Raw genomic sequence first — 55,282 nt, 5'->3', positions numbered from 1 at the left:
TTCTCCGTCGTCGCCGGGGTCGATCCCGCGGTCGGCCTGTTCTCGAGCGTCGTCATCGCGATCGTGATCTCGATCGTCGGTGGTCGCCCCGCGATGATCTCCGCCGCAGCCGGCTCGGTGGCGCTCGTCATCGCCCCGCTCGTCCGGGAGCACGGGATCGAGTGCCTGGTGCCCGCGATCGTCCTGGGCGGCGTGTTCCAGCTCGTGCTCGGGTTCCTCGGGGTGGCACGGCTGATGCGCTTCATCCCGCGCAGCGTCAACGTCGCGTTCGTGAACGCCCTGGCCATCCTCATCTTCACCGCCCAGCTGCCGAACCTGCTCGGCGACGACGTGCCGTTCATCGTCTGGCCGCTGACGGCGCTCGGCATCGCGATCATCGTCGGCTTCCCGTTCCTGACGAAGGCGATCCCCGCACCGCTCATCGCGGTCGTCGTCGTCACCGGCATCACGATGGTGTTCAGCGTCGCCGTGCCGACGGTGGGCGACGAGGGCGAACTGCCGACGGCGCTCCCGGGCTTCGGCGGGATCACGACGCCGTTCACCTTCGAGACGCTGCAGATCATCGCTCCGTACGCGTTCGGTGTCGCGATCGTCGGGCTGATCGAGACCCTGCTCACCGCGCAGCTCGTCGACTCCATCACGGAGACGGGCTCGAGCAAGTGGCGCGAGTCGTGGGGCCAGGGCGTCGCGAACATCGCGTCCGCCTTCTTCGGTGGGACCGGCGGCTGCGCGATGATCGGCCAGACGGTGATCAACGTGAAGACCGCGGGTGCCCGGACCCGCGTCTCGACCTTCGCGGCCGGTGTCTCGGTGCTGGTCCTGACGATCGTGCTCCACGACCTCGTGGCCCAGATCCCGATGGCGGCACTGACGGCGGTCATGCTCATGGTCTGCGTCGCGACCTTCGACTGGCACAGCATCCGACCGCGCACCCTCCGACGGATGCCGCTCGGCGAGACCGCGGTCATGCTCGTCACCGTCGTGGTGGTCGTCGTGACCGAGAACCTCGCGACCGGGGTGCTCGTCGGTGTGGTCGTGGCGGCCCTGGTCTTCGCCCGACGGGTGGCGCACGTGGTGACCGTGGTGCGCGAGCCGGTCGACGACCGCACCGTGCGGTACCGGGTCCGCGGGGCGCTGTTCTTCGCCTCGTCGAACGACCTCGTCACGCGGTTCTCCTACGCCGAGGACCCGGAGCACGTGATCATCGACCTGGCCGACGCCCACGTGTTCGACGCGTCCACGGTCGCGGCGCTCGACGGGGTCGAACAGCGGTTCGCGAAGCACGGGTCGACCGTCGAGGTGGTGAACCTCGACACGGGGTCGATCGCGCTGCACGGGCGGCTCTCCGGTGAGCTCGGCGGCTGAGTGCTTCCGCATCCGGTGAATCACCTGAGGGGGCGGTGGGAACCGCGGGCGACCTACACTGGAACCCATGCCCGCGACCCGTCTCCACCTCGTCCGGCACGGAGAGGTGCACAACCCGGGCCGCGTCCTCTACGGCCGGCTCCCGGGCTTCGGGCTGAGTGACCTCGGCACGCGGATGGCGCAGGCCTCCGCGACCGCCTGGAAGGACGCCGGCGTCGACGTGCGTCGGATCGTCGCGTCCCCGCTGCAGCGCACGCAGGAGTCCGCCGCACCCTGGTCGGCCGCCTACGGGCTCGACGTGACGCTCGACGAGCGCCTGATCGAACCGACGAACCGCTACGAGGGGCAGCCCCCCGGGTTCACGAAGCGCTCGCTCGGCCGCCCGGCGGAGTGGCCGTGGATCGCGAACCCGCTGCGTCCCAGCTGGGGCGAGGCGTACGAGTCGATCGCCAACCGCATGCTCGCGGCGATGACCACGGCGTGGGAGAGCGTGGACGAGGGCGACGTCGTCCTGGTCAGCCACCAGCTGCCGATCTGGATGGTCCACCGGAAGCTCGCGGGGGAGCCCCTGTGGCACGACCCGCGCAAGCGCCGCTGTGACCTGTCGAGCATCACCACCGTCGAACGTGTGCCCGCCACGTCGACCGGTCGGTTCACCGAGGTCGGGTACGCGGACCCCGCGCAGGAACTGCGCGCGACCGCCGTCGACGAAGGAGCAGTGTGAACAGCACGAAGCGTGTGGGCGTCATCAGCAAGCGGTTCGCGGTCCTCGCAGCGACGGCCGTCGCCGCCGTGCTCGTCCTGTCCGGTTGCTCGTCGGACAGCGGCGGCATCGCGAAGCAGTACGGCAACGGCACGACGCAGAACTACATCTCCGGTGACGGTGCCGTGACCGAGGTCTCCGCGAAGGACCGCACCGACCCGGTCACCTTCCGGGCCGAGGACTCGAACGGTGACACGGTCTCGTCGAAGGACCTCCGCGGCAAGGTCGTCGTCCTGAACTTCTGGTACGCCAGCTGCCCCCCGTGCCGTGCCGAGGCGAAGTACCTCAACAAGGTGCACGACGAGTACGCCGACGCCGACGACGTCGCGTTCATCGGTGTCAACGTCCGCGACGAAGCAGCGACCGCGGCCGCCTTCGAGCGCACCTTCGACGTGCAGTACCCGACCGTCCTCGACCAGCGCACGGGCACGATGCAGCTCGCGATGTCCGGGCAGATCGCACCGAACGCGGTGCCGGCCACGATCGTCCTCGACACCAAGGGTCGCGTGGCCGCCCGGGTCCTCGGCGCGATCGACGGCACGAGCATCCTGCAGACCCTGGTCAGCGACGAGCTCGACGCCGGCAAGGCCTCCTGACCCGTGACATCCAACCCCTTCGCCGACGCGATCCTGAGCGGCCAGATGGCCGTCGCGCTGCCCGTGGCGGCGCTCGCCGGGCTCGTGTCGTTCCTGTCCCCGTGCGTGCTGCCGCTCGTGCCGGGGTACCTCGGGTACGTCGGCGGTGTCGCCGAGGGCGGGCAGCGTCGGGGTCGTGTGGTGCTCGGCGTGCTGCTGTTCATCGCCGGGTTCACCGCGGTGTTCGTGGCGTACACGACGGTGTTCGGCGCGCTCGGCTTCTGGCTCGTGCGGTGGCGCGACCTCATCACGCAGATCCTCGGGGTCGTCGTGATCGCGATGGGCCTGGTGTTCGTCGGTCGGTTCACCTTCCTGCAGCGCACCATCAAGCCCAGCTGGACCCCGGCCACCGGGCTCCTCGGCGCCCCCCTGCTCGGCATCGTGTTCGGCCTCGGCTGGACCCCGTGCCTCGGCCCGACCCTGGCGGCCATCAACCTGCTCAGCGTCCAGTCGGGCAGCGCCTGGCAGGGCATGTGGCTCGGGGTGGCGTACTGCCTCGGGCTCGGCATCCCGTTCGTCCTCGTCGCCCTCGGCGCCGGCTGGGCCACGGGGGCCATCGCGGCGGTGAAGCGTCACATGCGCACCGTCAACATCATCGGAGGAGCGATCCTGATCGTCATCGGTCTGCTCATGGTCACCGGTATCTGGTCGGCCGTCATGTCGAGCGTCGGGGCGGTGATCCAGAGCTTTGTCCCCGCGGTCTGACCGGAACGAGCACATCCCGACGGGCGCAGGCGACGGGGCCGACAGCGCCTCCGACCCGCAGCGACCGTCCGACCACGTCGACGGCTCCGGCCCCACCGACGGTGGCATCAACCAGCCGAAGCTCGGCTTCGTCGGGTACCTCCGCTTCTTCTGGCGGCAGCTGACGAGCATGCGCACGGCGCTGTTCCTGCTCATGCTGCTCGCCCTCGCGGCCATCCCGGGCTCCCTTGTCCCGCAGCGCACCGCCGACCCGAACGGCGTCGTGCAGTACAAGGCGGACCACCCGCAGCTCTACCCGGTCCTCGACAAGCTGCAGGTCTTCGACACCTACACCTCGGTGTGGTTCTCCGCGATCTACCTGCTGCTCTTCATCTCGCTCATCGGCTGCATCGTGCCCCGCACGAAGCACCACTGGCAGGCACTGCGGACCCGTCCGCCGAAGACCCCCGCGCGCCTGACGCGACTGGCGGGCTTCCGCACGGTGGCGGTGCAGCCGGACGCGATGATCGACGGGACGACCGGGATCGACGCGACCACGGGCCTCCCGTCCGCCGAGCACGCGGTGACGCGCGCGATGGCGATCCTGAAGCGGTCCGGGTACCGCGTCGAGCGGTTCGGCGACTCGGTGAGCGCGGAGCGCGGCTACCTGCGCGAGACCGGCAACCTGGTGTTCCACGCGGCTCTCGTCGGGGTGCTCCTGGCGGTCGGTGTCGGTGGCGGCTTCGGCTTCACCGGACAGCGCCTGCTGGTGGAGGGCCAGACCTTCTCGAACGTGCTCGGGTCGTACGACTCGTTCAACCCCGGGCGCTGGTTCCAGCAGACCGACCTCAAGGGCTACAACCTCCGGCTCGACAAGTTCGTGACGAAGTACGAGGAGCGCAACCTCGACGCCCTCGGGCAGGCGCTCGACTACTCGGCCACGGTCACGAGCACCGAGAAGGGCGGCGAGCCGAAGACGAGCCGCCTCGGCGTGAACGATCCGCTGCACGTCGGCGGCACCAACGTCTACCTGCTCGGCAACGGCTACGCGATGCAGGTCACGGTGCGCGACGGCGACGGCAACGTGGCCTTCAAGGACGTCGTGCCGTTCCTGCCGGAGGATGCGAACTACACCTCCACCGGCGTCATCAAGGTGCCGGACGCGAAGCCGGACCAGCTCGGCATGGTCGGGTTCTTCTACCCCACGGCATCGAAGCTCGCGAGCGGCGCCTACTCGAGTGCCTACCCGGACACCCAGAACCCGCTGCTGACGCTGCAGGTCTACACGGGCGACCTCGGGCTCGACAGCGGAGTCCCGCAGAGCGTGTACACGCTCAGCACCAAGGGGCTCGACCAGATCGCCGGTCGGCAGTCGGACACCGCGAGCATCGCGCTGAAGCCCGGCCAGACGAAGAAGCTCCCCGAAGGTGCCGGATCGATCACGTTCGACGGCGTCAAGCGGTACGTCTCCCTCGACGTCCACCACGACCCCTCGCAGCTCTGGGTGGGCGGGTTCGCCCTGCTCTCCACCCTCGGCCTGCTCACCTCGCTGTTCGTCCCGCGCCGTCGCGTCTGGGTGAAGGTCGTCCCGCGCAAGGACACGGCGGGCGGCGAGTACGACCTCGAGTACGCCGGACTCGCACGCGGCGAGGACCCGAACCTCGAACGGGCCGTCGCGGACATCGCACAGCGCCACACGTCGGACCTCGGAGTTAGGATGCCCCAGTGAACGACATGACCACGAACCTCGCGACCTACTCGGTCGTGCTCACGTACTCCGCGATGGCGGTGTACGTGGTCGCGTTCATCTCGTTCGCCCTCGACATGGCCAAACGCTCCGGCGACGTCACGGCCGCCGCGAAGAACGCGGGCGCAGACGACAGCTCGGCCGACGCGGCCAGCGCTGCGGCAGCACCCGGTGCGAAGACGGTCGCGACCGTCCGCGGCGGCACCGTCGTGCTCGAGCAGGTCGCCGCACCGCCGTCGGGCGGTTCCGCCGGCCGCGGCACGAAGTTCGAGCGCGTCGGCATGGCGATGACGATCCTCGCGCTCGTCCTGCACGTCGCCTCGGTCGTCCTCCGCGGCGTCGCGGCCGACCGTGTGCCGTGGGGCAACATGTTCGAGTTCTCGCTGACCGGCACGGCGCTGATCACCCTGATCTTCCTGCTCGTGCAGTTCTGGCAGAACCTGAAGTTCCTCGGTGTCTTCATCACGGGCCTGACGATCATCCTGCTCGGCATCGCGACCGTGAACTACTGGGTCCCCGTCGTCCCGCTGCAGCCGGCCCTGCAGTCGTACTGGCTGGTCATCCACGTCTTCGTGGCGATCGCCGGCACCGGGTTCTTCGCGCTCGGCGCGGGGCTCGCGGTGGCGCAGCTCGTGCAGACGTACCGCCAGGGCCGCACGGCCTCCGGCAAGCTCCGCTTCATGGCGACGCTGCCCGACGCCGACCGGCTCGAGGTCCTGACCTACCGCGTCCTGCTCGTCGGCTTCGTCCTCTGGACGTTCACGCTCATCGCCGGTGCGATCTGGGCCGAGCGCGCCTGGGGCCGCTACTGGGGCTGGGACACGAAAGAGGTCTGGACCTTCATCATCTGGGTCGTCTACGCGGGCTACATCCACGCTCGTGCGACCCGTGGCTGGCGCGGTGCGCGGTCGTCCTGGCTGGCCCTCATCGGCTTCGCTGCGGTGATGTTCAACTTCTCGGTCGTGAACGTCTTCTTCAAGGGCCTGCACAGCTACTCGGGTCTGTGAGCCGCGCGGGTCGCTGACGCGGCCCTGGTCGCGACCACGACCGGACAGGAGGCACGGTGCCAGCTGGCACCGTGCCTCCCGTCCGTCGTCCGGGGTTCGTCGAGAGCCGCGACCGGTCCGGCGGACCCCGCCAGCGGTCACGACATGCCGTGTGCGGAGCGGCGTGGTCGCACGAACCGTCGTTCCGGGGCCGTCCGAACGACGGAACGGGAGACCTCGGCGAACGCGAGTGGCGTGTCGGGCACCCTCGACGGACCCGACCGAGCGGCGGCGCGCTACCCGGCGGCGAGCAGCGCGTGCACGCGGGCCACCCGCTCGCGCCACCACGCCGTGCGCTCCGGCGACGCGGCGTAGCGCTCGACCTGCGCCGCAGCGACGTCGACGCGGCGCACCGGCACCCGACCGCCGACCGGCAGCAGCGGATCGGCCGTGACGTCCCCGGCGAACATGGCCGCCGTCCCGAGCCCGGCGGCGTACCCGGGCGTCATCGCCGCGGCGGCCAGGAACGCTCCCATCCCGAGCCCGACCGAGGTGTCGAGCGCGCTGGAGACGACGCACGGCAGCCCGGCGTCGGCGATGACGGCACGGGCCGCGGTGATCCCGCCGAGCGGCTGGGCCTTCACGACCAGGACGTCGGCGGCACCGGCCCGGGCGACGGCGAGGGGGTCGCTCGCCTTCCGGACGCTCTCGTCCGCGGCGACCCGGACGCCGAGGCCGGCGAGCCGCGACCGGAGCTCCGCGAGCTCGGGCACCGTCGCGCAGGGCTGCTCGGCGTACTGCAGGTCGAACGGTGCGAGCCGCTCCAGCGCCGCGGTGGCCTGCTCCACGCTCCACAGCCCGTTCGCGTCGACCCGGACCGCGGCCTCGGGCCCCATCACCCGGCGGACCGCGGCGACACGGGCGACGTCGTCGTCGACGGTCGTGCCGGGCTCCGCGACCTTGACCTTGGCCGTCGTGCAGCCGGGGTACCGCGCGAGCAGGTCGGCGACGTCGTCGGCGGCGACCGCGGGGACGGTGGCGTTGACCGGCACGGAGTCGGCGGCGGGTTCGTGGTCCGTCCACCCGAAGTCGAGGGTGGCCCGTAGCCAGGCGGCGGCCTCGGCGTCGTCGTACTCGACGAACGGCGAGAACTCGGTCCAGCCGGCGGGACCGCGCAGCACGAGCGCCTCGCGCGTGGTGATGCCGCGGAACCGCACCCGCATGGGCAGGGCCACCACGTGGGCGTCGGCGAGGAGGTCGGCGAGGTCGGGGAGCACGTCCGCCATCCTCCCACCGCACCCAGGGGGCCCGCCGGTTCCTCGGAGGGGACCGCCAGGGCAGGGCACTAGCATGCATCGGTCGGCCTCGGTCGGCAGGGGAACGACCCGGAACGAGGGAGGCTCGGTGGCGGTGGATCCGCGGCAGCGCGCAGCACAGCAGCGCGCATCGCAGCGCCCGTCCGACCCGTCGAGCGCCGGAGCGGCACGCCCGGTAGCATCGGCTCGTCCGGCAGCTGCAGCCCGACCCTCGGCGGCGACCCGCCCGGCAGCGGGCGCTCGATCCGCGGCGGCTCCGGGGCGCGACTCCGACGACTTCGCCCGCCTCATGCAGCGCAACACCGTCGACGTCCGGCAGACGGGTGGCACGAAGCGCCGCAACCCCGTCGTCGGCAAGATCGCCCTCGGCCTGGCCGTGGTGTCCGCCGCTGTGGACGCCAGTGCCTTCGCCGTGTTCATGGGCGGTGACACGAACTTCGCCTTCGGGATCTGCTTCGTCGTCGTGTTCCTGACGCTCGTCGCCGCCGTGCTCGGGTTCGTCGCTGCCGTCGGCTCGTTCGGACGCTGGTACGGTGCCGTCGGTGTCGTCCTGGCGTTCTTCGCGAACCCCGTGATCCTCATCGTGATCATGGTGTTCGTCGCGCCGGAGATCCTGACCGACATGGGCGCCTGACCCGGCAGACGCCCGGCGGTACGTTGGGAGCATGGCTGCTCCCGTCTCCGACCTGTTCGACCCCGACGTCTGGACCACCGCTCCGATCGCGGAGCAGTTCACCGACATCACGTACCACAAGCACGTCTCCAAGGGCATCGTCCGGGTCGCCTTCGACCGTCCCGAGGTCCGCAACGCCTTCCGCCCGCGCACGGTCGACGAGCTCTACCGCGCTCTCGACGACGCGCGCCAGGACCCCCGTGTCGGCGTCGTGCTGCTCACCGGCAACGGCCCGAGCCCGAAGGACGGCGGGTGGGCGTTCTGCTCCGGCGGCGACCAGCGCATCCGGGGGCGGAGCGGCTACCAGTACGTCGGCGACGAGGGTGCACCGCCCGAGGGTGTGGACCCCGCGGCCGCCCAGGCATCGATGGGCCGGCTGCACATCCTCGAGGTCCAGCGGCTGATCCGGATGATGCCCAAGGTCGTCATCGCGGTCGTCCCGGGCTGGGCTGCGGGCGGTGGGCACTCGCTGCACGCGATCTGCGACCTCACCATCGCGAGCGCCGAGCACGGGAAGTTCAAGCAGACCGATGCCGACGTCGGCTCGTTCGACGGTGGATACGGCAGCGCCTACTACGCCAAGCAGATCGGGCAGAAGTTCGCCCGCGAGGTCTTCTTCCTCGCCCAGGAGTACTCCGCCCAGCGCGCGTACGAGATGGGTGCGGTGAACGCCGTGGTGCCGCACGAGGACCTGGAGCGCGAGGCGATCCGCTGGGGCGAGATCGTGCTCGGCAAGTCCCCGACGGCGATCCGGATGCTCAAGTACGCGTTCAACGCGGTGGACGACGGCATGGTCGGCCAGCAGGTGTTCGCGGGCGAGGCGACGCGGCTGGCCTACGGCACCGACGAGGCGGTCGAGGGCCGCGATTCGTTCCTCGAGAAGCGCGCTCCCGAGTGGACCGCGTTCCCCTGGCACTACTGATGCCCCGTCCGCTGGTCGCGACCGGTACGTCGGACCCGACGGCCGTGCTGCGCGGCCTGGAGGCAGCACTCGCCGGCGGCCCCGCACTGCTCCCCGTCGCCGAGGGGGCACCGGCACTGCCGACGCCACCTCCGGCCGAGGTCCGGCAGGCGGTCGCCCTGGTGGTCGAGACGAGCGGGTCCACCGGCACCGGCAAGCGCGTGGCGCTCTCGTCCGAGGCGCTCCTCGCCGGTGCCGCCGCGGCGGACGCGGCCCTGGGTGGGCCCGGGCGCTGGGTCCTCGCGCTGCCGACGCACTACATCGCGGGCATCAACGTCCTGACCCGCTCGATCACCGCGGGCACCGAACCCGTCGTCGTGCCACCCGGGCACTTCGCGGCCGCCGCGTTCACCGAGGCCGCAGAACGGCTCGTCACCGGTCCGGCCGCGCCGCGTCGCTACACCTCGCTGGTGCCGGTGCAGCTCGCCCGGGTCCTCGACGACCCGGACGCCACCCGGGCGCTCGCCCGGTTCGACGCGGTCCTGGTCGGCGGGCAGGCCACCCCGGCGCCGCTCCGGCAGCGTGCGCTCGACGCCGGGGTCCGGGTCGTGACGACGTACGGTGCGAGCGAGACGAGCGGCGGATGCGTGTACGACGGCGTCCCGTTCGGGACGGTTCGCACCGCGCTGGTCGACGGCGAGCTGCACCTGGCGGGGCCGATGCTCGCCGAGGGGTACCTGAACGACGACGCCCGCACGGCGTCGGCCTTCGTCGAGCGGGACGGGCTGCGCTGGTACCGGACCGGAGACACCGCGACCCTGTCCGACGGCGTGGTCCGCGTGCTCGGACGCCTCGACGACGTGGTGATCTCCGGCGGCGAGAAGGTCCAGCTCGGTGCGGTCGAGCGGCTCGTCCGCGGGCTGCCCGGGCAGGAGACCGCTGTCGTCGCCCGGCGCTCGGCGGGGGAGTGGGGCGAGGTCCCGGTCGTCGTCACCGAGCAGCCGCTCGACCTCGATGCCGTGCGTTCGCACGTCGGGGCCACCCTGGGCCGTGCCGCCCGGCCGGCGGACGTCGTCGTGCTGGATCGGATCCCGATGCTGTCATCGGGCAAGCCCGACCGGCGGGCCGTGCAGGCGCTCGTCGACCCGGGCCGCTCGTAGGGACCGCGAGCCGCCGGGCGGTCGCATCGGCAATATGATCGGTGCTCGTGGCACGAACGAAGAACTCGACGCAGAAGCAGGGCCGGTCCGGCAACCCGGCGAAGGCCGCTGCCCCCGCCCGCACCAAGCGGAAGGCGACCGCACGCGACTGGATCGGCGGCGCACGCCTGCGCACCCTGACCCTCGGTGTCGTCCCGGTCGTGCTCGGCACCGCCGTCGCGTTCGTCGACAGCGGGGAGCCCGGCGACTTCGGCGACTACCTGGCGAAGGACGGCCACCTCGCCGTCGCGCTGCTCGCCCTGGCCGTGGCACTGTTCCTGCAGATCGGTGTGAACTACAGCAACGACTACTCCGACGGGGTCCGCGGCACCGACGAGTACCGCGTCGGCCCGGCACGTCTCACCGGTGCCGGCCTGGCCAAGCCCCGGACCGTGCTCACCGTCGCCCTGACGTTCTTCGGCCTGGCCGCGGTCGCCGGCCTGGTCATCGTGCTGCTCACCCAGCTGTGGTGGCTGCTGCTCGTGGGGGCCGCCGCCATCGTCGCCGCCTGGTTCTACACCGGTGGCAAGAAGCCGTACGGGTACAACGCCCTCGGCGAGGTCTTCGTCTTCGTCTTCTTCGGGCTGGTCGCCGTGCTCGGCACCCAGTTCGTGCAGATCCGCGAGGTCACGGTCAGCGGCTGGGCAGCCGCGGTGGCCGCCGGGTTCTTCGCCTGCGCGGTCCTGATGGTGAACAACATCCGCGACATCGACGAGGACCAGCTGGCGGGCAAGCGCACGCTCGCCGTGGTCGTCGGTCGTCCGGTGGCCCGCGTCCTGTACGGCCTGTTCCTGATGCTGCCGTACGTCGTGCTGCTCTGGTTCGTGCTGCTGTACTTCCGCACGGGCTTCACGTACTTCTCGCTGCTGCTGGCGCTGCCGGCACTGGCGATCGGGGTGTCGTCACGGAAGCCCCGCGAGCTCATCACGGCCCTGCAGCTGTCGTCGTTCGCCTCGCTCGCCTTCGGCGTGGTGCTCGGGATCACGCTGGCCGTCCAGCCGTAGCCGTTCCGGCTGCTCGACCGGACGGCCCCGCCCCGGCTCCGTCTGATCAATCGGCGTCGTTGTCCCGGCGCGCCTCGTGCCGGTCGGCGTCGGACACCGGACGGACGGTCGGGGTGGCCGCGGCGTCGGAGTCGGCGGCGTCGACGAAGTCGTCCTCGAAGTCCGAGTCGGCGTCCCGCTCCGGGGTGCCGCGGCGGTTCGCCAGGCTCAGGGCCACCTGCGTGCGCAGTCCGGACAGGGCGATGTACGAGATGAGCAGGCCCACCAGGGCGGCCACGATGGTCGCCCAGTACCACGGCATCGGCGTCAGGAGCAGGAGGAGCACGAGCGCCACCACGAAGATGCCGAGCCGAGCCAGGGTGTACAGGAGCCACGCTTTCACACGGTGAGTCTACGGAGCGCCGACCGGCAGGGGCATCACAGGGTCGCGACCTAGACTTCACCGCATGGTCCGCTTGTGGTTGATCGTCGCCGTGGCCGCCGTCGCCTTCACGGTGTACGCGGCCATCGACTGCGGCACGATGCCGCGTCAGCGCGTCCGTTCCCTGCGTCGTGGCGTGTGGCTCCTGCTCGTCATCATCCTGCCCGTCCTGGGCGGCGTCCTCTGGTTCCTGCTGGGGCGCACCCCGGCGGCCGACCCCGGTGCTTCGGCCCGGTACCGTGGACCCGAAGACGACCCGGACTTCCTCGGCACCACGCCGGAGCCGGGCACCACCCTCACGGACAAGGACCAGGACGACGCGACCCTCCGAGACCTCGAAGACCAGTTCCACGAGCGCGACGACGACGGCCGCACCGATCGCTGACGGCCCCGCCGGCTCGGGCAGCCCGGCGACGGACACCGCGCTCGCCCTCCTGCAGGAACTCGTGCGTGCCGGCGTCACCGACGTCGTGGTGAGCCCCGGTTCGCGTTCCCAGGCACTCGCCCTCGCGGCGGTCGCCCTCGAGCGCGCCGGCGGGTTGACCGTGCACGTGCGGTTGGACGAACGGACCGCCGGGTTCTTCGCACTCGGGCTCGCGGTCGAGACGCACCGACCCGCAGCGGTGGTGACGACGTCGGGTACCGCGGTGGCGAACCTGCACCCCGCCGTGCTCGAGGCACACCACTCCGGCGTGCCGATGATCGTGCTGAGTGCCGACCGCCCCGACGAACTGCGCGGCATCGGCAGCAACCAGACCACCGTCCAGCCGGGGATCTTCGGCCAGGCCGTCGCCTTCGTCCGCGACGTCGAGGCCCCGTCGGCGCACGGCGTCGACGCCTCGGTCCGCGACACCCTGCGCACCCTCGCCCGACAGGCCGTCGCCGCCGCAGCCGGGCACACGGGGCAGCCCGGTCCCGCGCAGCTCAACGTCGCGTTCCGCGAGCCGCTGTCCGCCGGACTCGCCCCGGAGCACGTCAGCCCCGTGCCCGAGGACGAGGTCGACCTGGCGTTCGCGACCCGCCGGGCGCACGCGGGTCTGCCGGTCGCCGAACTCACTCCGGACGACGAGCCGGGCACCGTCGTCATCGCCGGGCACGATGCCGGCGAGGACGCCGAGCGGATCGCCTGGGAACTCGGGGCGCCGCTCCTCGCCGAGGTCTCGAGCGGCGCGCGCTTCGGCCGCAACCTGGTCGTCGCCTACCGCGAACTCCTGCGCGACGCGGACCACGGCGGCGCCGTCCGCCGCGCCGTCGTGCTCGGCCACCCGACCCTCAGCAGAGAGGTCCCCGCGCTCCTGCAGCGCGACGGGGTCGAGACGATCGTCGTCCGCGGACCGGCGGCCGACCCGTTCGACCCGGCCCGCACCTCCCGACCGGACGCCGTGACCACCTTCGTCTCCGACGTCCGCGTGACGGGCCGCACCCGGCCGGAGCACCGTGCGTGGGTCGGCCGCTGGGTCGGTGCCAGCCGACGGATCCTGGGGGACGGCGACGCCGGCCCGGACCTCGACGCCAAGCGCTCCGCCGACCGCGCCGAGCGGAACAAGTTCCTGCGTGACGAGGTCGCGCTCCGTCGCCGACCCGTCGACCGGGCCATGCTCGCCGAGGCCGTCTGGGGCGTGACCTGGCCGCACGACCGGCTGGTCCTCGGGGCGTCGCAGCTCATCCGTGAAGCCGACGCCCGGGTGCTCGGCAAGAAGATCCGGGTGCACGCGAACCGCGGGCTCGCGGGTATCGACGGCACCGTCTCGACCGCACTCGGCATCGCCGCGGCGCTCGAGCAGTCCTCGGCCTCCGTGGGCACCACACGCGTGCTCCTCGGCGACCTGACCCTGCTGCACGACCTCGGAGCGTTCGTCACCGGCACCGAGGAACGCACCCACCGGGTGCAGGTCGTCGTCGGCAACGACCACGGCGGCGCGATCTTCCGCGGGCTCGAGGTGGCGAAGACCACGCCCGAAGCCGACATGCGGCGGATGATGTCGACCCCGCAGCACGTCGACGTCGAACGGGTCGTCACGGGCCTCGGGTGGGAGTACCGCCGGGCGGCGACGTGGGGTGACCTGGAGCGGGTGCTCACCGACCCGGCCGAGCGGGTCGTGATCGAGGTCCCGCTGGCCGACTGACCACCCAGCGGCTGTCGGCGACCGCGCGACCGCGAGGGTCGCGCGACCGCGTGGGTCCCGCGACCGCGTGGGTCCCGCGACCGCGCGGGTCCCGCGACCGCGCGGATCGCGCGACCGCTTGGATCGCGCGCCTGCCTCAGGCCAGCGCGTCGGTGATCGGCCGGAACTTCAGCGCCGTCTCGGCGACCTCGCGCGCCGGCTCCGAACCGGCCACGATCCCGGCACCCGCCCAGGCCCGGACGGTGCCGTCGTCGTCGATCCGGGCGCTGCGGAGCGCGAGCATCCACTCGCCGTCACCCGTCGCGCTCATCCAGCCGACCGGCCCGGCGTAGCGGCCGCGGTCGACGCCCTCGAGCTCGGCGACGAGCCGCACGGCCACGTCCGTCGGGGTCCCGGCGACCGCGGCCGTCGGGTGCAGGGCGTCGGCGACGTCCAGCGACGTGGTGTCGGGCGGCAGCGTGGCCTGCACGTCGGTCGCCAGGTGCCACAGGTTCGGCAGCTGCAGCCGGAACGGTTCGGCGTCGGCGCGCAGGTCCGTCGCGAGCGGGGCGAGGGCCGCGAGCAGACTGTCGATCGCGAAGGTGTGCTCCTCGACGTCCTTGGCGCTGCTGGCCAGGGCCTCGGCGGCGGCCCGGTCGGACACCTCGTCGGTGCCCCGGGCGGCGCTGCCGGCGAGCACCCGTGCGGTCAACCGCGTGCCGTCGGTGCGGGCGAGGGTCTCGGGGGTGGCGCCGACCAGTCCGTCCACCGCGAAGGTCACGCACTGCGGGTAGGCGGTCGCGAGGTCGAGCAGGACCGCCCGTCGATCGGCTCCCGGCGGCAGCGTCCCGACGAGGTCGCGGGCGAGCACCACCTTGCGGGCACCCCCGGCCACGATGCGGCGGACCGCCTCGGTCACGTTGGCGGCGTAGGTGTCCTCGTCGATGTGCCCGGGACGCAGCGCGACGGACACGTGCGGCCCGACGTGGGGGACCGGGACCGAGGTCCGGGTGAAGGCCAGGGGCTCCGCGCCGAGCGTGGTGTCGATCGCGGTCAGCCAGGCCTTGCCGCGACGCCGACCGAGGACCACCCGGGGCACGATGAGCACGCTCTCGTCGGCGGAGTCGTCGGCGAAGGCGAACGACCCGAACGCGACGAGCCCCGAACCGCGCAGCTGCACCGGGTCGTCGACGACGGCGGTCTCGACGATGCTGCGCCAGAGGGCCGCGGCGTCCCGCATCCGGTCGGGGCCGGTGAACGTGAACCGGAGCGCCTCACCGATGCCGACGATGCCGTCGCCGTTCCGGACGAAGGCGAGGGGACGGTCGCGGAACGTGTGGCGGAGGACGGCGCCCGGGTCGTCGAGGATCCGGGTCGAGACCGTCAGCGGGGGCGCCGCCGTGGTGGTTCGGGTCACGGCTCCGATGCTACGCGCCGATCCCGCACCGCCCGGGTGGCTGCGAGTCCGGTGAACGCTCGGTCGGGACCTCTAGGATTGATCGTGTGAGCAGAGCGGACCTGAACAAGCGCCCGGACGAGGTGGCGGCGATGTTCGACGACGTCGCGGCCAAGTACGACCTCACGAACGACATCCTGTCGGCGGGCAACGCCCCGCTGTGGCGTGTCGCGACGGTCCGCGCGGTCGACCCGCAGCCCGGCGAGAAGGTCCTCGACATCGCCGCGGGCACCGGGACCAGTGCAGCGGCCTTCGCCAAGAAGGGCGCCGAGGTCACCGCGCTCGACCTGTCCGCCGGCATGATCGCCGTCGGCCGCGAACGCCACCCCGAGATCACCTTCGTCGAGGGCAACGCCGAGCAGCTGCCCTTCGACGACGACACGTTCGACGCCGTCACGATCTCGTTCGGGCTGCGCAACGTGAACGACCCGAAGCAGGCGCTCGCCGAGATGCTGCGTGTCCTGAAGCCCGGTGGTCGCGTCGTCATCTGTGAGTTCTCGACGCCGCCCCGCGCCCTGCTGCGCCTCGGCTACGGCACCTACCTGAAGCGCGTGCTCCCGGGCATCGCGCGGCTCTCGAGCAGCAATCCGGCCGCCTACCGCTACCTCGCCGAGTCGATCGACGCGTGGCCCGACCAGCAAGTGCTCACCCAGTGGCTCCGCGGTGTCGGCTTCTCGGTGGTCGCCTACCGCAACCTGACGGCCGGTATCGTCGCACTGCACCGTGGCCGCAAGCCCGTCGCCGACACGGTGCGCGAGTCCGCGGCACGGCGTGCGAAGGCCCGCCGTGACCACCAGAACACCGGCGAGCAGCCGCGCGTCGACCCGGCCGCCGACTGACCGGTCACCACCCCCGAAGACGGAGCAGCACTTGAATCCGAGCGTCCCGGTCGCACGTCGCGCGCCGAGCCTGCGCGCATCGCTGGGCATCGGCGAGCGGTTGTTCGCCACGCCCGCCGACCGACGCTTCATCTCCGCGGTCGACGACGGGCTCGAACTCGTCGAGCAGGGCCTCGAGGACGCCATGCGCTCCACCGACACCCTCGCCGACACCACCAGCCGGTACCTGCTGTCCGCCGGTGGCAAGCGCATCCGTCCGACCCTGACGCTCCTCATCGCCCAGCTCGGTGACGGCGTGACGGACGCCGTGGTCAAGGCCGCGGTGAGCATCGAGACCACGCACCTGGCGTCGCTGTACCACGACGACGTCATGGACGAGGCGCCCGTGCGCCGCGGGGTCCCCGCCGCGCAGATCACCTACGGCAACAACGTGGCGATCCTCACCGGCGACCTGCTCTTCGCCCGCGCCAGCCTGATCACCGCCGACCTCGGCACCGAGGGCATCCGGATGCAGGCCGAGACCTTCCAACGTCTCTGCATGGGGCAGCTGCACGAGACCACGGGGCCGCAGCCGGACGACGACCCGCTCGAGCACTACATCCAGGTGCTCAGCGACAAGACCGGTTCGCTCATCGCCACCGCGGCACGTGCCGGCGTGATGTTCTCCGGTGCCGACCGTGCCTACCTCGACGCCGTCGGTACCTTCGGCGAGAAGGTCGGCGTCGCCTTCCAGCTCGTCGACGACGTCATCGACCTCGCCCCCGCGACGGACAAGACCGGCAAGATCGCCGGCAACGACCTGCGTGCCGGCGTCGACACCCTGCCGGTCCTGCAGCTGCGCCGGATGGCCGCGACCGACCCGTCCGCGCAGCACCTGGTCGAGCGCATCGAGCGCGACGTCAACGGTGCACCGGACGACGTGGTCGACTCCGCGCCGTACCAGTCCGCCGTCGCCGCGCTCCGCGAGCACGAGGCCACCGCGGCGACCCGAGCCGTCGCCGTCGCCTGGGCCCGCGAAGCCGTCGCCGCCCTCGCCCCGCTCCCCGACGGCACCGTGAAACGGGCACTCACCCGCTTCGCGGACTCCGTCGTCGACCGAAGCCGTTGAACACCCCTCCCGACGGCGCACGCACTGCGGCCCGGTCGGGAGGCCCCCCGGGAACCCCCACCCGAACGAACTGGAGACGATCAGTGCCCACCCTCCGACTCGCCATCGTCGGCGCCGGCCCGGCCGGCATCTACGCCGCGGACATCCTGCTGCGCGAGGCCCACGGCTACGACGTGTCGATCGACCTGTTCGAGCAGCTCCCCGCGCCCTACGGTCTGGTCCGCTACGGCGTCGCCCCCGACCACCCGCGCATCAAGGGCATCATCAACGCCCTGCGTGACGTCCTCGACCGCGGTGTCGTCCGGCTGTTCGGCAACGTCCGCTACGGCGAGGACATCACCCTCGAGGACCTCAAGAAGCACTACAACGCGGTCGTGTTCTCGACCGGTGCGATCAAGGACGCCGACCTCGACATCCCCGGTGTCGACCTCGACGGCTCGTACGGCGCCGCCGAGTTCGTGAGCTGGTTCGACGGGCACCCCGACGTCCCGCGCACCTGGCCGCTGAACGCCGAGAGCGTCGCGGTCATCGGCGTCGGCAACGTCGCCCTCGACGTCTCGCGCATCCTGGCGAAGCACGCCGACGACCTGCTGCCGACCGAGATCCCCGCGAACGTGTACGAGGGCCTCAAGGCCTCGCCCGTGACGGACGTGCACGTCTTCGGCCGCCGTGGTCCGGCGCAGGTGAAGTTCACGCCGCTCGAGCTGCGCGAGCTCGGTGAGGTCCGTGACGTCGACATGGTGGTCTACGACGAGGACTTCGACCACGACGAGGCCTCGAAGACCGCGATCGCGACGAACAAGCAGGTCATGGTGATCAACCGTGTCCTCGAGCAGTGGCGCACGCGCGAGGTCGGCCAGGCCAGCCGCCGGCTCCACCTGCACTTCTACGCGAAGCCGATCGAGTTCGTCGGCGACGAGCAGGGCAAGCTGACCGCCATCCGCTACGAGCGCACCCGGCCGAACGGCGAGGGCGGCGTCGAGGGCACCGGCGAGATCCGCGAGATCCCGATCCAGGCCGCCTACCGCGCAGTCGGCTACTTCGGTTCCCCGCTGCCCGGCGTGCCGTTCGACGAGCGCCACGGTGTCATCCCGAACCACGAGGGCCAGGTCCTCGACGACGACAACCAGCAGATCCCCGGGGTGTACGCCACCGGCTGGATCAAGCGCGGACCGGTCGGGCTCATCGGACACACGAAGTCCGACGCGATGGAGACCGTGCAGCACATCGTCAACGACCAGGCGAGCTGGTGGACCCCGGAGGACCCCTCCGACGAGGCCATCCCGGCCCTGCTCCGCGAGCGCGGTGTCGAGTACACCGACCTCGAGGGCTGGCACCACCTCGACACCCACGAGCAGGCGCTCGGTGCGGTCGACGGGCGCGAACGCATCAAGGTGGTGCCGCGCGACGAGATGATCGAGGTCTCGCTCGGACGCGTCGACACCCCGACGAGCTGACGACACCATGACCGACACGCGCCCCGTCCCGTTCACAGCGGTGCGGGGCGCGTCCGCGTCGGGGATGCGGCTGCAGGGCGTCGACGTGGCCCGTGCGGTCGCGCTGCTCGGCATGATGGCCGCACACGTCGGCGGCATCGCGGAGCAGCTCGACTGGACCGACCCGGCCACCTGGACCGCCGTCGCCCACGGGCGCCCGTCCACGCTGTTCGCGGTCCTCGCCGGCGTCTCGATCGGTCTGACGAGCGGCCGCACCGACCCGCCGGGCCCACCCACCATCGGCCAGTTCCGTGCCCGGCTCGCGATCCGCGCCGTCGTGGTCGTCGTCATCGGGTTCGCCCTGATGGCGCTCGACACCCCCGTGTACGTGATCCTGCCGACCTACGGCGTGCTGTTCCTGCTGGTGGTCCCGTTGCTCCGCGTCCGACCGGCGGCGCTGCTCGGCATCGCCGCGCTCTGCGCGGTGCTGTCGCCGCTCGCCGCGTTGACGATCGCGCCGGCCTACGCGGACGCCGGCATGATCGGCGTCCAGCTCGGCCTGGTCTACCCCGTGGTCACCTTCCTGGCGTACGTCCTGGTGGGGCTCGCGGTCGCCCGGGCCGGCCTGGAGGACCGTGGCCGACAGATCCTGGTCCTGGCGTCCGGCACACTGGTCGCCGCCACCGCGTACGTCGCTGGGTCGGTCCTCGCCCCGCTGCCCGACGATGCGGCCCTGGCGTTCCCCGGGGTCCCGTACGCGGGCGAGGCCTCGACCCCCGGCCAGGCCCTCGCGCAGCTGTTCCTGTCCCCGCGCGACCACTCGTCGTCGGTCGTCGACGTGGTCGGCACAGCCGGGGTGGCGGTCGCGGTGATCGCCCTCTGCCTGCTCGTGTTCGACGGCCGCGGGCGCGTCGCCGAGCGGATCGCTTTCCCCCTGGCGGCCGTGGGGTCGATGCCGCTGACGGTGTACTCGGGGCACCTCGTGGTCATCGCGATGCTGCCGACGTACCCCGAGTCGGCCGAGGCCTGGGGCTGGTTCGCCCTCGGCTCGGTGGTCTTCGCGATGCTGTGGCGGCGGTTCCTCGGCCGCGGCCCGCTCGAGCGGGTGGTCGGGGCCCTGGCGTCCCTCGTCCCGATGCGCTGAGCGCACCTGGCGGGCCGACACCGGCCACGGAACGCTCACCGCACGGTGCAGGTTCGCCGCGGGCTTGCTCGCCGGGTGCCCCGCTGTCGCGACGCACGGTGCGGCCGAGGTCGCACCGGGTGGAGGACGACGCACCGTGCGCGGCGGAGGCGACCCGCGCCTCCCGTCCGCACCGTGCGTGGTTGGTTGTGCGACGCGTGGCGCACGGCATCCTGAACCGGCTCGGAACGCCCCGCACGGTGCAGGGTTGTCCGTTCGCCGCGGGCTTGCTCGCCGGGTGCCCCGCTGTCGCGACGCACGGTGCGGCCAAGGTCGCACCGGGTGGAGGACGACGCACGGTGCGACGGTGCGACGGTGCGACGGTGCGACGGCGCGACGGCGCGACGGCGCACGGTGCGACGCTGCGACAGCGTCCGCTACTGCAGCGCCGCCGTGAGCCGCGCGACGTTGTCGAGGACCTTGGAACGTCGCGGACGGTCGACCCACGCGTCGAGCGTGAGCTCGAAGCTGTGCTCCTTGTAGGAGTCCTGCACCTCGCGCAGGGCGTCGACGAAGCGGTGACCGCGCACCATCACGGAGACCTCGAGGTTCAGGCTGAACGAGCGCATGTCCATGTTGCTCGACCCGATCACCGACACCTCGTCGTCGATCGTGAAGTGCTTGGCGTGCAGGATCGTCGGTGCTCGGTACAGCCAGATCCGCACGCCGGCCCGCAGGAGTTCCTCGTAGTAGGAGCGCTGCGCGTGCCAGGTCATGGCGTGGTCGCCCATCTCGCCGACGAACAGCTCGACGTCGACCCCGCGCTGCGCCGTCGTGGTGATGGCGTAGAGCATCGAGTCGTCCGGCACGAAGTACGGCGACGTGATCGACACCTTCTGCTGCGCCGAGTAGAGCAGCGCGTTGAACAGGCGCAGGTTGTTCTCGCCGTCGAAGCCCGGGCCGGACGGCACCACCTGGCAGTCGAGCGCGTCGCCGCGGTCGGCCCGCTGGACGGGGTCGCTCTCACGCAGCAGCAGCTCGTCGGTCTCGCTGTACCAGTCGGTGACGAACAGGGCGTTGAGCCCGGCGACGACCGGTCCCTCGAACCGGGCGAACAGGTCCTTGTAGACCATGCCCTTCTCGATGTGGGACTTGATGTCGTACGACGCGTCGATCAGGTTCTGCGAGCCGGTGAACGCGACCGAGCCGTCGATCACCATGATCTTCCGGTGGTTGCGGAGGTCGGGGCGCTGGAACTTGCCCTGCAACGGCAGGAGGGGCAGCATCAGGTGCCACTCGATGCCCGCCTGGTCCATGAACGCCAGGGTGTCCTTGTAACCCGGGTAGCCGCGGCTCGCCCAGTGGTCGAGCAGGAACCGTACGGTGACGCCACGTGCCTGCGCCCGCGCGAGCGCCTCGAAGAACGGGCGTGTGGTGTCGTCGAGCGTCGCGATGTAGAACTCGACGTGCACGAACCGGCGGGACTGGTCGATCGCCCGGGTCATCTCGGCGATGGACTCCTCGGAGTCGGGGTAGAGCTCCGCGGAGTTGCCACCGACCAACGGCATCGCACCGAGTTCGCGGTTCAGCCGCGTGACGCTCTCGAGCCACGCGGGCCAAGGGTGGTCACGGCGGACCCGCTCGATGCCCTCGGTCTGCTCGAGGATGTACGCGTTGATCTCGGTCTGCTTCTCGCGACGGGCGCGGGGGAGCTTCGTCGACCCGATGACCAGGAAGACGATGAAGCCGATGTAGGGGATGAGGAAGATCGCGAGCAGCCACGCCGTCGCGGTCTGCGGCTTCCGGTTGATCGGGACGTAGATGATCGAGAAGACGCGGATCGCCAGGTCCAGCAGGACGAGCAGGACGGTGATGACGACGCTGAGCCAGTGCTCCACGGGGTGCCGGTGTCGGGTGTCGTTCGCAGGGGCCGCTGGTCAGCGGAAGTTGATGAACTGCAACGGGACGTCGAACTCTTCACCCTTGAGGAGCTGGATCGTGTTCTGCAGGTCGTCACGGCTCTTCGACGAGACGCGGAGCTCGTCGCCCTGGATCTGGCTCTTCACCGTCTTCGGGGCGTTGGCGCGCAGGAACGCGCCGATCTTCTTCGCCACGTCCTGCTCGATGCCGTTCTTGAACTTCACCTCGATGCGGTACTCCTTGCCCGAGGGGTACGGGTCGCCGGCGTCGAGGCTCTTCAGGCTGATGTTCCGCTTGATCGCCTTGCTCTGCAGCACGTCGAGGACGGCTTTGGCGCGCTCTTCCGAGTTCGCCTTGATGAGGACGTCCTCGCCGCTGAACGCGACCGAGGCGTCGGCGCCCTTGAAGTCGTAGCGCTGCTCGATCTCCTTGGCCGCCTGGTTGAGGGCGTTCTCCGCCTCCATCTTGTCGACCTTGCTGACCACGTCGAAGGAACTGTCTGCCATGCGGACAGCCTAACGGCGGACGGGAGGCCCGGTTCGGCCCCCGTGCGCGGGCCCTCGTGGGTGCGTGGTTGCGTCCAGGGCCGATGGTCACGACCACCGTCAGCCATCCGCTATGCTTTTGTGCGCGCCTTCGGTTGGTGATCACACCGGCTGGGTGCGCATGGCAAGTTACCCAAGCGGCCAAAGGGATCTGACTGTAAATCAGCCGGCGTAGCCTTCGGGGGTTCGAATCCCTCACTTGCCACCATCTGATCGGCCCCGTCCACTGCGGACGGGGCCGATGGTGTTTCCGGGAGGATGGGTGCATGGCATCCGACCTCACCCCGTCCCAGTTCGCCGACCTCGCCGAGTCGATCGCCCGTGACGCAGCGGCGCTGGCCGCACGGCGCCGCGCCGAGGGGGTCGAGGTCGCGGACCGGAAGTCGAGCATCGTCGACGTGGTCACGGCCGCCGACCGTGAGGTCGAGGCACTCATCCGCGCCCGCATCGCCGAGGCCCGACCGGACGACGCCTTCCACGGCGAGGAGTCCGGGTCGGCCTCCGGCGCCTCGGGCATCACGTGGGTGGTGGACCCGATCGACGGCACGGTCAACTACCTGTACGGCAGCGCCGACTACGGCGTGAGCATCGGCGTCGTGCGCGGAGCACCCGACCCGATGACCTGGGAGCCGATCGCGGGCGTCGTCGTGGCGCCGGCGACGGGCACCGTCTTCCGGGCGGCGGTCGGGCAGGGTGCGACCCGTGACGGGGAACCGTTGTCCGTCGCCACGCCCGGTTCGCTCGCCGAGACGCTCGTCGCCACCGGGTTCGGGTACACGGCCGACCGTCGCCGGGAGCAGGTCGCGGTGCTGGCCGGACTCATCGGCGAGGTGCGGGACATCCGCCGCGGGGGAGCGGCGTCGCTCGACTGCTGCGCCGTCGGGGCGGGCGTGGTGGACGCGTACTACGAGCGCGGGATCAACCCGTGGGACATGGCGGGCGGGGCCCTCGTCGCGCAGGAGGCCGGCGCGGCGATCCGCATCTGGGAGGCCGGGGGGACCCGCTCCTTCCTCTTCGCGAGCCCCGCCGTCGCCGACGAACTCGAGGCCCTGGTGCGTGGACTCGAGGCCGGTGCACTCGGAGCCGTGCGGGCCTGAGGACGCGCCGATCCCCAGGTCCGGGGGTGCCGGGAGGACATGACCACGACTGGCGACCTGCGACGTCTCCTGCTAGCGTGCTCAGGTCCCGTTACCTGCTCGTTACCAACGAGTGAGCCCTTCTCTGATCAGGATCGCCACCGCACGCATGCCCCGTACTCCTCTGTCGTCCGCTCCCACCGACGGTTCCGTCGACGCCGCCACCCCGGTCGTCCACCAGACCCGACGCGCTCGGATCGAGGCAGAGCGGGCCGCGGCGAAGGGCGCGGTCGTGGTGCAGGAGGCGCACGACTCGACGGGTCCGAGCTTCGACGACGTGATCGGTGCGGTCACGCCGGGAACCCCCGCGGCCCCCGTGTCGCCGATCGACCTCGCACCGGCGTCGCCCGTGCGCCCGGCCTCCCGCATCGTGACGCCGCCGGCCCCCACCTCGCCCGTCGTGCACGCGCAGCCGGCCGCTCGCGCTGCCTCGGTGTCGCAGCCGCGTCGGGTCGCTGGGCAGGTCCCCGCGTCGCGTCGTCGCAGCAGCCGTCCGGCGCCGACGGCCCCGGTCGACCGCGCGACCCGTCACATCCGTTCCAGCACCCCCGTCAGCGCACCGGCCCCGAAGCGTGGTGCGTCGTTCCGCCGGTCGGCCTCCCGTGTGACCGCGGTCGGCGCCCTGCTCTTCGCGGCCGGCCTGGTCGTGTCGACCTCGCTGCCGGCCCAGGCGCTCTGGGTGCCCGAGTCCGGCTCGACCGCGGCCCGTGCCAGCTCGGGTGCCACCCAGTCGATGCAGGTCGGTGCCGCTGCTGACGGGTCGACCGCCCGTGACCAGTTCACGGTCTCGGACGCCACGCAGTACGCGAACGTCGACTCCTCCAGCTTCACGAACGACCCGACCGGCACGATCCAGTGGCCGTTCCTGACGGGTGTCCCGATCACCTCGGGCTTCGGCGGACGCCAGGTCGCCGGGTGCTCGTTCTGCTCGACGAACCACATGGGCGTCGACTTCGCCCCGGGCGAGGGCACCCCGATCGGCGTCATCGCCGCCGGCACCGTCATCAAGGTGCAGGCGAACGACGGCGGCTTCGGCAACGACGTCTGGGTCGAGCACGACGTCGACGGCAAGCAGTTCGTCAGCGTCTACGGCCACATGGAGGACAACTCCTTCAAGGTGGTCACCGGCCAGCACGTCGAGGTCGGCGACATCCTCGGCCTCGTCGGCAGCACGGGCAACTCCACGGGCCCGCACCTGCACCTCGAGGTGCACGTCGACGGGGTCCCGGTGGACCCGCTGGCGTGGCTCAAGACCAACGCGAACTAGCTGCCCGCGACGCGGCACGCCCGGGCGTCTCGCCCGGTTCCGGAGCAGCGTCGGAGGTCTGCTATCCTCGTGTGGTGCCGTTCGCGGCACATCGCCCCGATAGCTCAGTGGTAGAGCACCTCCATGGTAAGGAGGGGGTCGTCAGTTCAATCCTGACTCGGGGCTCCGACCCGGTGCGCGTGCCGCTCCGGATCTCTGGCGGGGTAGCTCAGTTGGTTAGAGCACACGACTCATAATCGTGGGGTCGCGGGTTCAAGTCCCGCCCTCGCTACACGCAAGACCCTCTCGTCCAGGATCCCCTGGGTCAGGGGGCCTTCTCTGTTGCCGGCCCCACTTCGATTGCTGGGGCCCACCCACCGCGCGTTCAGTCCGCCGCCGGCACGTCGGCCGCGACGTTCTCCTGCGCGGCGAACTGGGTGCGGTGCAGCTCCTCGTACCGGCCACCCGCGGCCAGCAGTTCGTCGTGCGTGCCCCGCTCCACGATCGAGCCGTCCTCGACGACCAGGATCACGTCCGCGCTGCGGATCGTGGAAAGCCGGTGCGCGATCACCATCGCCGTCCGTCCCTCGAGCGCCTCGCCGAGTGCTGCCTGCACCGCTGCCTCGGAGGTCGAGTCGAGCGCCGCCGTCGCCTCGTCGAGGATGACGACGCGCGGCTGGGCGAGCAGGAGCCGGGCGATCGTCATCCGCTGGCGCTCGCCCCCGGAGAGCCGGTAGCCGCGTTCACCCACCATGGTGTCCAGCTGGTCGGGGAGGGACCGGATGAGCGGCTCGAGTCGCGCACGGCGGACGGCGTCCCACACCTCGTCGTCGGACGCCTCGGGCCGGGCGAACCGCAGGTTGGAGCGGATGGTCTCGTGGAACAGGTGGCCGTCCTGCGTCACCATGCCGAGGGTGTGCCGCATCGAGGCGAAGGTGACGTCGCGGACGTCCGTCCCGGCCAGGCGCACGGCGCCGCTGTCGACGTCGTACAGGCGCGAGAGCAGCTGTGCGACCGTGGACTTGCCTGCTCCGGACGAGCCGACCAGGGCGACGGTCTGCCCCGGTTCGATCCGGAACGACAGGCCGTGCAGCACCTCCTCGCCGCCGCGGGTGTCGAGCGTCGCGACCTCCTCGAGCGAGGCGAGGGACACCTTGTCGGCGGACGGGTACGCGAACCGGACGTCGTCGAACTCGACGGAGACCGGGCCGTCGGGGATGGTGACCGCGTCGGGCTGCTCCTGGATGAGTGGTTCGAGGTCGAGCACCTCGAAGACGCGCTCGAAGCTGACCACGGCGCTCATGATCTCGACCCGGGCGTTCGTCAGGCTCGTCAGCGGTGCGTAGAGCCGGGTGAGCAGGAGCGCCAGGGTGACGACCTCGCCGGTGTCCAGCCGGCCGGCGAGCGCGAGGAAGCCGCCGAGCCCGTAGACCAGCGCGAGGGCGAGCGCGGAGACGAGCATGAGCGCGGTGAAGAAGACGAACTGCAGCATCGCGGTCCGGACCCCGATGTCGCGCACCCGGGCAGCGCGGACGCGGAACTCCTCGGCCTCTTCGTCGGGCCGGCCGAACAGCTTGACGAGGGTGGCGCCGGGTGCCGAGAAGCGCTCGGTCATCTGGGTGCTCATCGCGGAGTTGTGGTCGGCGGCCTCGCGACGCAGGGCGGCGAGACGGCTGCCCATCCGGCGCGCGGGGACCAGGAACACCGGGAGCATGACGACGGCGAGCACCGTCACGAGCCACGAGGTGCTGAGCATGACGATCAGGGTGAGGACCAGCGCCACCAGGTTCGTGACCACGCCGGACAGCGTGCCGCTGAAGGCCTGCTGGGCGCCGATCACGTCGTTGTTGAGGCGGCTCACGAGCGCACCGGTCCGGGTGCGGGTGAAGAACGCGATCGGCATCTTCTGCACGTGGTCGAAGACGGCGGTGCGGAGGTCCAGGATCACGCCCTCGCCGATGCGCGCCGAGTACCACCGCGTCGTCAGCGACACGGCGGCGTCGGCCACGGCCACCAGCGCGATGACCACGGCCAGCCGGACGATCGTCGCGACCTCACCGCGGGCGACGATGACGTCGACCACCTGACCGGCGAGGACCGGCGTCGCGACCGCGAGGAAGGCGCCGACGACGGACAGGCCGATGAACACCAGCAGCTTCGCCCGGTACGGCACCGCGAACGTCAGGATCCGCCGGACGGACGCGCGGGAGAACCCGTGCTTGCCGCCCTGCGCGGACGAGATCTTGTACAGCGAGCTCCAGGCTGCGCTCTCCATGCTCATGGCGGTTCCTTTCCGGGGCCCCGGGCCCAACCTAGATGGCTGGCCGGGTCCCCGGTGACCGCTCCCGTGGCGGTGCGCCGCGCGGCCACCCGCCGGAGGCCGTCCGGCCGCCTACTGCGTGCGGTGGGAGCCGGTGTCCGTCCGCGTCGCGAGCACCCCGGCCGCACGGAACGCGTCCTCGACCGCGGCGGTGACCTGCTGCCAGGCGGCCCGTCGCCGGTTCGCTCCGATGCTGCCGCCCGACACGGCCGTGCCGTGCCCGGCCCGGCGCAGGGTGATCGTGGTGGTGGCACCGTCCACGACGGTCGACAGCTCGTACCGGCGGTACTCCCGGGCCGGCTGGACGAGCGCGCCGAGCAGGATCGTGAGCGTCCGGCTGCCCGCCGTCGCGGTCATCGTGCCACCCGTCGACTCGACGTGGTGGCCCGTGCGGCGCAGCGCGGCGGCCGCGACCTCCATGGCGGTGCACCGGTCTCCCGTGTGCACGGCGAACTCCGTCGTGGTGTCCATCGGCCCTCCCCGTCCCGAACGAACCCGTGCCGCACGGCACGCCCCGATTCCCCCGAATCGGTCTCAGACAGTCTAGCTGAAGCGTCCTCATCGATCACCGGCCTCCCGACGGGCCTCGGTAGACTGCCGTGGTGTCAGTGAACCCCGAGCTCGTCGGCAGGACGTTCCCGCCGGCCCAGCCCTACCTGGTCGGCCGCGAGAAGGTGCGCGAGTTCTCGCGTGCGGTCTTCGCGACCAACCCCGTCCACCACGACCCGGACGCCGCACGTGCCGCCGGGTACGACGACGTGGTCGCACCCCCGACGTTCGCCGTCGTCGTGCAGGAGGCCACGCTCGCGCAGCTCCTGAACGAGCCCGACGCCGGCATCGACTTCTCCCGCGTCGTCCACGGCGAGCAGTCCTTCACCTACGACCGGCCGATCGTCGCCGGTGACGAGCTCACCGCGACCCTGACGGTCACCAGCGTGAAGACCCTCGGCGGCAACGCGATGGTCACCGCCCAGAGCACCATGAACGACGCCGAGGGGGAGCACGTCGTCACGGCGACCTCCACCCTCGTGGTCCGAGGAGACGACGCATGACCACCGCACCCGCCACCGCGCTCGAGGTCGGCACCGTCGTCGCCGAGCGCGACGTGCACATCACGCGCGACTCGCTCGTCCGGTACGCCGGCGCCTCGGGCGACTTCAACCCGATCCACTACCGCGACGACGTCGCCGCCTCGGTCGGCCTGCCCGGTGTCCTCGCCCACGGCATGCTCACGATGGGCATCGCCGTGCAGCCGGTCGCCGAGTGGCTCGGCGACAGCGGCTGGGTCGCGGGCTACGGCGTCCGCTTCACGCGCCCCGTCGTCGTCGACCCGGAGCAGGGTTCCACCGTCGGCATCGTCGCGAAGGTCGGCACCGTCGACGAGGACGGCCGGCCGAAGCGCATCGACCTCACCGTGACCGCCGCCGGGCAGACCGTGCTCGGCAAGGCGCAGGTCACGGTGGTGTTCCGCTGACCGTGTCCGAGCCGGTGCTGGCCGACCTGACGACGCTCCGCGTCGGCGGGGCCGCCACCCGGCTGCTCACGGCGGAGACGACCGACGAACTCGTCGCCCACGCACTCGACGCCTTCGACGACCACGAGTGGCTCGTCCTCGGCGGCGGCAGCAACCTGCTGGTCGCCGACCAGGGCTTCGACGGCACCGTCGTGCTGGTCCGGACGACGGGCGTCGACGCCGACCGGGACGCCGACGGCGTCACCGTCCGCGTCGCCGCGGGGGAACCGTGGGACCCGTTCGTCGCCACGACCGTCGCGAACGGCTGGACCGGCCTGGAGGCCCTCAGCGGCATCCCGGGCACCGTCGGTGCGTCCCCGGTGCAGAACATCGGCGCCTACGGGGTCGAACTCGCCGACGTGCTCACCCGCGTCGAGTTCCTCGATGCGGCCACGGGGGAGCGCGCGTGGCTCCCGGCAGCCGAGCTGGCGCTCGGCTACCGCACGTCGACCCTCAAGCACGGTCGGCGCGGTGTCGTGCTGACGGTCGAGTTCCGACTCGGGCTCGCGGGGGAGCGCGGTGTGCCCGTGCAGTACGCGCAGCTCGCCGGTTCCCTGGGGGTCGAGCTCGGTGCGCTCGTGCCGCCCACGACCGTCCGCGACGAGGTCCTGCGGTTGCGTGGTTCGAAGGGCATGGTGCTCGACGGGGACGACCACGACACCTGGAGCGCCGGGTCGTTCTTCACGAACCCCATCGTCTCGCCGGCGTTCGCCGAGACCCTGCCGGCGGACGCGCCCCGCTGGTCCGCGGGCGACGACGTCAAGCTCAGTGCGGCGTGGCTCATCGAGCACGCCGGCGTGCACCGCGGGTACGCGGTGCCGGGCTCCCGCGCGGCGATCTCGTCCAAGCACACCCTCGCGCTCACGAACCGCGGCGGGGCGACGGCGGCGCAGGTGGCCGAGCTCGCACGGTTCGTGCAGGTGACCGTCCTGAACCGCTTCGGTGTCTCGCTCGTCCCGGAACCCGTCGTGGTGGGGGACCTGCTCGGCTGATCGTCCGCGCGACGGGACGGACGAGCACGACGCACCACGGGCCTCCCGGCACGCAGAACGGACCACCTCGACGAGGTGGCCCGTTCTGCGTTCCGCGGGGTGTCGTGGGCGCAGCGTCTACGCGAAGAACTTCGCCAGTCTGGCGACGCCCTCGGCGATGTCGTCGTCGCCCAGGGCGTACGACAGGCGCAGGTAGCCGGAGGGGCCGAAGGCCTCACCCGGCACGACCGCGACCTCGGCGTGCTCGAGGATCAGGTCTGCCAGCTCGAGCGTGGTCGTCGGGGTGGTGCCGGCCCACTCGCGACCGAGCAGTGCGGTGACGTCCGGGTAGACGTAGAAGGCGCCCTGCGGGGTCGGCGTGCGGAAGCCCGGGATCGCGTTGAGGCCGTCGACGATGGCCTTCCGTCGGCGGTCGAAGGCCTCGCGCATGGCGGCGACGGGTTCCTGCGGACCGGTGAGGGCGGCGATCGCGGCGCGCTGCGACACGTTCGAGACGTTCGACGACAGGTGCGACTGCAGGTTCGACGCGGCCTTGACGGCGTCGGCCGGGCCGATGAACCACCCGACGCGCCAGCCGGTCATCGCGTAGGTCTTCGCGACGCCGTTCACCAGGATCGTGGTGTCGGCGAGGGCGGGGACCTCCGCCAGGATGCCGGCGAACCGGACCCCGTCGTAGACCAGGTCCTGGTAGATCTCGTCGCTGATCACCCAGATGCCGTGCTCGAGCGCCCACTCGCCGATGGCCCGGGTCTGCTCTGCGGAGTAGACGGCGCCCGTGGGGTTCGACGGCGAGCAGAACAGCAGCGCCTTGGTCGCCGGGGTGCGGGCGGCCTCGAGCTGCTCGACCGTCACCAGGTAGTCCTGGTCGCTGCCGGCGAAGACCTCGACGGGCTCGCCGCCGGCCAACCGGATGGCCTCGGGGTAGGTGGTCCAGTACGGCGCGGGCAGCAGGACCTCGTCGCCGGCGTCGACGATGGTCTGGAACGCCTGGTAGACCGCCTGCTTGCCACCGTTCGTGACGATGACCTGCGACGGCTCGACGCTGACGCCGGACACCCGGGTGGTCTTGTCGGCGATGGCCTGCTTGAGTTCGGGCAGGCCCGTCGCGGGCGTGTAGCGGTGGTTCTTCGGGTCCTGCGCGGCAGCGACGGCCGCGTCGACCACGTGCTGCGGGGTCGCGAAGTCCGGCTCACCGGCGGCGAACGAGATCACCGGACGACCGGCGGCCTTGAGTGCCTTGGCCTTCGCGTCGACCTTGAGCGTCGCGGACTCGGCGATGGCCGCGATGCGGGACGCGATGCGCGGACGATCGACCGGCGCGGTGGCGAGGGTGTCGACGGACACGTGGGCGGTGGACTCGGGGCCTGGGGCTGCGGTGCTCACGGGGCCCAGCCTACCGGCGCGGCACGCCGTGGAAGGGGCCAAGTGGACACCGTGTGACGGACTCCCGTAGACTCGTCCACCGGAACGCGGATCGGTGACGAATCGTGTCCGAAGGGCGGTGGCTCAATTGGTAGAGCAGCGGTCTCCAAAACCGCAGGTTGCAGGTTCGAGTCCTGTCCGCCCTGCAACTCTGGAAGGGTAGAAGTTGGCGAGCAAAGACATGGAGACGACGGCGGATGACGTCGTCGCCAAGGCGAAGCAGGACCGGGCCGAGCGCCGCGGGCCCATCGCTGCCATCGTGCTCTTCATCCGCCAGGTGATCGGCGAACTGCGCAAGGTCGTGACGCCGACCCGCAAGGAACTCTTCAGCTACACGGGCGTCGTGCTCGTGTTCGTCGTCGTCATGATGATCCTGGTGTCGATCCTCGACTTCGTGTTCGGTCTCGGCGTCGGGTACGTCTTCGGCAACGGGCCCACGGCCTGACCCCGACGTCGACTGCCGTGTGCGGTCGTTCCGAGGAGTACGGTCGCCCGAGACGGCGTCGATCGTGACGGCGTCGCTCGTGACCATGAACGAACGCCACCCCGACCCGAACCACCGAACGGAAAGAATCGACTGTGTCTGACAACTCCCGCGATGACATCGACCTCGCGACGGCTGCCGAGCAGTCCTCCGAGGTCGAGGAGAACCAGGAAGGCGACGTCGAGACCGGCGAAGGACGCTCCGTCGAGTCCGCTGAAGAGCGTGCGATCTCGATCGAGGGCGACGACGACGAGTCCCTCGGCCTCAGCTCCGAGCCCGACGACGGCACCGTCGACGCCGGCCTCGACGAAGCACTGACGGCCCTGCAGGAAGCCCGCGACCCCGAGGCCGACGCCGTCGTGGACGACGCCCTCGAGATCGACTCCACCGACGAGGCCGAGGCCGCCGTCGAGGCCGTCGAGGACGAGGAAGAAGTCGAACTCGAGTCCGAGACCGCCGCCGAGGCGAACGAGACGCTCGCCGCGGACGAGGCACTCGACGCCGAGGACGAGGACGACGAGCCCGCCGAGGTCGACCCGTACGAGGCCTTCAAGGCCGAACTGCGGATGAAGCCGGGCAAGTGGTACGTCATCCACTCCTACGCGGGCTTCGAGCGCCGCGTGAAGTCGAACATCGAGAACCGCATGGTCTCGATGTCGATGGAGGACTACATCTACCAGGTCGAGGTCCCGATGGAGGACGTCGTCGAGATCAAGAACGGGCAGCGCAAGCTGGTCACCCGCGTCCGGATCCCCTCGTACGTGCTCGTCCGCATGGACCTCAACGAGGACTCGTGGTCCGTCGTCCGGCACACCCCGGGCGTCACCGGCTTCGTCGGCAACGCGCACAACCCGACGCCGCTCCGTTTCGACGAGGCGTTCGGCATGCTCAAGTCCCTCGTGCAGGTCGCCGAGGCCGCCCCGACCAAGGGCGGCGCGAAGGGCAGCGGCCTGCAGGCACAGCCCGCAGCCGAGGTCGACTTCGAGATCGGCGAGACGATCACCATCAAGGAAGGCTCGTTCGCGGGCCTGCCTGGTTCGATCTCCGAGATCAAGCCGGAGAGCGGCAAGCTCACCGTCCTCGTCTCGCTGTTCGAGCGCGAGACCCCGGTCGAGCTCAGCTTCGACCAGGTCACCAAGCTCTAGCGACCACCCAGCTGTAGCGATCACCGAGATCGACTACACTGAACGGGTTTGGGCCCGCGCGCCTCGTGCGAGCGGGCCTTCACCGCTGTCCGGAACGGCCGGACCAGCGGGAGAGTGCACGGATCCCCGTGTGTTCGATTCCAGGAGGAAGACAAGTCATGGCACCGAAGAAGAAGGTCACGGGCCTGATCAAGCTGCAGATCAACGCGGGAGCCGCCAACCCGGCCCCCCCGATCGGTCCGGCGCTCGGTCAGCACGGCGTCAACATCATGGAGTTCTGCAAGGCGTACAACGCGGCGACCGAGTCGCAGCGTGGCAACGTCGTGCCGGTCGAGATCACCGTCTACGAGGACCGTTCGTTCACGTTCGTCCTGAAGACCCCGCCGGCCGCTGAGCTCATCAAGAAGGCTGCTGGTGTGCAGAAGGGGTCCTCGACCCCGCACACGGTCAAGGTCGCGAAGATCTCGATGGACCAGGTCCGTCAGATCGCCGAGACCAAGCAGGCCGACCTGAACGCCAACGACATCGAGCAGGCCGCGAAGATCATCGCCGGCACCGCACGCTCGATGGGCATCACGGTCGAGGCCTAAGCACCGATCGGGCTCCGGCCCACCACCAGACACCTTTCCGTGGGAGAGCCTCGCCGGCTCGCCAACCACGTATCTCGCAAGGAGACCACCATGGCGAAGAAGTCCAAGGCCTACCAGGCCGCGGCCGCGAAGATCGAGGCCGACAAGTTCTACACCCCGACCGAGGCCGTCGCCCTGGCCAAGGAGACCGGTTCCTCGAAGACCGACTCCACGGTCGAGGTCGCGCTGAAGCTCGGCGTGGACCCCCGCAAGGCCGACCAGATGGTCCGCGGCACGGTCATCCTGCCGCACGGCACGGGCAAGACCGCCCGCGTCATCGTCTTCGCGACGGGTGCGGCTGCTGAGGCCGCCATCGCCGCCGGCGCCGACGAGGTCGGTGGCGACGAGCTCATCGCCAAGGTCGCCGAGGGCTACACCTCGTTCGACTCCGCCGTCTCGACCCCGGAGCTCATGGGCAAGGTCGGTCGTCTCGGTAAGGTGCTCGGCCCGCGTGGCCTCATGCCGAACCCGAAGACCGGCACCGTGACCCCGAACGTGGCGCAGGCCGTCAACGACATCAAGGGCGGCAAGATCGAGTTCCGCGTCGACAAGCACGCCAACGTGCACTTCGTCGTCGGCAAGGCCTCGTTCACGCCGGAGCAGCTCGACGAGAACATCTCGACCGCGCTCGAGGAGATCAACCGCCTCAAGCCGTCGTCCTCGAAGGGCCGTTACGTCATGAAGGGCGCCGTCTCGACGACCTTCGGACCCGGCATCCCGCTGGACGTCAACAGCATCTGAGTCCACTGACTCGTGGAAGGACCCGCACCGGCAACGGTGCGGGTCCTTTCCGCATGTGGGGCGCGTGTCCCGATAGCGTGGAGCCGTGCGCACCCTCGTGAACTCGCTCCGACTGATCGCCGTCATCGCCATCGTCGTCGCGGTCGTGGCGCAGTGGCTCGAGAGCTCGCAGACCCCGACCTACTCGTTCTGGAACTTCTTCGGCTACTTCACCATCCAGTCGAACCTGATCATCGCCGTGGCCCTCGCGGTGACGCTCGTCGCCGCGGCTCGTCGCAAGCGGGCGGACCTCGCCGTCTCGGTGCTCCGTGGCGCCGCGACGGTGTACATCGCAACGACCGGCATCGTCTACAACACGCTGCTCACGGGCGCGAACGTGTCGGCCTCGGTGCCGTGGTCGAACGACATCGTGCACAAGATCATCCCGGTGTACGCGGTGCTCGACTGGCTGCTGTTCTCGGACCGCGCACGGCTGCTGCTCCGCCACGTGTGGTGGTTCCTGCTCTACCCGGCAGTCTGGACCACCGTGGTGCTCGTCCGCGGCGCGACCGACGGGTGGGTGCCGTACCCGTTCCTCGATCCGGCGCAGGGCTACGGCGTCGTCGCGATCTACGTGGTCGGGATCGCGGTCTCGATCACGCTGCTCGGCATCCTCGTCGTCGGGATGAGTCGGCTACGGCTGGTGAAGGTCTAGGAGCGGAAGCCGCGGAGCTTGTCGAGCACCAGGTCGGCGAGCTGCACGAGCCCGCGGATCTGGTCGTCGTCGCGGTCGACCCAGCGGCACTCGGGTTCGTCGGCGACCGGCACGAACCCGTCGTGGCGTTCCCAGACGAACAGGGTGCGGTCGGCACCGAGCACGTACTGCTGCCACCAGATCTGCCGGAGGTAGTGCCGGGGGATGCTCCGCCAGGCCTTGCCGGTGGTCTTGATCTCGGCGAGCACCACGCGGGACGACTCGTCGACCCCGACGCCGTCCGGGGTGGCGAGGTGGGCGCGGTTCGCAGCGGCGTGGAAGAGGTGTGCCGAGGGCTGGATGCCGTGGGTGGCGGCCACCCAGGCGGCGATGACCGGTTCGCGGTCCTTGCCGTGCTCGGTGAACGCGTTGCCGGAGAACCGGGAGCCGTAGCGCTTCTCGGTGACGACGGCCTCGACGGCGCGCAGTGAGGCGAGCCGGGCGACGTCGGTGGCGGTGATGCCCATGGCGCGGGCGCGGAGCCAGGCGACGCGGTCCGAGGAGTGCGCGACGATGCGCTCGGTGTGGCCACGCAGGGCGGTGAACGCATCACGCGCAGCCGGGACCGGCGCGGACGACCCGGGAAGGGCCTCCAGACCGGGGTCCAGGTCGCCCCACAGGGTGGGCTGCACGATCGTCACCCGACGATTGTCCCCCCGACCACCGGCAAGACCGAAACCGACGCGCTCACGCGACCGCGGGTGTGCGTCAGGAGACGAGTTCGCGGCCCTCGGCGAAGGCGACCAGCTCGTCGACCCCGGCGGGGGAGAGGGCGTAGCCGATGGCGAGAGCGGCGGCCCCCTGCAGCGCGGCGAGGGACCCGGCGCGGGACTGCACGATGACGAGGTGCTCACTGGCCAGGGGCATCGAGCGGGAGTAGACGACCTCGCGGACGCCGGCGAGCAGGTGCTCACCGGCCTGCGTGATCGATCCGCCGAGTGCGATGACGGACGGGTTGATGAGCGAGATGCAGGTCGCCAGGACCTCGCCGATGTCCCGACCGGCCTGTCGCACGGCGTAGATCGCGTCGAGGTCGGACCGGTTCACCAGGTCGATCACGTCCGCACCCGTGTGCACGTCGTGCCCCTTCGCGCGGAGGGCGCGGGCGATCGCCGGACCGGAGGCCACGGCCTCCAGGCAGCCGGTGTTGCCGCAGTGGCAGGGGACGTCGCCGGCGCGGGAGACCCGCACGTGGCCGATGTCACCCGCGGTGCCCTGGGCGCCGCGCTGCAGCCGGCCCTCGGAGACGATGCCGGACCCGATGCCGGTGGCGACCTTCACGAACAGCAGGTGGTCGACGTCCGGCCAGCCGTGCTCGCGCTCACCGAGGGCCGCGATGTTGACGTCGTTGTCGAGCAGCACGTGGGCGGCGATGTGCTGACGGAGCCACGAGGGCACGTCGAAGCCGTCCCAGCCGGGCATGATCGGCGGGTTGGCCGGGCGGCCGGTGGAGAACTCGACCGGTCCGGGGACGCCGATGCCGATCGCGATGACGTCCTGTCGGCTGCGCCCGACCTCGGCGAGCAGGTCGTCGATCGTCTCGACGAGCCAGGACAGCGTCGGCACCGGACCGGCGGCGATGTCGATCCGGGCCTCGCGGGTGGCGAGTGGTGCCGCGACCAGGTCGGTGACGGCGACGCGACCGTGCGAGGCACCGAGGTCGGCGGCGATCACGAGGCGGGCGCGGGGCTTCAGCGCCACCTGGGCGGGCGGACGGCCGCCGGTGGAGACGGCGGTGTCCACGGCGCCGACCAGCCCGATGTCGATCAGGGAGTCGAGGCGCACGCCGATGGTGGAGCGTGCGAGTCCTGTCAGTGCGGCGAGCTCGGCCCTGGTGCGCGGCACGCCGTCGCGGAGGATCTGGAAGAGCTCGCTCGTCCCGACCGGAGGCGACGCTGCCGTCCGGTTCAAGTCGACCATGTGGGGAGTGAAGCACACATCGTTCGCGCCACGCAATGAAGTCCGTCGACATTCCTCGGACTTCTGCTTGACCGCCGACAAAAGTGCTCGTAGTGTGACGATCGGTCAGTGACGACCGCACCATCTCGACGAGGAGAACCCCTGGTGACCCAACCGCTCTCGGTCCAGCTCTACACGGTCCGCGATGCCCTCAGTGCCGATCTGCCCGGCACCCTGCAGCGCATCGCCGACATCGGCTACACGAACGTCGAGGCCTTCGGCTTCGTCGACAACGCCGACGAACTCGCCGCCGCCCTCCGCGACGCCGGCCTCGCCGCCCCGAGCGGCCACGCCCGTCTGCTGGACGCCGGCGAGCAGGACCTCGAGCGCATCTTCCACGCCTCCACCACCCTCGGCTTCGGGACCCTCATCGACCCGCACATCGATGAGTCCCGCTGGACCACCCGCGAGGACGTCGAGGCGATCGCCCGCGAACTCAGCGCCCTCGCCCCGCGCGCCGCCGACCACGGTCTGGTGCTCGGCTACCACAACCACGCGTTCGAGTTCTCGAACCGCATCGATGGCGTCAGCGCCTACGAGGTCTTCGCCGACGCCCTGTCCGACGACGTCGTGCTCGAGCTCGACACCTACTGGGTGCAGGTCGGCGGGGACGACCCGGTCGCGGTCATCGGCAAGTACGGCGACAAGGTCCAGTTCCTGCACGTCAAGGACGGCGACGGCTCGCACGACGACAAGCAGCAGGTTGCCGTCGGCAACGGCATCATGCCGATCCGCGACATCATCGCCGCGGCGCCCGACGCACTGCACGTCGTCGAGCTCGACGACCACGAGGGTGACGTCTTCCAGGCCGTCGCCGACTCCTACACGTTCCTCGAGGGGGCCCGCGCATGACCGACACCACGACCGCCGCTGCGACGGCGACCGACAGCACCACCCGCACCGGCCCGGTCGGCGTCGGTGTCATCGGCGCCGGGGTCATCTCGGACCAGTACCTGTCGAACCTCACCGTCTTCCCCGACGTGACCGTCCGCTTCATCGCCGACATCGACCTGCCGCGCGCCGCCGCCCAGGCCGAGAAGTGGGGCGTCCCCGGATCGGGCACCGTCGAGGAGCTCCTGGCCGACGACGACATCGAGATCGTCGTGAACCTGACGATCCCGGCCGCCCACGTCGAGGTCGCGCTGAAGGCCCTGGCCGCCGGCAAGCACGTCTGGGGCGAGAAGCCCTACGCCCTCGACCGTGCCAGCGCCGCGGAGCTCCGCGACGCCGCGGCCGCCGCGGGCAAGACCGTCAGCGTCGCCCCGGACACGTTCCTCGGCGCCGGCCTGCAGACCGCGCTCCGCACCATCCGCGAGGGCCGCATCGGGACGCCCCTGAACGGCCTGACGCTCTTCCAGAGCCCCGGACCCGAGTCGTGGCACCCGAGCCCCGAGTTCCTCTTCGCGTACGGTGCCGGTCCGCTGTTCGACATCGGCCCGTACTACATCACCACCCTCGTCCAGACGTTCGGACCGGTGAAGAAGGTCACGGCCACCGCGTCGAAGTCCCGCGCCACCCGCACCATCGGTTCCGGACCGAAGGCCGGCACCGAGTTCCCGGTGGACGTCCCGACGAACCACTCCGCGCTGATCGAGTTCGAGAACGGCGGGAGTGCGCAGAGCGTGTTCTCGTTCGAGTCCGACCGCGGCCGCACCGGCTTCGTCGAGATCGCGGGGGAGACCGGCACCGTCGTGTTCCCCGACCCGAACAACTTCGACGGCGACACCGAGCTGTACGCCCTCGGTTCCGAGGAGCCCGAGACGATCCCCGCGGTCGGCTCCACCTACTCGCGGGGCACCGGCGTGGTCGACCTGGCCCGCTCGCTGCGTGCCGGCGACGAGAACCGCGTCCCCGGTGCGCTCGCCTTCCACGTCCTCGACGTGATGGTCTCCATCGCCGAGGCGGCAGAACGTGGCGAGGCGGTGCTCGTCGAGAGCACCGTGTCGCCCTCCCCGACCCTCCCCGAGGGCTGGGACCCCGCGGAACGCACCCTGGCCTGACCGCCGGGGCGCTGCCCGCAACCCACAGCAGCACCCGACCAGCACCATCCGCAGCACCAGCTCCACCTCTGCACCATCCCCTGCACCATCTCAACGACGAGAAAGTAGAGAGTCATGCGCACTGCCATCCGCGCACTGGCCATCACCGCGGCCGCCGCACTCACCGTGTCCGGCCTCGCAGCCTGCTCCTCCGGATCGTCCGGCGACTCCGGCGACTCCAAGACGCTCACCTACTGGGCGTCCAACCAGGGCACGTCCCTGCAGAACGACAAGGAGGTGCTGACCCCCGTCCTCAAGAAGTTCACCAAGGAGACCGGGATCAAGGTCGACCTCCAGGTCATCGGCTGGAACGACCTGCAGAACAAGATCCAGACCGCCGTCACCTCGGGCCAGGGCCCGGACGTCGTCAACATCGGCAACACCTGGGCGACCTCGCTCCAGGCCACCGGCGCCTTCCAGGAGTTCGGTGACGCCGAGATGAAGGCGATCGGCGGCGAGGACAAGTTCGGCAAGGTCGCCCTGTCCACCGGTGGCGCGCCCGACAAGACGGTCACGAGCGTCCCGCTCTACGGCCTCGCCTACGGCCTGTACTACAACAAGAAGATGCTGTCGGACGCCGGCATCACCCCGCCCACCACGTGGGAGGAGATGGTCTCGGCCGCCGAGAAGCTGACCAAGGGTGACACCTACGGCTTCAGCCTCGCGGGCGGTTCGTACACCGAGAACTCGCACTTCGCGTTCATCAACTCGGCGCAGAACGGTGGCGAGTGGTTCGACAAGGACGGCAAGCCGACCTTCACCTCGAAGGCCAACGTCGACGGCATCAAGCGCTACCTCGACCTCATGCAGGACGCGAAGGTCGCCAACCCGTCGAACGCGCAGTACGACAACGCCACGCAGTCCACCACGGACTTCGCGAAGAAGAAGGCCGCGTTCATCCTCAACCAGAACAACGCGAACGCGACCATCGAATCGCTCGGCATGAAGTCGTCCGAGTACGGCGTCGTGGCGCTGCCCGCCCCGAGCGGTGGCGAGCAGATCGCGTCGTTCCCGGCCGGCATCAACCTGTCGGTGTTCAAGAACACGAAGAACAAGGACGGCGCGCTCAAGTTCGTCAAGTACATGACGAGCATGGACACGCAGACGACGCTGGACAAGCCGTACTCGGCTCTGCCGGTGCTCGCCGAGGCTGCTGACTCCGTCACGGACGAGCAGACGAAGACGTTCCTCGACATCTACAACAACAAGGCGAAGCCGCTCCCGCTGGTGCCCGCCGAGGACCAGTTCGAGTCCACGGTCGGCAAGGCGATGAACGACATGTTCGCCAAGATCGCGACCGGTTCCAAGGTCTCCGAGGCCGACATCAAGTCGGCACTGCAGACCGCCCAGGACCAGGTGTCCCAGGCCGCCGGTTGATCCACCCTGGAGGCCCGGGTCGCGTCCGACGGACGCGCCCGGGCCTCCGCCCCTGACGCTCCAGGGCCGACCATCCGTCGGCCGTGAGGCACACGCCCCGGAGCCGACCACGCGTCGGCCGTGCGGCTGACGCCCCACGCACCCCGCGCCTCCCGGCCGCTGCCACGGCCGCGCGGACCGCACCTGCACGCCCCTCCTGCCGAAAGGCCCCACCAGATGTCCACGACGGTCCTGCCCGACTCGGAGCGCATCGACCTGACGCACACGAAGGCCCCGACGATGTCGGGCCGTCCGCCAGGTCGCAAGCGCAAGACCCACTGGCTGCCCTACGCGCTCGTCGCGCCGGCCATCCTGTTCGAGCTGCTCATCCACATCGTCCCGATGCTCACCGGCATCTGGATCTCGTTCATCCAGCTCACCAAGTACTTCATCGCGAACTGGGGTGCCGCGCCCTTCGCCGGGTTCCGGAACTACCAGGTCGTCGTCGACTTCGACCAGGCGATCGGCCGCGGAGTCCTCAACTCGTTCCTCATCACGTGTGCCTTCACGGTCCTCGTGGTCGGGCTCTCCTGGACCTTCGGCATGGCCGCAGCCGTCGCGCTGCAGAAGCCGTTCGCCGGACGCGGGCTCTTCCGCACCCTGTTCCTCGTGCCCTACGCGCTGCCGATGTACGCCGGCGTCATCACCTGGAAGTTCATGTTCCAGCGGGACTCGGGGGCCCTGAACCACCTGCTCGTCGACCAACTCGGGCTGTTCGGCGGCAACGCCCCGTTCTGGCTCATCGGCAACAACGCGTTCGTGGCCGTCGTCGTCGTGGCGATCTGGAAGACCTGGCCGTTCGCGTTCCTGATGCTCATGGCCGGCCTGCAGTCGGTGCCGAACGACGTGTACGAGGCCGCCTCGGTCGACGGTGCCAAGCCGTTCCGCCAGTGGCGCTCGATCACGCTGCCGATGGTCCGCCCCGTCAACGTGACGCTCGTGCTCGTGATGTTCCTGTGGACGTTCAACGACTTCAACACGCCGTTCGTGCTGTTCGGCTCGACCGCGCAGCCACCCGCCGCGGACCTGCTGAGCTTCCACATCTACAACGCGTCGTTCATCACCTGGAACTTCGGTTCCGGTGCCGCGATGAGCGTCCTGCTCCTGCTCTTCCTGCTCGTCGTCACCGGCATCTACCTCGCCGTGACCAACCGGAGGTCCGTCCGTGCGTGAGACAACTGGCGCCAAGTCCTTCAAGATCATCACCCTGGTCGTCCTGACGTTGTTCACGGTCGTGCCGCTCTACGTGATGATCACCACGGCCATCAAGCCCCTCGGCGACGTGCAGGACAACTTCACGTGGATCCCGTCGCGGATCACCTTCCAGCCGTTCATCGACATGTGGTCGACGGTGCCGCTCGGTCGGTACTTCATCAACTCGCTCGTGGTCTGCACGGTGGCGACGGTGTTCTCGCTGATCATCGCGACGTTCGCCGCCTACGGTGTCTCGCGCTGGAACTTCAAGGGCAAGAGCACCTTCACCACCGCGGTGCTCTCCACGCAGATGTTCCCCGGCGTGCTGTTCCTGCTGCCGCTGTTCCTGATCTTCACGAACCTCGGCAACTCCCTCGGCATCCAGCTCGTCGGGTCGTGGCTCGGCCTGATCATCACGTACCTGACGTTCACGCTCCCGTTCTCGATCTGGATGCTGGCCGGGTACTTCGAGACCATCCCGCGCGAACTCGACGAGGCCGCGATGGTCGACGGTTCGGGCCCGATGGGTGCGCTGTTCCGGGTCATCCTGCCGTCGGCCCGTCCGGGTCTGGTGGCGGTGGGGATCTACTCGTTCATGACGGCCTGGGGTGAGGTCCTCTTCGCCTCGGTCATGACGAACGGCCTCGGCTCGACCCTGGCGGTCGGTCTGCAGCAGTACTCGACGCAGACGAACGTGTACTGGAACCAGGTCATGGCGGCGTCGCTCGTCGTGTCGATCCCGGTCGTGGCCGCGTTCCTCGTGGTCCAGCGCCAGTTCGTCGCCGGCCTGACCGCGGGTGCCGTGAAGTAGGCGGAGCCTTTCCGCACGGCCTCCTTCCGCCGTGCCCTTTCCGCAAGACACCGGTGTTCGCGCTCGACGCCCCCGCATCACGGGGTGTGCAGCGTGGACACCGGTGTTTTGCCGTTCCCCACCCGACGACCCACCGACCCCGACCACACGACGACCGACAGGATGGAACCATGAGCGACGAGACCCGCGGGCGGCAGCTGCTGCCCGGACAGACCAGCCGCGTGCACGTGTACGACGTCGAGTCCCGCACCTCGCGGCTCGTGTTCGAGTCCGCGACGGTGCTCGTCGAGGCGCCGAACGTCCTGGACGCCGAGACCCTGGTGCTCAACGGCGACGGCGACCTGTGGCTGCTGCGACTGCCGTCGGCCGACAGTGGCACCGACACCGTGCTCGACGAGACGGCGCTCGTGCCGGTGCCGATGGACGGCGTCGACGAGATCAACAACGACCACGTGCTCGACCCGTCCGGCAGCTCCATCGTGGTGAGCGCCCGCGACGGCGAGCTGTACCGCGTTCCGCTGCCCGAGGGCGGCCCCGCGACCCAGATCACCGACGTCGCGTCCGCCCTGCCCACCAAACGGAAGTTCTACCTGCACGGCATCGCCCCCGACGGCAGCGCCCTCGCCGCCATCGTGGGGGAACTGTCCGAGGACGGCGTCTGGACGACCGACGTCGCGATGGTCGACCCGGAGACCGGCGAGCCGACGTTCGTCACCCGGGACGAGCACCCCGACGACGGCTGCACCATCAGTCCGGCCGGCGGGATCCTGCTCTGGAACACCGAGCGGTTCACCCCCGGCACCGCGCAGCTTGCCGTGCGCTGGCCCGGGCACGACAGCCCCGTCCGCCTGACGAACGACGACCGGGTGAACTGGTTCCCGCACCTGTCCCCGGACGCCGCACACCTGCTCTACCTGTCGTACGAGCCCGGCGTGCAGGGCCACCCGGCCGACCACCGCGTCGAGCTGCGCCTGCTGCCGGGGTCGCTCGTCCGCGGCGCACGGATCGCGGTCCAGCCCGAGACCCTGGTGGCCCTCGACGGCGGGCAGGGGACGGTCAACGTGCCGCCGTGGGCCCCGGACTCGACGTGGTTCGCGTACTGCGACTACCCGGTGGCGGGGTAGCGGCGCCGTCTTCACGCGCTGAGCGACAGTCCACGCGCTCCTGGAGGCGTGGACTGTCGCTCAGCGCGAAACGTGAGCCGAGGCCCCGCGCACCTGCCCGCCCCGCTAGACCTCGCGCACCTGCCCCTGCTTGATGTGCAGGCGCCGCTCGGCACGCTTCGCGACCCACGAGTCGTGCGTGACGATGACGACGGTCAGCCCGCGCTCCCGCCACTGCTTCTCGATGAGCGCCATGATCTCGTCGCGGGTCGACTCGTCGAGTGCACCCGTCGGCTCGTCGGCGAGCAGCACGCTCGGGTTCTTCACCAGCGCCCGGGCGATCGCCACGCGCTGCTGCTGTCCGCCGGACAGCTCGGCCGGCAGGTGCTCCATCCGCTCACCCAGACCGACCTCGCGGAGCGCGGCGACCGCACGCTCGCGGACCTCGCTCCGCGACCGGTTCGCGAGCGACCCCGCGAACGCCGTCTCGACGTTCTCGAGCGCCGTCAGCGTCGGGATCAGGTTGAAGCTCTGGAACACGAAGCCGATCTCGGTCGCCCGCAGGTCGGTCAGCGCGCCGTCGCCGAGCTTCGCCACGTCGCGGTCGCCACCGAGGTGGATCGACCCGGCACTCGGCCGGTCGAGCGCTCCGAGCATCTGCAGCAGGGTCGACTTCCCGCCGCCGGTCGGCCCCTGGACGGCCACGAGCTGCCCCTGCGGGATCGTCAGGTGGACGTTCGTCAGGGCGGTGACGGTCCGGTTCTTCTGCTTGTAGGTCTTGCTGACGTTCGTCAGCCGGTACATCGGACTGGAGGCACGGCTCGCCTCCGCCTCGCCGGTCGCGGTGTCGGTGCTGGTCACGGTTGCTCCTGTCGTCGGTTCGGTCGTGTCGGTGCGGCCGGGCATCAGGCCACGCTCCGGAGCGCCTCGGCCGGACGGAGCCGGCTCGCACGCCAGCCGCCGAGCGCGCCGGCGATGAGGCCGCCGAGGATCGCGAGGCCGATCGCCAGCAGGATGATCTCGACGGTCACCGGGGCGTGCAGGACCACGTCGGTCGTCGACGCGGTGCTCGCGCCGCCGCCGAAGCCTCCTGCCGGCGCACCGCCCGTCGTGCCGCTGCCCGCGGCCGCGGTCGCTGCGCCGCCGGGCATGCCGCCACCGCCACCGGCACCCCCGCCGGTCGTGCTCGAGGCGCTCGCCGAGATCGTCGGGCTGATGACGTTCACGACGAGGATGCCGATCAGGCCGGCCGCGGCGCCGAGCACGCCGCCGATCAGGCCCTGCACCAGGGACTCACCGGCCACCTGTCGGGTGATGCGGCCGTTCGACCAGCCGATCGCCTTGAGGGTCCCGAACTCGCGGGTGCGGCGGGTCACGCCGGAGATCGTGAAGAGGATCGCGATGAGGAACGCCGCGGCGAGCACCACGATCGACAGCCACTTGCCGAGGTTCGAGACCAGGCTCGACGCGGTGCTGAGCGACCCGGACACGCTCGAGGCCAGGTCGGCCTCGGTGGAGACGGTGGCGCTCGTCAGCTTCGCCTGCAGAGCGGACTTGATCGTGCTGACGTCGGACGAGGACTCAGCGGAGACGTAGATCGAGGTGACCTTGCCGTCGAGGTCGGCCAGCGCTTGCGCGGTGTCGAGCGGGATGTAGGTGTTCGAGCCCGTGGTCGAGGCCGAGCCGGTGGAGCTCACGATGCCGATGACGGTGAAGTCGGTGCCGCCGATGTCGACCGTGTCACCGACCGCCTTCGACTCGCTCTTCGCGTACGACGCATCGAGCACGACGACGTCCTTGCCCGCGTCCTTCGCGGCGAAGGTGCGCCCCTTCGTGAGCTCGGTGCTCGTGAGCGGACCGACCGTCGCGCCGGACACCGGGATGCCGGTCACCGTGAACGAGTCGACGCTGAACGACCCACCGCCGAACCCGCCGCCACCGCCGGTGTCCCCGCTCGGCGGGCCCTGCTGGGTGGTGCTGTCGCTGCTGGAGTCGCTGCTGCTGTCCGTGCTGCTGTCGTCGGTCGACTGCTGCTGGACCTGGCCGGAGAACGTGCTGTTCTCGAGGGTCAGCACACCGGTCGCGGCCTTGACGCCGTCGGTGCTCGTGATCGTGGACAGGTTCGCGGCGTTCAGGGTGCTCGTGCCGCGCGCGACCGCGAGCCGGGACTGCGACAGGTCGGTCGAGCCGCTGTCGTCGTCGCTGTCGCCCTGGCTGCCGAAGTCGAAGCTCGGACGCCCGCCGTTCGTCGACGCCGTCGCGGTCTTGGTGACGGTGATGTCGGTGCCGACGCCGTAGACGGACTGCAGGACGCTCGACTGCGCTGCCTGCACGCCACCCGAGATCGACGACACGATCACCACGAGGGCGATGGCCAGGGCCATCCCGATCGCGATGATGACCGTCTGCTTCTTGCGGTTCGTGAGTTCGCGCCTGAGGTAGGTCAGGAACATGGTTCTCCTCGGTGGTGGCCGGCTGGGGTCACCGGCCGCGCAGAGCACGCGGCGGGGCCGACGGAGGAGAAGCTAGGCAGGGTTGTTGTGGCGAGCACTGCTGCTTCCGATGAACCGTGTAAGCGAATCCATGTCGATTGCCGACACGTGATATTCTGCATATGTGACGATGGTTCGGAGTGGGGTGTTCAGCATCGCCGGAACCACGTTCCGGGCTTCCGTGCAGATCGTCTCGAACGTGGTCGTGGCCCGCGTGCTGGGGCCGGACGCCTACGGTCTCGCCGCAGCGGTCCTCGCGCTCGGTGTCGTCCTCGAGCTGGTACGGAACAGTGGGTTCGCCGCGGTCGTCCTCCGCTCCGGTGTCCATCCGGCGGACGTCCACGTCGCGCTCCACCGCGCCAGTGCCGCGACGGGGCTCCTGCTGGGGGGTCTCGTCGCCGTCGCTGGACTCCTGGTCCGCGGGGCGTTGCCGTCGTCGCCCTCCGGTGGACTGCTCCTCGCGGTCGCGGTGGCCTTCCCGCTCGCCGGCTTCGTCGCCGTCCCGATCGCCGCGATGGTGCGCGACCACGAGATGGGGCGGGTCGCACTCGTCGAGTCGATCGCCGTGGTGCTCGGTTCCGTCGTGTCGATCGGTCTCGCACTCGCCGGCGCCGGCCCCGTCGCGATGGTGTCGCAGGTGGTGGCCGTGTGGGCCGTCATCACGGTCGGCGTCGTCGTCCTGCGTCGGGTTCCCCGCGGCGCTGCGGCATCGTGGCGATCGGTCCGGACCATGGCCGCGCTCGCGCGGGACGTGTCGTTGGTCCAGGTGGTCTCACTCGTCGCGCGGGCGGGTGACCGCGTGCTGGTGGCCGTGCTCTTCGGCCCGGCGGCATCCGGCCTGTACGTCCAGGCCATGCAGCTGATGACCCTGCCACTGGACCAGATCGGGGCGGCTGTCCAGCGCATCGCGATCCCGGCGATGGTCGGCGTCGACGCCGTCGTGCTCCGCAACCGGTTCCGACGACTCGTCGGCACGGTGACGCTCCTGGCCTGGCCGGTCCTCGCCGTACTCGGAGTGCTCGCCGACCCGATCGTCCGCCTGCTGTTCGGGGTCGAGTGGCTCGGCTCGGCCGCGCTCTTGCCGTTCCTCGTCGTCGCGGGCGGAGCGCAGGCGCTCGGGTTCGCTGCCGTCTGGTACTTCATCGCCAGCGGCCGTTCAGGGCGACAGGTCCGCTGGGCACTGGTCACCCAGCCGGCCGTCGTCGGTGCCCTCGTGCTCGGCACCGTCTGGGGGCCGACGGGCATGGCCGCGGCGTACGCGATCGCCTGTACCTGTCTCGTGGTGCCGGCCTTCCTGGTGGCGACGCGGGGCTCCGGACTGCGGGTGCGCGACCTCGGCCTCCCCGTCCTCCCCGCAGCTGCGGCCACGAGCGCTGCGGTCCTCGTCTCGGCCACGGTCCGGGGCAGCGTCGGTGCTGATCCCATCGGCTCCGTGCTCCTGCCCGGCCTCCTCGGAGCGCTGGCGGCGCTGCTCGTCGCCCTCGTGTTCCCCGACGTCCGGTCGGCCCTGCCCCGTCGGCGCCGTCGACCTCCCCGTTCCCGTCCCAGGAAGGCGCTCGCTCGTGGCCCAGTTCCCTGATCCCGTCACCCCGGTCCCACCCGTACGGACGGCCGTCATCCCCGCTGCCGGCCGGGGTACCCGACTCGGTCGCCTGACGCGTGCGATCCCGAAGGAGCTGCTGCCACTCGGCGACCGGCCGACCCTGGACATCGTGGTCGACGAACTGATCGACGCCGGGATCGACCGCATCGTCCTCGTCACGCGGTCGGACAAGACGGGGCTGAACGACTACGTCACGGACGTCCTCCGGCCGGAAGCCCGAGCTCGTGGCATCGAGCTGGAGACCTGTCTCCAGACCGCCGGGCCGGGCAACGGGGGAGCGATCCTGTCGGCTGCGACACGGGTGCACGACGAGTCCTTCCTCGTGCTCTGGGGTGACGAGGTCGTCTTCGGCGAGAACCGCAGCGCCGTCGTCCTCGACCGTCACCGCAGCACCGGACTCCCCGTCATCGCTGTCGTGCGGGCGCCTCGTGCGGCACTCCAGCGCTGCGGTGTCGCTCGCGTGGACCCCGGCGGGAGGGTCGTGGAACTCGTCGAGAAGCCGGTCGACCCACCCGTCGACGGGCTCGCTTCGGTCGGCGGGTACGTGGTCACGCCCGCGGTGCTCGGTGCGCTCCGCGACGTCGCCCCCGCGGCCGACGGGGAGCTCTACCTCAGTGCTGCGCTCGGGGCGCTCGCACTCGGCGGCGGCGTGCAGGCCGCGGAGATCCACGGCGACTGGCACGAGACCGGGTCGATCGACGGCTACACGGCCGCGTTCGCCGCAGCGGTTGCCATCACACGTTGATATTTTGCATGTGCAATAGGTATGCTGGCTGTCGTCATCGAACGAAAGACAGCCATGCTCACCACCACAGCCCCTGACCTGCGGGCCGCCGCGCAGATCGTCGAGGCGTACTCCGTCCAGATCGACCGGTTCGCCCGTCGGTTCCCCGTCGACGAGATCGCGCGCATCGCGGCCGTGCTCGTCGACGCGCACCGCGACGGACGCTCGGTCTACGTCTTCGGCAACGGGGCCTGCGCGGCGTTGGCGAGCCACATGGCGGCCGACCTCGCGAAGAGCCTGGCTCCGACCCGGCAGGCCGACCCACTCGCTCCGGTCGCCGAGCGGCTCCGGATCCTCGCACTGACCGACAACGCAGCCATGATGACCGCCGTCGGCAACGACTTCGACTACGACGACGTCTTTCTCGAGCAGCTGCGGGTCCTCATGCGCACCGGGGACGTCGTGTTCGGCCTCAGCGCCTCCGGGGGGTCCACCAACGTGCTGCGCGCGCTCGACTTTGCCCGCGACCGCGGCGCCGTCACACTCGCCTTCACCGGGGCGATGCAGGCACTCCCACCGATCCTCGACGTCGTCGACGTGGCCGCCGTGGTGCCGTCCTGCGACATCGACGTCATCGAGGACTTCCACGTCGCGTACCACCACGCGCTCACCAGGGCCTTCGTCGCCGGCGTCCAGGTCGCTCGCTCGTGATCATCGCTCGTTCACCGCTCCGCGTCTCCTTCTTCGGCGGGGGCAGCGACCTCCCCGCGTACTTCTCCGAGCAGCCCGGGTGTGTGGTCAGCACCACGATCGACCTCGCCGTCGAGACCGTCATCCGGCCCCGTGCACGTGGCGGGATCCGCGTCGCGACCGACGGTGTGCAGACGGTGGACACCCCGGCAGCCATCGAGCACGACTTCGTGCGCGAAGCCCTGCTGCACGACACCCCGGCGGTCCCGGTCGACGTCTCGATCCACTCCGACGTCCGGAGCTCCGGTACCGGCCTCGGGACATCGGGCGCGGTCGTCACCAGCCTGGTCGCGGGGCTGGCGGCACTCCGCGGTGTCGACCTCGAGCCGAGCGCGCTCGCCGCCACGGCCAGTGAGATCGAGATGATCCGGTGCGCGCGTCCGGTGGGGCTGCAGGACCAGACCGCGTCCGCCCACGGGGGACTCCGTCGGTACGACTTCGACACCGACGGTTCGACGATCGCGACGTCGATCGACATGCCGGCCAAGGCCCGACACGAACTCGAGTCGTCGCTCGTGCTGGTCGACACCCTCATCGGGCGGGATGCCGGGAAGCAACTCGGCCGCCAGGCCCGCACGATGTCGCAGCCGGGCGGAACGCGGGACCGCGTGACGCGGATGGTGGAGCTCGCCCGGGTGATGGGCGACGAGCTCGCCACCGGCCGCACGGACTCCTTCGGCCCCGCACTGCACGAGGCATGGATGCTCAAGGCCGAGGTGCTCGGAACGACAGCGAGCCCCGTCATCGACCTGTACGAGCACGGTCGCACGCTCGGGGCCACCGGCGGGAAGCTGCTCGGTGCCGGCGGTGGCGGACACATGCTGTTCGTCGTGCCCCCGTCCGAGCGTGCTGCGTTCGTCCGTGCCCTCGGTCCCGAACGGGTCGTCCCCTTCGCCTTCTCGGAGACCGGGACCCGTGTCCGTCTCGCGTGACCGCCACCGGTCGCTGGAACGGCACTCCGAACGGCCGCTCGACGGCGTCGACGCACTCTTCCTCGACCGGGACGGCGTGCTCGTCGTCGACCACGGGCACGTCGGGTCGCTCGATCGCACCGAGCTCGTCCCCGACGCGATCGAAGCGGCCGCGAGGGCCTGGCGCGACGGTGTCCCGGTGGTCGTCGTGACGAACCAAAGCGGCATCGCCCGAGGCTGGTACGACTGGTCCGGTTTCGACACCGTGAACGGGCACATCCGCCGAGCCATGCAGTCCCACGGCGCGGACGTCGACGTGATCGTCGGGAGTGCTCGGCTGCCCGGCGACCCGGACCCCTGGCGGAAGCCCGGACCCGGGATGGTCCTGGCGGCGGCAGCAGCGTTCGGCATCCGGCTCGCCGGATCGTGGATCGTCGGCGACCGGCCGTCCGACCTCGCCTGCGGTCGGGCCGCCGGGCTCGCCGGCGGTGTCCTCGTCGGTGACCTCCACGCCACGGGCGTGCCCCCTGCCGCCGGGATCACCACGGCGGCCACGATGATCGGCGCGACGGCCGGTCGACGGGACCCCGCACGATGAGCGGCGTCGCACCGCAGCCCACGGTCGGCGTCGTCATCCCGGTCGGGCAGCGCACCACCGTCGAGCTCGGCCCGCAGTTCGCGGCACTCGCCCGGCAGACGTGGACCGGACCCGTCGAGATCGTGGTCAGCTGCAACGGTGAACCCCGCCACCTGGTCGACGCGCGCATCGCGGCCGTGACGTGGCCGAGCGGCTGGACGGTCCGTTCCATCGACTCGTCGGCGATCCGAGGCGCTGCCCCGGCACGGAACGCCGGCTGGCGGGCGCTCCGTGCCGACCTCGTGCTGTTCTGCGACGCTGACGACGTCGTCGCTGACTCCTGGATCGAGGGGATGGTCCGGGGGTTGGCTGACGCCGGTGTCTGCACGGGGCCGCTGCTGCACGACGCACTGAACGATCCGTGGATGTGGGAAGCGCCCGAGCAGGGATGGCCGATCGTGCGGTTCGGGCACCTCCCGCACACGTCCGCTGCCAACCTCGGCATGCGGCGCACCGTCCTCGAGGCCACCGGTGGGTTCGACACGTCGCTCGGTGCCGCCGAGGACATCGACCTGGCATGGCGTGCGACGTACCTCGGGTTCCCGACGCACTTCGAGCCGTCCGCGTCGGTGCAGTACCGGCTCCGCCGAGGCACGCGGGAGCTGTTCCGGAACAACCGGCACTACGCTCGCTGGGACCGCGTCCTCGTCGACAAGCACCGAGCGCACGGTGCCGCCTGGCGCCCGCGCGAGGTCCTCCGTCACCTCCTCGCCACCGGGTGGGCGCTCGTCCGGGCTCCGTTCGGCCGGCGGCGACGACGTGCTGCGGCGATCCGCCTCGGGACGGTCGCCGGCTGGGTGGAGCGTTGGACCGGTCGGCGACCGACCTCCACCTAGGGCGGTCAGCCGACGTCGCCGTACCGCTGGCGCAGGTGCTCCGCGTAGCCGCCGGGGGTCCGGCCGGCGAAGCGCCCGCTCGTCACCACGGGCAGGTCGACGGTGGCGTCCACCCGGAAGCCGAGCGCCCGCGCCCGGGCCACCAGCCGCGCGTCCTCGTGCTCCGGCACGGGGTCGAACCCGCCGAGGCTGACGTACGCCGCGGCGAGCACGCCGAGGTTCGCGCCGTGCACGTGGCCGAGGGCAGCACCGGGCGGGTGCGCCAGCGTCCAGCGGTCGAGCACCGCGGGCGCAAGGTCGTCCGGGTCGGGCACGACGGCGCCGACGAGTACGTGCGCACCAGCGGTGAGGGCGTCGGACTGCTGGACGAGCCACCGCTCGTGCACGCGCGAATCGGCGTCGGTGTGGGCGAGCCACCGGGCAGCCGGGTCGCCGTCGTGCACACGGAGCGCGTGCGTCGCCCCGATGGTCCGTGCCCGACCGACCCCGACACGGTCCGTGGTCAGGACGTCGATCGGGTACCGATCGACCACCGAAGCGGTGCCGTCCGTGCAGCCGTCGAGCACCACCGTGACGGCGGCGTCGAATCCGGGTCGCTCCTCGGCGAGCCGGTCGACGGCCACCAGGAGCGCGTCGAGGCACGCGGCGATCCGGTCCGCCTCGTCGTGCGCGGGGACGACGACGTCGATGCGTGCACGCGGTTCCGGTCCGGTCACCGGATGATCCCCTCGGCCCGGGCCACCGAGGTGACCGCCGGGCCGGGCAGGACGCTCAGGACGAAGTCCTCCTCCACGTGCCGGAGCAGGGCGGGACGCGGCCACCGTTCGGTCAGCCGTGCGTCCACCGCGTTACCGCTCGACACGGCTTCATCGTCGGGGTGCCGCCAGTGACAGGCCACGAGCACGCCGTCGTCGTCGAGTGACCCGAGCACACGGTCGATCGTCGCGTCGAGGTCGGCTGGTGACAGGTAGTACCCGACCTCGGACATCACCACCAGGTCCCAGCGCCCGTCCGGCCACTCCGCCGGCAGGGCAGCCTGCACGAACCGAGCGGTCGGGGCGCGGCGGGCAGCACGCTCCAGCGGCGCCGCCGAGATGTCGGTGCCGAGGACGTCGTCCGCGCGGTCGGCGAGGGCAGCGGTCAGGACCCCGGTCGCGCAGCCGAGCTCGAGCGCCGACCGGTAGCGCGGGCGGGGGAGCGCCGCCAGCGTCACGGCACGCTTGCGCTGCTCGTACCAGGACCCGTCGAAGTCCCACCCCTCGGGCTTCCGGTCGTAGTGGGCGTCGAACGACTCGCGCGACCGCGACGCGGCGGACCCAGGCACGAAGAACCACTCCGTCGTCCGCAGGTGGTGGGCGGCGTGCCGGTCGTCGACGATCGCCTCGTCTCCCGGTGCAGGCGACAGGGGCCGGGTCTGCGACGGGTAGGCATCGAGGGCGGCACGCTTCCGGGCGACGAGGTCGTCGGGCAGCGCGAGGGCCCGGACGTCGTCCCACGGGGCGAGGGAGTGGTCCGGGTCGTCCCAGTGCCAGGCCCAGATCGGGTACGCGAGCAGGTCGACGTCGGGGGCGCTCGCCGCGGCGGCCTCGGCGACCTCGCCCGCGATGCGGTGGTCGCGGTGCCCGTCCCCACGCCACGGCGCGACGAGCAGCACGGGGCGGGCGGCACCGGCGAGCACGGTGTCCAGGCTCTCGACGACACGGTCTCGGTGTTCACGGGTCGCGCCGTCCGGGATCCCCACCGAGGTTGACGTCACGTCGGGGTGCAGGGTGCGCAGGGCCACCACGAACTCGTCGTCGCGGGCGGCGGCGAGTGCGTCCGGGGTCGTCGTGGGGGAGTCCGGGTGGGAGCGCTCGCCGCGGGTGAGGAGCAGCACGTGCACGGGGATGCCGACCGCTGCAGCGGCCGCGATCAGCCCACCGGCGCCGAGGGTCTCGTCGTCGGGGTGGGGCGCGACGACCACCACCGACCCGGTACCGGCCAGGTCGATCGCCGGTGCGTCCAGGCCGTCGAGGAATCCCGTCCACGCCGCCGGGTCGGTGCCCGGCTCGCGGTGGTCGAAGCTCACCACGCGACACCGCCCCGCTCGAGCACCATCCGGCCGATGCGGGCGAGGTCCCGCGCGCCGTGGTCCTGCAGGACGTAGAGCTCGAGGTCGGCGACCCGCGCGGCGACTGCGGGGTCGGCGGTCAGTGGAGCCGGGCCGATCGTCGAGACCACCCGCTCGCGCACGGCGTCGACCGAACGGCGCACCCGCGACCGGACGGTCTGGGCGAGCAACCGCCAGTCGGTGTCGTCGGAGGCCGGGTCGGAGTCGTCGATCCGGGCGGCGGCGTCGGCGAGGGCGTCCTCCGCGTCGGCGAGGTCGGCCACGGTGGCGCCAAGGGCGGCCTGCAGCAGCTCGGACTCCGGGTGCGCCGACGCGGTGTCACGGAGCACCCGGGCGAGCCCGACCGCACCGCCCCACCAGCAGGCCGCGACGCCGATGCCGCCCCAGGCGAAGCCCGGGCGTCGCAGGTACCAGCCGGGCGCCCCGACGGGTCGTGCCCGGACGCCGTCGAAGTCGACCGGACCGCTCGGCACGTCCGGCATGCCTCGTGCGGCCCAGGCCTCGTCGTGCGCGGTGACCCCGGGCTGTCGCAGGTCCACGGCGACGAGGACCCGCTCGTCGCCCAGGTGCGCGGTGACCAGGGCGTGCGAGAGCGTCGAGGCGAGCGAGCACCAGGGCTTCGTGCCGCGCAGCAGGACCGTGCCGTCGTGCTGTGGTGCGGCGTCGAGTCGGAGGCCCGGCCCCTCGGCCGCGAAGACGCCCCAGGTCGAGCCGTCCGGGGCGTCGACCCCGGCCTGCGCGAGGATCCCGAGCGCGTCCAGGTGCGGCTCGACGGTGCGGGCGGTGGCGACGTCCGCCGCGGCGACCGCGGCGAGCGTGCCGAAGAACCCGCCGGCCGTACCGGCGGACAGGGGTGGGGTGGTGGCGGCGACCGCCCGCGCGACCGTCAGGCGGTCCGTCGGTGGCGAGCCGGGCCTCCCGGTCGTCCGTTCGATCCGCGCGGTGTCCAGGTGCCGGGCCGACGGGGGCCAGGCTGCAGATCGCAACATGCTCCCAACGTACGGAGCGGCAGACGTGGACGCGTCCTCGATCCACAGAACGCACTGGGCCGCGCCACAGACGACTCATAGGAACTTCTCGATACTCGAAGACGTGACCATCTCCCAGCCCGCAGCAGCCCCGCGCCTCACGCGTGCCGACGGAACCCCGTTGCGCATCCTGGTCGTCGACGACGAAGCCAGCCTCACCGACCTGTTGTCCATGGCACTCCGCTACGAGGGCTGGGACGTCAAGAGCGCGAACGGCGGGCAGGACGCCCTGACGACCGCGCGGGAGTTCAAGCCCGACGCGATGGTGCTCGACGTGATGATGCCGGACCTCGACGGGTTGCAGGTGCTGAGCCGGCTGCGGCAGAACAACGACGACACCCCGGTGCTGTTCCTCACCGCGAAGGACTCCGTCGAGGACCGCGTGACCGGGCTCACCGCGGGCGGCGACGACTACGTCACCAAGCCGTTCTCCCTCGAGGAGGTCGTGGCGCGGCTGCGTGGGCTCATCCGCCGCTCGCAGATCTCGATCTCCGAGGCCGGGGACTCCCGTATCGTCGTCGGCGACCTGGTGCTCGACGAGGAGTCGTACGAGGTGCACCGCGCCGGCCGCCCGATCGAACTGACCGCCACCGAGTTCGAGCTGCTCCGCTTCCTGATGCGGAACCCCCGTCGCGTGCTCTCGAAGGCGCAGATCCTGGACCGGGTGTGGTCGTACGACTTCGGCGGCAAGTCGTCGGTCGTCGAGATCTACATCTCCTACCTGCGCAAGAAGATCGACGCCGGTGAGACCCCGATGATCCACACGGTGCGCGGCGTCGGGTACGTCATCAAGCCGACCTCGTGACCCTGCGGCGCCGGCTCGTCCTGAGCATCGTCGCCCTCGTCGTCGCCGTCAGCGCGGTGATCGGGGCGGCCAGCATCATCGCGCTCTTCTCGATCCAGACCAGCGCGATCGACAAGCAGATCACGAGCGCCACCCACCGGGCGCAGCGGTACCTGCAGCAGAACCAGTCGGGGCAGCCGAGCATCGACCTGTCCCGGCCGTCCGGGCAGGCCGCCGGCACCCTGACGGCGTACTTCGTCGACGGGCAGGTCGTCATCGCGAACGTGCTCGACGACTA

55 protein-coding genes and 4 tRNA genes (2 of these 59 cut by a window edge) are annotated in these 55,282 nt (G+C 71.0%); 44 read left to right on the top strand and 15 right to left on the bottom strand.

Annotated features, from left to right (window positions below):
* From DEJ08_RS12875 to ccsB, 6 genes are all read left to right on the top strand, one after another.
* Positions 1 to 1,365: the 3' portion of a SulP family inorganic anion transporter gene (locus tag DEJ08_RS12875; RefSeq protein ID WP_111054372.1), read on the top strand. It extends 129 nt beyond the left edge of the window; the window shows 1,365 of its 1,494 coding nt (coding positions 130-1,494); its start codon lies beyond the left edge, outside the window; the stop codon is at positions 1,363 to 1,365.
* A 67-nt stretch (positions 1,366 to 1,432) separates the two neighbouring features.
* A complete protein-coding gene (locus DEJ08_RS12870) occupies positions 1,433 to 2,089 on the top strand; it encodes a histidine phosphatase family protein (RefSeq protein ID WP_111038113.1) in 657 nt (218 codons plus the stop codon).
* Positions 2,086 to 2,724, top strand: a complete 639-nt coding sequence (locus tag DEJ08_RS12865) for a TlpA family protein disulfide reductase (protein WP_258367038.1) — start codon at positions 2,086 to 2,088, stop codon at positions 2,722 to 2,724. Before DEJ08_RS12870 ends, DEJ08_RS12865 begins: the two co-directional genes overlap by 4 nt.
* Before the next feature lie 45 nt (positions 2,725 to 2,769).
* Positions 2,770 to 3,468, top strand: a complete 699-nt coding sequence (locus tag DEJ08_RS12860) for a cytochrome c biogenesis CcdA family protein (protein WP_071247888.1) — start codon at positions 2,770 to 2,772, stop codon at positions 3,466 to 3,468.
* Positions 3,452 to 5,176, top strand: coding sequence for a cytochrome c biogenesis protein ResB (gene resB, locus DEJ08_RS12855; protein ID WP_258367037.1), 1,725 nt, complete (start codon positions 3,452 to 3,454; stop codon positions 5,174 to 5,176). Before DEJ08_RS12860 ends, resB begins: the two co-directional genes overlap by 17 nt.
* Before the next feature lie 5 nt (positions 5,177 to 5,181).
* On the top strand, positions 5,182 to 6,201 hold the full coding sequence (gene ccsB, locus DEJ08_RS12850) for a c-type cytochrome biogenesis protein CcsB (RefSeq protein WP_111054418.1): 1,020 nt from the start codon (positions 5,182 to 5,184) through the stop codon (positions 6,199 to 6,201).
* A gap of 275 nt (positions 6,202 to 6,476) precedes the next feature.
* On the opposite strand, the gene DEJ08_RS12845 is transcribed toward ccsB, so the two are convergent.
* Positions 6,477 to 7,466: an o-succinylbenzoate synthase gene (locus DEJ08_RS12845; RefSeq protein WP_111054371.1), complete on the bottom strand. Its 990-nt coding sequence runs from the start codon at positions 7,464 to 7,466 to the stop codon at positions 6,477 to 6,479.
* 319 nt (positions 7,467 to 7,785) lie between these two features.
* Between DEJ08_RS12845 and DEJ08_RS12840 the strand changes: the two genes are divergently transcribed.
* The 4 genes from DEJ08_RS12840 to DEJ08_RS12825 are packed head-to-tail and all read left to right on the top strand — an operon-like array spanning position 7,786 to position 11,273.
* Positions 7,786 to 8,130, top strand: a complete 345-nt coding sequence (locus DEJ08_RS12840; RefSeq protein ID WP_071406302.1) for a hypothetical protein — start codon at positions 7,786 to 7,788, stop codon at positions 8,128 to 8,130.
* Between the two features lie 31 nt (positions 8,131 to 8,161).
* On the top strand, positions 8,162 to 9,091 hold the full coding sequence (locus DEJ08_RS12835; RefSeq protein WP_111029377.1) for a 1,4-dihydroxy-2-naphthoyl-CoA synthase: 930 nt from the start codon (positions 8,162 to 8,164) through the stop codon (positions 9,089 to 9,091).
* Positions 9,091 to 10,230: an AMP-binding protein gene (locus tag DEJ08_RS12830; RefSeq protein WP_111054370.1), complete on the top strand. Its 1,140-nt coding sequence runs from the start codon at positions 9,091 to 9,093 to the stop codon at positions 10,228 to 10,230. Before DEJ08_RS12835 ends, DEJ08_RS12830 begins: the two co-directional genes overlap by 1 nt.
* Positions 10,231 to 10,271: 41 nt before the next feature.
* A complete protein-coding gene (locus DEJ08_RS12825) occupies positions 10,272 to 11,273 on the top strand; it encodes a 1,4-dihydroxy-2-naphthoate polyprenyltransferase (RefSeq protein ID WP_071406305.1) in 1,002 nt (333 codons plus the stop codon).
* Positions 11,274 to 11,319: 46 nt separating this feature from the next.
* Here DEJ08_RS12825 and DEJ08_RS12820 read toward each other — a convergent pair whose 3' ends face one another.
* On the bottom strand, positions 11,320 to 11,655 hold the full coding sequence (locus DEJ08_RS12820; RefSeq protein ID WP_111022237.1) for a DUF4229 domain-containing protein: 336 nt from the start codon (positions 11,653 to 11,655) through the stop codon (positions 11,320 to 11,322).
* Between the two features lie 64 nt (positions 11,656 to 11,719).
* On the opposite strand from DEJ08_RS12820, the gene DEJ08_RS12815 reads away from it, so the two are divergent.
* Both DEJ08_RS12815 and menD read left to right on the top strand, forming a co-directional pair.
* The gene (locus tag DEJ08_RS12815) at positions 11,720 to 12,079 is read left to right on the top strand and encodes a PLDc N-terminal domain-containing protein (protein WP_071406307.1); all 360 of its coding nucleotides are present in this window, start codon (positions 11,720 to 11,722) and stop codon (positions 12,077 to 12,079) included.
* The gene (menD, locus tag DEJ08_RS12810; RefSeq protein WP_111054417.1) at positions 12,072 to 13,820 is read left to right on the top strand and encodes a 2-succinyl-5-enolpyruvyl-6-hydroxy-3-cyclohexene-1-carboxylic-acid synthase; all 1,749 of its coding nucleotides are present in this window, start codon (positions 12,072 to 12,074) and stop codon (positions 13,818 to 13,820) included. Before DEJ08_RS12815 ends, menD begins: the two co-directional genes overlap by 8 nt.
* Before the next feature lie 136 nt (positions 13,821 to 13,956).
* Here menD and DEJ08_RS12805 read toward each other — a convergent pair whose 3' ends face one another.
* Positions 13,957 to 15,216, bottom strand: coding sequence for an isochorismate synthase (locus DEJ08_RS12805; protein ID WP_111054369.1), 1,260 nt, complete (start codon positions 15,214 to 15,216; stop codon positions 13,957 to 13,959).
* Between the two features lie 86 nt (positions 15,217 to 15,302).
* Here DEJ08_RS12805 and DEJ08_RS12800 point away from each other — a divergent pair, with 86 nt between their 5' ends.
* The 4 genes from DEJ08_RS12800 to DEJ08_RS12785 all read left to right on the top strand — a co-directional run bounded on the left by DEJ08_RS12800 (position 15,303) and on the right by DEJ08_RS12785 (position 19,782).
* On the top strand, positions 15,303 to 16,094 hold the full coding sequence (locus tag DEJ08_RS12800; protein ID WP_071406309.1) for a demethylmenaquinone methyltransferase: 792 nt from the start codon (positions 15,303 to 15,305) through the stop codon (positions 16,092 to 16,094).
* Positions 16,095 to 16,125: 31 nt separating this feature from the next.
* Complete coding sequence (locus DEJ08_RS12795) at positions 16,126 to 17,202, top strand: polyprenyl synthetase family protein (RefSeq protein WP_027466355.1); 1,077 nt, start codon at positions 16,126 to 16,128, stop codon at positions 17,200 to 17,202.
* Between the two features lie 83 nt (positions 17,203 to 17,285).
* Entirely contained in the window at positions 17,286 to 18,659 is a 1,374-nt protein-coding gene (locus DEJ08_RS12790) for an FAD-dependent oxidoreductase (protein WP_110863405.1), read from the top strand.
* Positions 18,660 to 18,666: 7 nt separating this feature from the next.
* On the top strand, positions 18,667 to 19,782 hold the full coding sequence (locus DEJ08_RS12785) for a heparan-alpha-glucosaminide N-acetyltransferase domain-containing protein (protein ID WP_111054368.1): 1,116 nt from the start codon (positions 18,667 to 18,669) through the stop codon (positions 19,780 to 19,782).
* 416 nt (positions 19,783 to 20,198) lie between these two features.
* On the opposite strand, the gene cls is transcribed toward DEJ08_RS12785, so the two are convergent.
* Together cls and DEJ08_RS12775 are read right to left on the bottom strand one after the other, a co-directional pair.
* The gene (gene cls, locus DEJ08_RS12780) at positions 20,199 to 21,659 is read right to left on the bottom strand and encodes a cardiolipin synthase (RefSeq protein WP_071406312.1); all 1,461 of its coding nucleotides are present in this window, start codon (positions 21,657 to 21,659) and stop codon (positions 20,199 to 20,201) included.
* 39 nt (positions 21,660 to 21,698) lie between these two features.
* Positions 21,699 to 22,187 (bottom strand): YajQ family cyclic di-GMP-binding protein, encoded by a 489-nt coding sequence (locus tag DEJ08_RS12775; protein ID WP_017888627.1) that lies wholly within the window; start codon positions 22,185 to 22,187, stop codon positions 21,699 to 21,701.
* A gap of 162 nt (positions 22,188 to 22,349) precedes the next feature.
* Here DEJ08_RS12775 and DEJ08_RS12770 point away from each other — a divergent pair.
* From DEJ08_RS12770 to DEJ08_RS12750, 5 genes are all read left to right on the top strand, one after another.
* A tRNA-Tyr gene (locus tag DEJ08_RS12770) sits at positions 22,350 to 22,434 on the top strand.
* Between the two features lie 58 nt (positions 22,435 to 22,492).
* Positions 22,493 to 23,323: an inositol monophosphatase family protein gene (locus DEJ08_RS12765; RefSeq protein WP_111038103.1), complete on the top strand. Its 831-nt coding sequence runs from the start codon at positions 22,493 to 22,495 to the stop codon at positions 23,321 to 23,323.
* Between the two features lie 148 nt (positions 23,324 to 23,471).
* The gene (locus DEJ08_RS12760) at positions 23,472 to 24,629 is read left to right on the top strand and encodes a M23 family metallopeptidase (RefSeq protein WP_111046785.1); all 1,158 of its coding nucleotides are present in this window, start codon (positions 23,472 to 23,474) and stop codon (positions 24,627 to 24,629) included.
* A 93-nt stretch (positions 24,630 to 24,722) separates the two neighbouring features.
* Positions 24,723 to 24,794 (top strand) — tRNA-Thr (locus DEJ08_RS12755).
* 32 nt (positions 24,795 to 24,826) lie between these two features.
* A tRNA-Met gene (locus DEJ08_RS12750) sits at positions 24,827 to 24,900 on the top strand.
* A 93-nt stretch (positions 24,901 to 24,993) separates the two neighbouring features.
* Here the strand turns inward: DEJ08_RS12750 and DEJ08_RS12745 are convergent.
* On the bottom strand, positions 24,994 to 26,889 hold the full coding sequence (locus DEJ08_RS12745; RefSeq protein WP_111054367.1) for an ABC transporter ATP-binding protein: 1,896 nt from the start codon (positions 26,887 to 26,889) through the stop codon (positions 24,994 to 24,996).
* A 111-nt stretch (positions 26,890 to 27,000) separates the two neighbouring features.
* Positions 27,001 to 27,399: a hypothetical protein gene (locus DEJ08_RS12740; RefSeq protein ID WP_071406316.1), complete on the bottom strand. Its 399-nt coding sequence runs from the start codon at positions 27,397 to 27,399 to the stop codon at positions 27,001 to 27,003.
* Positions 27,400 to 27,530: 131 nt separating this feature from the next.
* On the opposite strand from DEJ08_RS12740, the gene DEJ08_RS12735 reads away from it, so the two are divergent.
* The 3 genes from DEJ08_RS12735 to DEJ08_RS12725 are packed head-to-tail and all read left to right on the top strand — an operon-like array spanning position 27,531 to position 29,433.
* Positions 27,531 to 27,980 carry a MaoC family dehydratase N-terminal domain-containing protein gene (locus DEJ08_RS12735; RefSeq protein ID WP_084741396.1) on the top strand — a complete coding sequence of 150 codons (450 nt, stop codon included), beginning with the start codon at positions 27,531 to 27,533 and terminating at the stop codon, positions 27,978 to 27,980.
* Positions 27,977 to 28,402: a MaoC/PaaZ C-terminal domain-containing protein gene (locus DEJ08_RS12730; protein WP_111054366.1), complete on the top strand. Its 426-nt coding sequence runs from the start codon at positions 27,977 to 27,979 to the stop codon at positions 28,400 to 28,402. Before DEJ08_RS12735 ends, DEJ08_RS12730 begins: the two co-directional genes overlap by 4 nt.
* A 2-nt stretch (positions 28,403 to 28,404) precedes the next feature.
* Positions 28,405 to 29,433: a UDP-N-acetylmuramate dehydrogenase gene (locus DEJ08_RS12725; RefSeq protein ID WP_084741383.1), complete on the top strand. Its 1,029-nt coding sequence runs from the start codon at positions 28,405 to 28,407 to the stop codon at positions 29,431 to 29,433.
* A gap of 117 nt (positions 29,434 to 29,550) precedes the next feature.
* Here DEJ08_RS12725 and DEJ08_RS12720 read toward each other — a convergent pair whose 3' ends face one another.
* Positions 29,551 to 30,777, bottom strand: coding sequence for a pyridoxal phosphate-dependent aminotransferase (locus DEJ08_RS12720; RefSeq protein ID WP_111054365.1), 1,227 nt, complete (start codon positions 30,775 to 30,777; stop codon positions 29,551 to 29,553).
* Between the two features lie 151 nt (positions 30,778 to 30,928).
* Between DEJ08_RS12720 and DEJ08_RS12715 the strand changes: the two genes are divergently transcribed.
* The 6 genes from DEJ08_RS12715 to DEJ08_RS12690 all read left to right on the top strand — a co-directional run bounded on the left by DEJ08_RS12715 (position 30,929) and on the right by DEJ08_RS12690 (position 34,548).
* Positions 30,929 to 31,001 (top strand) — tRNA-Trp (locus DEJ08_RS12715).
* Positions 31,002 to 31,036: 35 nt separating this feature from the next.
* Positions 31,037 to 31,300 carry a preprotein translocase subunit SecE gene (gene secE / locus DEJ08_RS12710; RefSeq protein WP_371830607.1) on the top strand — a complete coding sequence of 88 codons (264 nt, stop codon included), beginning with the start codon at positions 31,037 to 31,039 and terminating at the stop codon, positions 31,298 to 31,300.
* A gap of 134 nt (positions 31,301 to 31,434) precedes the next feature.
* Positions 31,435 to 32,484 carry a transcription termination/antitermination protein NusG gene (gene nusG, locus DEJ08_RS12705; protein WP_071406319.1) on the top strand — a complete coding sequence of 350 codons (1,050 nt, stop codon included), beginning with the start codon at positions 31,435 to 31,437 and terminating at the stop codon, positions 32,482 to 32,484.
* Positions 32,485 to 32,642: 158 nt separating this feature from the next.
* On the top strand, positions 32,643 to 33,074 hold the full coding sequence (gene rplK / locus DEJ08_RS12700; protein WP_017888638.1) for a 50S ribosomal protein L11: 432 nt from the start codon (positions 32,643 to 32,645) through the stop codon (positions 33,072 to 33,074).
* Between the two features lie 90 nt (positions 33,075 to 33,164).
* Positions 33,165 to 33,854: a 50S ribosomal protein L1 gene (gene rplA / locus DEJ08_RS12695; protein WP_017888639.1), complete on the top strand. Its 690-nt coding sequence runs from the start codon at positions 33,165 to 33,167 to the stop codon at positions 33,852 to 33,854.
* 85 nt (positions 33,855 to 33,939) lie between these two features.
* Positions 33,940 to 34,548 (top strand): Pr6Pr family membrane protein, encoded by a 609-nt coding sequence (locus DEJ08_RS12690; protein ID WP_071406320.1) that lies wholly within the window; start codon positions 33,940 to 33,942, stop codon positions 34,546 to 34,548.
* Here the strand turns inward: DEJ08_RS12690 and DEJ08_RS12685 are convergent.
* Both DEJ08_RS12685 and DEJ08_RS12680 read right to left on the bottom strand, forming a co-directional pair.
* On the bottom strand, positions 34,545 to 35,228 hold the full coding sequence (locus tag DEJ08_RS12685; protein ID WP_110861533.1) for a YqaJ viral recombinase family protein: 684 nt from the start codon (positions 35,226 to 35,228) through the stop codon (positions 34,545 to 34,547). The genes DEJ08_RS12690 and DEJ08_RS12685 overlap by 4 nt on opposite strands.
* 67 nt (positions 35,229 to 35,295) lie before the next feature.
* Positions 35,296 to 36,507: an ROK family transcriptional regulator gene (locus tag DEJ08_RS12680; protein ID WP_110863395.1), complete on the bottom strand. Its 1,212-nt coding sequence runs from the start codon at positions 36,505 to 36,507 to the stop codon at positions 35,296 to 35,298.
* Between the two features lie 144 nt (positions 36,508 to 36,651).
* Here DEJ08_RS12680 and DEJ08_RS12675 point away from each other — a divergent pair, with 144 nt between their 5' ends.
* The 6 genes from DEJ08_RS12675 (at position 36,652) to DEJ08_RS12650 (ending at position 43,130) form a co-directional block, all read left to right on the top strand.
* Positions 36,652 to 37,398, top strand: coding sequence for a sugar phosphate isomerase/epimerase family protein (locus tag DEJ08_RS12675; protein WP_071406322.1), 747 nt, complete (start codon positions 36,652 to 36,654; stop codon positions 37,396 to 37,398).
* Positions 37,395 to 38,546 carry a Gfo/Idh/MocA family protein gene (locus DEJ08_RS12670; protein WP_111054364.1) on the top strand — a complete coding sequence of 384 codons (1,152 nt, stop codon included), beginning with the start codon at positions 37,395 to 37,397 and terminating at the stop codon, positions 38,544 to 38,546. Before DEJ08_RS12675 ends, DEJ08_RS12670 begins: the two co-directional genes overlap by 4 nt.
* Before the next feature lie 114 nt (positions 38,547 to 38,660).
* Positions 38,661 to 39,962 carry an ABC transporter substrate-binding protein gene (locus DEJ08_RS12665; RefSeq protein WP_111038092.1) on the top strand — a complete coding sequence of 434 codons (1,302 nt, stop codon included), beginning with the start codon at positions 38,661 to 38,663 and terminating at the stop codon, positions 39,960 to 39,962.
* A 216-nt stretch (positions 39,963 to 40,178) separates the two neighbouring features.
* Entirely contained in the window at positions 40,179 to 41,174 is a 996-nt protein-coding gene (locus DEJ08_RS12660; RefSeq protein ID WP_017888646.1) for a carbohydrate ABC transporter permease, read from the top strand.
* Positions 41,167 to 42,006: a carbohydrate ABC transporter permease gene (locus tag DEJ08_RS12655; RefSeq protein ID WP_071406325.1), complete on the top strand. Its 840-nt coding sequence runs from the start codon at positions 41,167 to 41,169 to the stop codon at positions 42,004 to 42,006. The genes DEJ08_RS12660 and DEJ08_RS12655 overlap by 8 nt, the downstream gene beginning before the upstream one ends.
* 170 nt (positions 42,007 to 42,176) lie before the next feature.
* Positions 42,177 to 43,130 (top strand): TolB family protein, encoded by a 954-nt coding sequence (locus tag DEJ08_RS12650; protein ID WP_111054363.1) that lies wholly within the window; start codon positions 42,177 to 42,179, stop codon positions 43,128 to 43,130.
* Positions 43,131 to 43,235: 105 nt separating this feature from the next.
* Here the strand turns inward: DEJ08_RS12650 and DEJ08_RS12645 are convergent, their stop codons facing one another.
* Together DEJ08_RS12645 and DEJ08_RS12640 are read right to left on the bottom strand one after the other, a co-directional pair.
* Complete coding sequence (locus DEJ08_RS12645) at positions 43,236 to 43,913, bottom strand: ABC transporter ATP-binding protein (protein ID WP_027466375.1); 678 nt, start codon at positions 43,911 to 43,913, stop codon at positions 43,236 to 43,238.
* A gap of 101 nt (positions 43,914 to 44,014) precedes the next feature.
* Positions 44,015 to 45,562, bottom strand: a complete 1,548-nt coding sequence (locus DEJ08_RS12640) for an ABC transporter permease (protein ID WP_071406327.1) — start codon at positions 45,560 to 45,562, stop codon at positions 44,015 to 44,017.
* A 169-nt stretch (positions 45,563 to 45,731) separates the two neighbouring features.
* Here DEJ08_RS12640 and DEJ08_RS12635 point away from each other — a divergent pair, with 169 nt between their 5' ends.
* Genes DEJ08_RS12635 through DEJ08_RS12610 form a run of 6 tightly spaced genes read left to right on the top strand, consistent with a single transcriptional unit; the run spans position 45,732 to position 51,062 of the window.
* On the top strand, positions 45,732 to 47,180 hold the full coding sequence (locus DEJ08_RS12635; RefSeq protein WP_258367041.1) for an oligosaccharide flippase family protein: 1,449 nt from the start codon (positions 45,732 to 45,734) through the stop codon (positions 47,178 to 47,180).
* Entirely contained in the window at positions 47,164 to 47,949 is a 786-nt protein-coding gene (locus tag DEJ08_RS12630) for a sugar phosphate nucleotidyltransferase (protein ID WP_181438970.1), read from the top strand. Before DEJ08_RS12635 ends, DEJ08_RS12630 begins: the two co-directional genes overlap by 17 nt.
* Before the next feature lie 54 nt (positions 47,950 to 48,003).
* Entirely contained in the window at positions 48,004 to 48,639 is a 636-nt protein-coding gene (locus DEJ08_RS12625) for a D-sedoheptulose-7-phosphate isomerase (RefSeq protein WP_181438396.1), read from the top strand.
* A complete protein-coding gene (locus tag DEJ08_RS12620; protein ID WP_181436749.1) occupies positions 48,636 to 49,610 on the top strand; it encodes a GHMP family kinase ATP-binding protein in 975 nt (324 codons plus the stop codon). Before DEJ08_RS12625 ends, DEJ08_RS12620 begins: the two co-directional genes overlap by 4 nt.
* Positions 49,594 to 50,187, top strand: a complete 594-nt coding sequence (locus DEJ08_RS12615) for a D-glycero-alpha-D-manno-heptose-1,7-bisphosphate 7-phosphatase (protein WP_181436750.1) — start codon at positions 49,594 to 49,596, stop codon at positions 50,185 to 50,187. Before DEJ08_RS12620 ends, DEJ08_RS12615 begins: the two co-directional genes overlap by 17 nt.
* Complete coding sequence (locus DEJ08_RS12610; RefSeq protein ID WP_111054358.1) at positions 50,184 to 51,062, top strand: glycosyltransferase family 2 protein; 879 nt, start codon at positions 50,184 to 50,186, stop codon at positions 51,060 to 51,062. The genes DEJ08_RS12615 and DEJ08_RS12610 overlap by 4 nt, the downstream gene beginning before the upstream one ends.
* 5 nt (positions 51,063 to 51,067) lie before the next feature.
* Here the strand turns inward: DEJ08_RS12610 and DEJ08_RS12605 are convergent, their stop codons facing one another.
* Genes DEJ08_RS12605 through DEJ08_RS12595 form a run of 3 tightly spaced genes read right to left on the bottom strand, consistent with a single transcriptional unit; the run spans position 51,068 to position 54,161 of the window.
* Positions 51,068 to 51,778, bottom strand: a complete 711-nt coding sequence (locus DEJ08_RS12605; RefSeq protein WP_181438969.1) for a glycosyltransferase family 2 protein — start codon at positions 51,776 to 51,778, stop codon at positions 51,068 to 51,070.
* On the bottom strand, positions 51,775 to 53,130 hold the full coding sequence (locus DEJ08_RS12600) for a bifunctional PIG-L family deacetylase/class I SAM-dependent methyltransferase (RefSeq protein WP_258367036.1): 1,356 nt from the start codon (positions 53,128 to 53,130) through the stop codon (positions 51,775 to 51,777). The genes DEJ08_RS12605 and DEJ08_RS12600 overlap by 4 nt, the downstream gene beginning before the upstream one ends.
* A complete protein-coding gene (locus DEJ08_RS12595) occupies positions 53,127 to 54,161 on the bottom strand; it encodes an acyl-CoA dehydrogenase family protein (protein WP_111054355.1) in 1,035 nt (344 codons plus the stop codon). Before DEJ08_RS12595 ends, DEJ08_RS12600 begins: the two co-directional genes overlap by 4 nt.
* Before the next feature lie 103 nt (positions 54,162 to 54,264).
* Between DEJ08_RS12595 and DEJ08_RS12590 the strand changes: the two genes are divergently transcribed.
* Positions 54,265 to 55,005 carry a response regulator transcription factor gene (locus DEJ08_RS12590; protein WP_017888661.1) on the top strand — a complete coding sequence of 247 codons (741 nt, stop codon included), beginning with the start codon at positions 54,265 to 54,267 and terminating at the stop codon, positions 55,003 to 55,005.
* Positions 55,002 to 55,282 carry the start of a sensor histidine kinase gene (locus DEJ08_RS12585; RefSeq protein ID WP_111054353.1) on the top strand. 1,246 nt of this gene lie beyond the right edge of the window, so the window shows 281 of its 1,527 coding nt (coding positions 1-281); the start codon lies at positions 55,002 to 55,004; its stop codon lies beyond the right edge, outside the window. The genes DEJ08_RS12590 and DEJ08_RS12585 overlap by 4 nt, the downstream gene beginning before the upstream one ends.

It is taken from the genome of Curtobacterium sp. MCLR17_054, assembly GCF_003234335.2.
Lineage (GTDB): Bacteria > Actinomycetota > Actinomycetes > Actinomycetales > Microbacteriaceae > Curtobacterium > Curtobacterium flaccumfaciens.
The sequence above is the reverse complement of the archived record's forward strand: the minus strand, read 5'-3'. Positions and strand labels throughout refer to the sequence as shown.

What these genes read in the sequence shown, in the direction of transcription:
- DEJ08_RS12610 (WP_111054358.1), top strand. Translation starts at nt 50,184, where the DNA reads ATGAGCGGCGTCGCACCGCAGCCCACGGTCGGCGTCGTCATCCCGGTC.
- DEJ08_RS12840 (WP_071406302.1), top strand. Translation starts at nt 7,786, where the DNA reads ATGCAGCGCAACACCGTCGACGTCCGGCAGACGGGTGGCACGAAGCGC.
- DEJ08_RS12830 (WP_111054370.1), top strand. Translation starts at nt 9,091, where the DNA reads ATGCCCCGTCCGCTGGTCGCGACCGGTACGTCGGACCCGACGGCCGTG.
- rplK (WP_017888638.1), top strand. Translation starts at nt 32,643, where the DNA reads ATGGCACCGAAGAAGAAGGTCACGGGCCTGATCAAGCTGCAGATCAAC.
- DEJ08_RS12835 (WP_111029377.1), top strand. Translation starts at nt 8,162, where the DNA reads ATGGCTGCTCCCGTCTCCGACCTGTTCGACCCCGACGTCTGGACCACC.
- DEJ08_RS12645 (WP_027466375.1), bottom strand. Translation starts at nt 43,913, where the DNA reads ATGTACCGGCTGACGAACGTCAGCAAGACCTACAAGCAGAAGAACCGG.
- DEJ08_RS12765 (WP_111038103.1), top strand. Translation starts at nt 22,493, where the DNA reads ATGGCATCCGACCTCACCCCGTCCCAGTTCGCCGACCTCGCCGAGTCG.
- DEJ08_RS12665 (WP_111038092.1), top strand. Translation starts at nt 38,661, where the DNA reads ATGCGCACTGCCATCCGCGCACTGGCCATCACCGCGGCCGCCGCACTC.
- DEJ08_RS12775 (WP_017888627.1), bottom strand. Translation starts at nt 22,187, where the DNA reads ATGGCAGACAGTTCCTTCGACGTGGTCAGCAAGGTCGACAAGATGGAG.
- DEJ08_RS12760 (WP_111046785.1), top strand. Translation starts at nt 23,472, where the DNA reads ATGCCCCGTACTCCTCTGTCGTCCGCTCCCACCGACGGTTCCGTCGAC.
- DEJ08_RS12625 (WP_181438396.1), top strand. Translation starts at nt 48,004, where the DNA reads ATGCTCACCACCACAGCCCCTGACCTGCGGGCCGCCGCGCAGATCGTC.
- DEJ08_RS12660 (WP_017888646.1), top strand. Translation starts at nt 40,179, where the DNA reads ATGTCCACGACGGTCCTGCCCGACTCGGAGCGCATCGACCTGACGCAC.
- DEJ08_RS12740 (WP_071406316.1), bottom strand. Translation starts at nt 27,399, where the DNA reads ATGGACACCACGACGGAGTTCGCCGTGCACACGGGAGACCGGTGCACC.
- DEJ08_RS12860 (WP_071247888.1), top strand. Translation starts at nt 2,770, where the DNA reads ATGGCCGTCGCGCTGCCCGTGGCGGCGCTCGCCGGGCTCGTGTCGTTC.
- DEJ08_RS12650 (WP_111054363.1), top strand. Translation starts at nt 42,177, where the DNA reads ATGAGCGACGAGACCCGCGGGCGGCAGCTGCTGCCCGGACAGACCAGC.
- DEJ08_RS12785 (WP_111054368.1), top strand. Translation starts at nt 18,667, where the DNA reads ATGACCGACACGCGCCCCGTCCCGTTCACAGCGGTGCGGGGCGCGTCC.
- secE (WP_371830607.1), top strand. Translation starts at nt 31,037, where the DNA reads ATGGAGACGACGGCGGATGACGTCGTCGCCAAGGCGAAGCAGGACCGG.
- rplA (WP_017888639.1), top strand. Translation starts at nt 33,165, where the DNA reads ATGGCGAAGAAGTCCAAGGCCTACCAGGCCGCGGCCGCGAAGATCGAG.
- DEJ08_RS12870 (WP_111038113.1), top strand. Translation starts at nt 1,433, where the DNA reads ATGCCCGCGACCCGTCTCCACCTCGTCCGGCACGGAGAGGTGCACAAC.
- DEJ08_RS12670 (WP_111054364.1), top strand. Translation starts at nt 37,395, where the DNA reads ATGACCGACACCACGACCGCCGCTGCGACGGCGACCGACAGCACCACC.
- DEJ08_RS12845 (WP_111054371.1), bottom strand. Translation starts at nt 7,466, where the DNA reads ATGGCGGACGTGCTCCCCGACCTCGCCGACCTCCTCGCCGACGCCCAC.
- DEJ08_RS12745 (WP_111054367.1), bottom strand. Translation starts at nt 26,889, where the DNA reads ATGAGCATGGAGAGCGCAGCCTGGAGCTCGCTGTACAAGATCTCGTCC.
- ccsB (WP_111054418.1), top strand. Translation starts at nt 5,182, where the DNA reads ATGACCACGAACCTCGCGACCTACTCGGTCGTGCTCACGTACTCCGCG.
- DEJ08_RS12635 (WP_258367041.1), top strand. Translation starts at nt 45,732, where the DNA reads ATGGTTCGGAGTGGGGTGTTCAGCATCGCCGGAACCACGTTCCGGGCT.
- DEJ08_RS12595 (WP_111054355.1), bottom strand. Translation starts at nt 54,161, where the DNA reads ATGTTGCGATCTGCAGCCTGGCCCCCGTCGGCCCGGCACCTGGACACC.
- DEJ08_RS12815 (WP_071406307.1), top strand. Translation starts at nt 11,720, where the DNA reads ATGGTCCGCTTGTGGTTGATCGTCGCCGTGGCCGCCGTCGCCTTCACG.
- DEJ08_RS12730 (WP_111054366.1), top strand. Translation starts at nt 27,977, where the DNA reads ATGACCACCGCACCCGCCACCGCGCTCGAGGTCGGCACCGTCGTCGCC.
- DEJ08_RS12680 (WP_110863395.1), bottom strand. Translation starts at nt 36,507, where the DNA reads ATGGTCGACTTGAACCGGACGGCAGCGTCGCCTCCGGTCGGGACGAGC.
- DEJ08_RS12640 (WP_071406327.1), bottom strand. Translation starts at nt 45,562, where the DNA reads ATGTTCCTGACCTACCTCAGGCGCGAACTCACGAACCGCAAGAAGCAG.